The following is a 57,671-nucleotide window of genomic DNA, read 5'->3' on the forward strand; positions in this document are numbered from 1 at the left end:
TTTTCAAGATCTTTGGTCAGAAATGTTAGGCTATTTATATTTCGTTTACTATCTGCGAATACCACTCCCCTATTTTCCGGAAGGATTTTCACCATGGTCGTTAGGGCGGGAATATGGGAAAAAGCAGGCTCCCTGTATTTAAAATGCTCAAGCCCCATTTTAATTTTTTTCGTCTTTTGGGGGGGTATAAGGGAGTCAGGTGCACGGTCAAGGTAATAATCCACTATTTTATTCCAATCCGCTTCGGCAATAAGTGGTCTTTCCGGAAATATATTCGCTTTTTTGACCACTTCCCCGCTTCTGCCCTTGTCAAAGAGGCTGTCTGGTCTTACATGCCCTTTATAAATTCCCAATCGATGGCCCATTGCAGGAAGTACATCGTTGTGCCAAACGGACTTTGGCAACAATTCCGGTTTCACCAAAAGATGGCAACTGGAGCAATGAATTTTGGCCAATTGGTTTCCCGAGAGATTAGTGGCGGGAATTTCCTTGAATTCCGTCTCCTGTAATTCCTTTTTGTTTCCGGAACAGGAAAATAGCAAGCCTATAAGGAGGGCGAGCGAAAAAATATTCTTCATGCGATTTTATATAATAAACAGGAATTCGATAAAAAATGTCCTCCCAATATTTCCTAATCTACGAAGATACTGCCGAATTTTCAAGTATGAAGTCAATATCGCGCACTACATTGGTTTTAGAAAGTGTATATTTATGAAAAGGAGAATTAATCTACAGAAAAAAATACTATGCCATTCCTACTAATAGAAAGGTTGCCAGCATCCATAATATAAGGCTTAAAATCCCCCCTATAACGAAGAAATGTTTGAATCTGTAATTACCAATTCCGTAAATCAAGGTATTGGTTTGATAACCTACTGGAGTGAAAAAACTAAAATTGGCAGCAAACATTACAGCTAGGATAAATGGCTTAACATCCAAATTCAATCCGCTTGCCAATGCCAATGCTATCGGTGTCATTATAATAGCAGTGGCATTATTGCTAACCACACCGCTCATGACCATGGTGACAAAAAAAAGACTCCCAATAATTATAATTTTGGATTGGCCTACTAGCAGACCCAATAATTTTTCCGAAATCCACATATCCGCTCCCGTATTGTGCATGGCGATACCCAAAGGTATCATCCCGGCCAACAAAAAGAAAATTTGCCAATTTACCTTTTTGTAAACACTTTCCAAATTTAAATTATTCGTCAGCAATAATACCGAAACACCTGCCAGTGCACTGACCATAATAGTTAGTACCCCTGTAGCAGCCAAAACGACCACTAAACCAAGAACAACCAGGGATAAAATCCTTCCGAATCGGGAATGGGTCTTCTGGGAATCAAACTGCTGCAAAAGCACAATGTTTTCAATGGCCTCCAAAGATTTTATATTTTGCCTACTTACATCCACCAGTAAACGGTCACCGGCTTTGAGCATCAATTTATCGGAACTGCTCCTAACCAATCGCTCTTTTATATTGATCAAAGTCCTACGCTTTTTAATAGCCACAGGTACAATGTCCTGTTGCATATAGCCCCTTAAATTTCCCAATGTCTTGCCTAAGAGTGCCGCTCCGGGAAGCATTAAAAGCTCTACAAACACCCGTTCCTCCAATTTGGGAACCTGGTCTTCCGCAGTAGAGTGTTGATCCGTTCCCATCCAATAATTTTGCTCGTTAAGTTGTAAATTTTGGGAGTCCTTCAATTTGGTTAGACTTAAAATATTGCACATTAATAGTAATTGATCATTTTCCTTTAGGGTAATATATTTTCCAGGTGAATTGTGAATCCTATTGTCCCTTATCAATTTCAGTATTGATATTTCCGGATTGTTATACAAAAATGTTTCCTCCAACCTTTTGTTTATCAACTTGGAGCCGGATTTTATCCTGACATTGGTAATATAGTCCGAAACACCATAATCGTTTCCCAATTCCCTTTTCCCGCCCCAAGGCAACCACCTCAACATTAAGCTTAGGTACACAATGGCCACCGCCAAAAAAAACAGTCCCAAGGTCGTAAATTCGAAAAATCGCAGTGCCGGTGCTCCCAGATTCTGTGCAACAGAATTTACGATAAGGTTGGTGGAGGTACCCATTAAAGTACAAGAGCCCCCCAAGATTCCTGCAAAAGAAATGGGCAACAATAATTTGGATTTGGAAATATTGAAGCGATCGGAGAGTTGGTTGATAATTTTAATAAAAACAATGACAACTGCCGTAGTACTTATAAATGCCGATATACCTGCAGTTACAATCATAAAAATAGGCGCTATTACAAACAATGGGTAACCTTTAATTTTACCCAAACCGGAAGTGAGCCAGGTTATGACCCCATTTTCCTCCATGGCTATGGCCAGGATCATCAAGGCCAAAACCGCAATAGTAGCACTATTGGAAAATCCGCTTATGGCCTCTTCCGGTTTCACAAGCCCCAATAAGGTTAAAGAAACAATTATAAAAAACGCAATTTTATCTACTGGAAAAACTTCCAGTGCAAATAAGATTATGGTTATAAATAAAACCAAAAACACCAATCCCATTTCCAATGTCATCCCATCATTATTAAACTAAAAACCCCTTAAAATCCAAAAACAAAAAACACCCCTCCTTACCACAGATAGTATATAACAACCAATACATGCTTTGATTAAGAACTATTTGCAGTTGCAAATCACCTACCTCAAGGTGATTTATATCGGGGCCAAACTCAATTTGGAAACATCATATTCACTTTTTGACATTCCTCCATGCATTTCACGCAGGAATTGGCACAATCCTCGCAATGTTTATGGTCATGCTGAGCACATTGTTCCGCACACCACTGACATACTCTTGCACAGAGGTTACAATAATCCTTGGCATAGGTATTGCCTGCCATTAAAAATTGTAATGTAGAGGTACAGGATTCAATACACAATATGCAACAAAGGGGGCAATCATTTTTACTTTCATTTCCAGACATTTGAAGTAAGCAATATTGACAATCGGCTATACATTTACGACAAGCCTCTATACAATCCAAATAGGGTGTTTCCATAGCGCTAACAATTACGGTTACCATAAAATTATATTACCCCATTTTAATTTATTAGCCCAATTGGATATTATATGAACCTTATTGACATTTATGGTTTCTGGGCAAAACAATATAAATCACATCAACTTTTCTTTAAATGATGCTTTATAAAATTTAACTTTACCCTTATTAATATTTGGTAAGCACCAAAACAAAATAGCTATTGGTCTCCTATTGAATTTCAAAATCTTGAAATGGGAAGGGAACAATGGTTTTACTATACGCCAAGGATCAACAAATAATATTTGATGAAGAATACCATTTCACACAGAGTAGCCGATTTTTTGAAAAATTTCCCACCATTCAATGTTTTGGATCAAAAGGATCTTGAAACACTTGCCGTAGAAATTACGATTGTCTACAAGGAAAAGGACAGTGTTATTTTTGCCGAAAATGACGAACCGCACCCCTATTTCTATGTAGTGAACAAGGGTGCCGTGGCCCTTAAAAAAGGAACGGACAAAACCATCATGGATATGTGCGATGAAGGCGATATCTTTGGACTTAGACCCTTAATGGCCCAAGAGAATTACAAAATGAGTGCAAAAGCACATGAAGAAAGCATTCTATACGCCATTCCCATCGACATATTTAAGCCCTACGCCCAACAAAATATAGCGGTTGGTAATTTCTTAATAGAAAGTTTCGCCTCCAATACCAGAAATCCTTATTCAAAAAGTCATCGCGGTAAGCTGTATGATGAAGTGAACGATGTAAACCCTATTGCGCCCGACACCCATGTATTGGATTTACAATCTGTGCAGTATTCGAAAAAATTGGTAACCTGTTCCGCAACTACCTCGGCGAAAACAATTGCCAAGAGAATGACCGAAAAAAAAGTGGGAGCCATGCTAGTGGTCAAGGATAAGGTCCCCATCGGAATCATAACGGACAAAGACCTGCGAAACAATATTGTAACCGGTAAATATCCCATTACCACCAAGGCCCAGGAAATAATGGTTTCCCCTGTAATCACTTATAACAAACATTTGACCATAACCCAGGCACAGATGGCCATGATGAAAAGCAATATCAGCCATCTATGTATAACCAAAGACGGCACTCCCAACTCCAAAGCCATTGGAATACTATCCAAGCATGATGTTATGGTGGCCTTGGGCAACAATCCGGCAGTATTGATCAAAGCTATAAAGAGGGCCAAAAAAATAAAATCGATAAAACAAATTAGGAAAAGTATTACCCAACTTCTACAGGATTATTTGGATCAAAATATTCCCATTAAATTGACCACCAAAATAATATCCGAACTTAACGATGCCTGCGTTAAACAAATTATTAAACTTTCATTGGAGGAAATGCCAACAAAGCCTCCTGTAAAATTTGCATGGCTGGCACTTGGTAGCCAAGGGCGTAGTGAACAACTTCTTCAGACCGATCAAGACAACGCCATGGTATTTGAAAATGTTCCAGAGGGCAAGCTCATAGAAACAACCGCCTATTTTTTGAAATTGGCCAAACTCATTAACAAAGGATTGTTTGATATTGGATACGATTATTGCCCCGCAGAAATGATGGCTTCCAACCCCAATTGGTGTTTAAGCCTGGAGGAATGGAAAAAAACGATTTCCCATTGGATCATAAATCCAGGGACGGATGAAGTACTGCTTTCCTCCATATTTTTCGATTACAATATTGCCTATGGTGAGGTAAATTTGGTGAACGAATTATCGGAACACATTTTTGAAACCACCAAAAAGTATCCCATCTTCTATTTACACTTGGCAAGCGGCGCCTTACAAAACCCTTCCCCAACGGGCTTTTTCAGACAACTATTGGTTGAGGAAGATGGGGAACACAAAGATTCTTTTGATCTTAAAAGAAGGGCGTTGATGCCTCTGACCGATGCTGCCAGGGTATTGATATTATCGCATTCGGTGAAATCCATCAACAGTACCGCAGAGCGATTTGAAAAATTGGCGGAGCTGGAACCCAATAACGAGGAAATCTTTATGGCCTGTTCCTATGCCACTAGGGCCCTTTTGAAGTTCAGAACCAAACAAGGGCTGCTCCATAACGATTCCGGCAGGTATATTGCGATAGATAAATTAACCAAAGAGGAAAGAATTAAATTAAAAAGAACATTTAAGACGATAAAGGAAATACAGGAGTTGGTAAGTGTTAGGTTCAAAGTTTCAAACTTGTTGCGATGATAAATTTCTTTAAGAAAAAAGTAAACAACTATCCCGACTATTGGCTGGAATACGAGAAATGTTTTAATAAAAAACCGATAGAGGACCTCAGCCTGGTAAGGTTTGTGGTATTGGATACCGAGACTACAGGTTTCGACTATTTAAACGATAGGATACTTTGTATCGGCGCCCTAAGTTTGGTGGACAAAAATATTGCCCTGAACCAAAGCTTGGAACTTTTTTTAAAACAGGAACATTACAATGCGGAAACCGCAAAAATTCACGGTATCCTAAAAAATGGTGGGGCCTCCTGCATAAGTGAAAGTGCAGCCCTGGAAGAATTATTGGGATTCTTAAAGAATGCGGTAATTGTAGCACACCATGCCATTTTTGACATTACAATGATCAACAGGGCCTTGGAAAGAAACGGACTTCCAAGGTTAAAGAACAAAGTACTGGACACCTCACATCTTTACAAAAAAACACTTTTAAACTCAAATGTGTTCAAAAAGAAAGAGCACTATTCTCTGGATGAACTGGCCGAAAAGTTCGATATTTCCAAAAAAGATAGGCATACCGCATTGGGAGATGCCTACATTACTGCCATTGCCTTCCTGAAAATTAAGAGTCGATTGAAGGGCAAGGGGCTACTACGATTAAAGGACCTCCTAAAAATGGGTTAATTATTTAAGGGAGGACAGATACCCCAAAACATTTTTCTCAATTCTGGACTGTATATCCGAAATGTCGGCCTTGATAAATTTTTCACCGGTAATATTTTCATAGAGCTCAATGTATCGTTCAGAGACCGTTTGTATATAATCATCGGTCATCTCCGGTACGACCTGTCCCTTTAAGCCTTGAAAGTTATTGCTGATCAACCATTGGCGAACAAATTCCTTGGACAGTTGCTTCTGGGCCTCTCCCCTATTTTGACGTTCCCCGTAACCATCGGCATAAAAATAACGGGAAGAATCAGGGGTGTGGATCTCATCAATTAGTACAATCTTACCGTCCTTGGTTTTCCCAAATTCGTATTTGGTATCCACTAAGATCAATCCCCTTTTAGCAGCAATCTCCGTCCCTCTTTGGAATAGTGCTTTGGTATATTTTTCAAGAACTAGGTAATCTTCCTCGCTTACTATTCCCCTTTCCAAAATAGCTTCCCTCGAAATATCCTCATCATGGTCTCCCATTTCGGCCTTGGTAGCAGGAGTTATAATGGGAGAGGGAAACTTATCGTTTTCCGTCATCCCTTGCGGCATGGCAACACCGCATAGCATTCTTTTCCCCAGCTTGTATTCCCTTGCTGCATGTCCGGATAAATATCCCCTAATCACCATTTCCACCTTAAATGGCTCGCAGGCAAACCCCACTGCAACATTGGGGTCCGGCGTTGCCATTAACCAATTGGGAACAATATCGGCCGTATCGGCCATCATCTTAGTGGCAATCTGGTTCAGTATTTGTCCTTTATACGGAATTCCTTTTGGCATAACCACATCAAAGGCAGAAAGTCTATCAGTAGCCACCATTACCAATATATTGTTTTCAAGCTGATATACTTCCCTAACCTTTCCCTTATAAAGGCTCTTTTGCCCTGGAAAATGAAAATTCGTATCAATTATTGTATTACCCATGTTGCTACTATCAATTGTTATGCTCAATTCCTTTATAGGCCTCTATAACCTTTTTAACCAATTTATGCCTAATCACATCCTTATCGTCCAAGTAAATAACCTCAATCCCTTCTATATTTTGCAGTACCAGTAAGGCCTCTTTCAATCCTGAAATCAGACGTCTTGGCAAATCAATCTGGCCAGGATCCCCATTGATTAAAAATTTGGCGTTTTTACCCATTCTGGTAAGAAACATTTTCATTTGGGCATGGGTGGTATTCTGGGCCTCGTCCAAAATCACAAATGCATTGTCCAAAGTCCTACCCCGCATAAAGGCCATAGGGGCTATCTGTATGGTACCATTCTCAATATAATGGGCCAATTTTTCCGGTGCTATCATATCCCGTAGGGCATCGTATAGAGGTTGCATATAAGGATCCAGCTTTTCTTTAAGGTCTCCTGGTAAAAATCCCAAATTCTCTCCGGCCTCCACAGCTGGCCTCGTCAATATGATGCGCTTAACCTGTTTCTCCTTCAGCGCTTTTACGGCCAAGGCCACTCCCGTATATGTTTTTCCTGTACCCGCGGGGCCTACGGCAAATACCATATCATTGTTCCTAGCGGCATCGACCAGCCTGCGCTGATTTACCGTTTGTGCCTTGATAAGTCTACCGCTTACGCCATGGACCAAAACTTCACCACTGATTTCGGAAGACTCGTATACTTCCTGTCCATTGCCGGCAAGGAGTCGCTCAATACTGTTTTCATCCAACTTATTATACTTGGCATAGTGGGCGGTTAGCAGGTCGAACCTTCTGTCGAATTCGTCCAAAAGGTCTTCATCACCATATACTTTGATTTTACTTCCCCGGGCCACAATTTTAAGCTTGGGGAAATGCTTTTTCAATAAATCAATGTTCTCATTATTCTGTCCAAAAAATTCCCTTGGGCTAATGTCAGTAAGTTCAATTATAAGTTCGTTCAAAGAAGAGAGGTATTATAAAGGATTAGATATGAAATATATATTTTGGTTCGCTAATTTTTTGTGTAATTTTGTTTAACAAACTTAAGTAAAAAAACAACTTACCAAACCAAAAACATATCAACAGTCCTCTATGGCGATAATTACTTTAACTACTGATTTTGGACATAAAGACCATTTTGTAGGTGCCATTAAAGGGACAATTTACAAGGAATTGTCTGATGCAAGGATTGTTGATATTTCACATTCCATAGCACCTTTCAATATTCAGGAATGCGCCTACATACTAAAAAATTCCTATAAAAACTTTCCTGATGGCAGTATCCATATAGTAGGGGTGGACTCGGAATTGACACCAGAAAACCAACATATTGCCGTTTTGGTGGACAACCACTATTTCATAATGGCCAACAATGGGGTCATAGGACTTATTATTTCTGAAATAGTTCCAGAAAAAGTGGTAGAAATTCAATTGCCGAATACCATTGACAGTTCGTTTCCTGAAATGGATGTTTTTGTTAAGGCGGCAAGCCATATTGCAAGAGGTGGTAAATTGGAAGTAATAGGCAGGCCGTTTAAAGACCTCAAGGACCTTAGGGAGTTCAACCCAAGAATTTCCGATGACGGCAAGACCATATCCGGAAGTGTCATTTATATAGACAACTACGGTAATGTAGTAACCAACATTCAAGAGAACATTTTTAAAACAATTGGCAAGGGCAGACCTTTTGAACTACATGCCCGAAATAAAAAAATAAAAAATATCCATAAAAAATATAGCGACATCATAAATTACGACCTGGATAAAAGTCAACGTAAATCCCCTGGCGAATTACTGGCGCTATTTAATTCTTCAGGCTATGTGGAAATCGCTATCTATAAAAGCGACCTAAATACCGTGGGAGGGGCCTCTACCCTTTTGGGGCTCGACTATAGGGACACTGTAATAATTAGTTTTACTTAAATACGGGGAACAAATGTTGGTAAGAATTGTAAAATTAACCTTCAAAAAAGAAAATATTACTAGTTTTGAGACCATCTTTAAAAATAATAAGCAGAAAATCCGACAAGCGGACGGCTGTACTTTTTTAGAACTGTTACAAAGTGAGGAGGATAAGAACATATTCTTCACCTACAGTCACTGGAATAGTGCTACAGATTTGGAAAACTATAAAAATTCGGAATTTTTTAAGAGTGTCTGGCAAAAGACCAAACTATTATTCGAGGCCAAACCAGAAGCCTGGAGTCTAACAAAGAAGGAAACCATTAACTAGTATACATGATTGCCATATTTAAAAGAGAAATACAATCATTTTTCACCTCGCCCATAGGCTATTTGGTCGTAGGATTATTTTTGGTGCTCAACGGATTGTTTCTGTGGGTATTTAAGGGGCCCTTTAATATTTTTGAATACGGTTTTGCCGATCTTGGCAATTTCTTTCTTCTTGCCCCATGGGTCTTTCTTTTTCTGATCCCTGCCATTACCATGAAAAGTTTTTCCGAGGAAAAAAAACTAGGCACTTTGGAACTTCTTTTTATAAAGCCCATCTCCCTATGGGAAACGGTTATTGGAAAATTTCTGGGTACCTTTTGTTTGGCTTTGATCGCTATATTGCCCACACTGCTCTATGTGTATACCATTTCCCAATTGGGGGTAACCATAGGCAATTTGGATATGGGTATGGTGCTGGGTTCTTATTTTGGGCTCTTATTTTTAATCGCTAGCTATACCGCCATTGGATTATTTGCCTCTACCCTGTCCGAAAACCAGATAGTAGCCTTTATTATCGGTATGGTTCTGTGCTTCGTTATGTTGTACGGATTCGAAAGTTTGTCCACCATATTGCCCTCAGGCCCCATGATACTTTTTGTGGAACAGTTAGGAATGAAGGCCCATTTTGAAAGTATTGCCAGAGGCGTCTTGGATACGAGGGATATTATTTATTTTACCGGCTTAACCCTGTTCTTTCTCTACCTGACCATTATTCAACTAAAAAATATAAATAGATAATGAAAAAAAGATTATTATCTATAACCAAGGCACTTGCACTGCTGGTACTCGCAAATATACTGGCCAGTTTTTTCTACACAAGATTAGATCTTACGGAAGACGGTAGATATACACTATCCCAGGCATCCATAAATTCTGTTGGAGCGTTTAGCGCCCCTGTGATAATCGATATATTACTGGATGGAAATCTTCCTCCCGAATTTATAAAGTTGAAGTTGGAAACCCGGCAGTTGTTGGAGGAATTTGCATCAAAAAACAATAATATAAAGTTCAATTTTGTTAATCCACTTGAAGGGGCATCACAAATTGATGGGGTTATCACAGATTTACAAGGTTTGGGCCTTACCCCTACCAACGTTACCATTGAACAGAATGGCAAAGTTTCCCAGGAGATTATTTTTCCCTGGGCCATGGTCAATTACAACAATAGTACCGTAAAGGTTCCCTTATTAAAGAATAAACTTGGTGCCTCCACGGAAGAGAGGGTAAACAATTCTGTCCAACATTTGGAATACGCCTTTGCAGACGCCTTTACAAAATTGAATATCCAGGAAAAGAAAAAAATAGCCATCATTAAGGGCAATGGTGAATTGGGCGATATTTTCATGGCCGATTATTTGACCTCCATAAGGGATTATTACAATATAGGTGCCATTACCTTGGACTCGGTGGCCACCAATCCGGAAAAGGTCCTGGAACAATTAAAGGGGTTTGATCTTGCCCTTATTGCTAAACCTACAGAGACCTTTACCGATGAAGAGAAATTTATTTTAGATCAGTACATTACCGGAGGAGGCAAGTCGCTTTGGCTCATAGACCAAGTGGCCATGGAACTGGATAGCCTTTTCAATGAAACTGGCTCCGCCATGGCCATGCCACGGAATCTTAACCTAAACGATTTTTTCTTTAAATACGGGGTTCGGTTAAATACCGACTTGGTGAACGACCTATATTTTACGCAAATAGTTTTGGCGACCGGAGAGGGAAACAGTTCCCAATACAACCCTGTTCCATGGTACTACAATCCAATGGTATTTTCCAAAAACGACCATTCCATAAATAACAATTTGGAAGCGGTCAGATTCCAGTTCACAGGAAGTTTGGATACCCTTGCCGGCAAGTATAGTAAACAGATCCTGCTCAGTAGCTCGCCCTTATCCAAAACCGAAGGAGTTCCCAAACAGATTCAACTGGACGTTATTAATACACCGCCGGATAAAGACTTATATAATGATGGCAACAAGATATTGGGAGTATTAATAGAAGGAGCCTTTCAATCCACCTTCCTGAACCGGGTAAAACCACTTAAGCTGAACAAAATAGTGGATCAAGGTCCTGAAAACAAAATGATAGTGCTTTCGGACGGGGATCTTATCAGAAACCAAGTACGTAATGGGAGACCTTTGGAATTGGGTTATGATAAATGGACAAACAACTTTTTTGGCAACAAAGAATTTCTCATAAATTGCCTTAATTACCTATTGGACGATACCGGACTTATAAACATTCGCAACAAGAAAGTATCCATTCCTTTCTTGGATGAAGAAAAAATTAACGACCAAAAAACCAAATGGCAGTTGATAAATATTGGCCTACCACTGTGTTTGACCCTTATTTTTGGATTCCTAATTAACGCCATTCGCAAGAAAAAATATGGGGTATAAGTGTTGATAAGTTTGTTTCCTTAAAAAGGACATTTAAAATATCTTTGTTTTGACCGTAATCGAAGGAATATTGCGGATTCAAACAGATAATTATACACTGTTTTAGGTTGTACAATAATGTAGATTCCTTAAAAAAAATTAAACCAATGAAATTTATAGTATCTAGCACTTATTTACTAAAACAACTCCAAGTTTTAGGTGGGGTCATCAATAACAGTAATACCTTACCTATTCTAGACAATTTTCTCTTCGATTTAAATCAAAAAGAACTCACTGTTTCCGCTTCCGATTTGGAAACCACCATGAGTTCTGTATTAGAGGTCGATTCTGACAATGAGGGAACCATTGCCGTTCCCGCAAAACTGTTATTGGAAATTTTAAAAACCTTTCCTGAACAGCCCTTAACTTTCGTTGTTGAGGATAACAATACTGTTGAAATCAGCTCTAACCACGGTAAATATGCATTGGCCTACGCAGATGGGGCGGAATTTCCAAAATCGGTTGAATTATCAAATCCAAGCTCTACCACCATACTTGGGGATATATTGGCTACTGCCATCAACAAAACTATTTTTGCGGCAGGAAACGATGATCTACGACCTGTGATGAGCGGCGTCTTTTTTCAATTTTCCCCAGAGAGTTTAACCTTTGTGGCCACTGATGCCCATAAATTGGTAAAATACCAACGTACCGATATTACCGCTTCCAAAGTAGCCGAATTTATCATGCCCAAAAAACCTCTGAATTTATTAAAGGGGATCTTGGCCGGTAGCGAAACGGAAGTACTTATTGAATACAATGAAAGTAACGCCAAATTCAGTTTTGAAAATACCATCCTGATCTGTAGATTGATCGATGGTAAATACCCAAATTACGAGGCGGTAATCCCTAAGGAAAATCCAAATAAACTTTCGATTGCCAGAACGCAACTCTTAAGTTCCGTTAGAAGGGTTTCCATATTCTCCAATAAGACCACTCACCAAATTCGATTAAAAATTGCAGGCGCGGAACTTAATATTTCCGCTGAGGATATAGACTACAGCAATAAGGCGGAAGAACGGTTGACCTGTTCCTATCAGGGCGACGACATGCAGATAGGATTTAACTCCAGATTCCTGGTGGAAATGCTGAACAACCTTACTTCGGATGACGTACAATTGGAAATGAGCCTCCCCAACAGAGCTGGTATCCTTACCCCTATCGACGGTTTGGACGAAGGTGAAAATGTCACCATGTTGGTAATGCCAGTAATGCTGAACAGTTAGAAATAAATATTCGACCCAACAGTTGAATTAAAAATACACCCCACTTTTTTTATATAAAAAAAGCCGTATTTCAAATGAAATACGGCTTTTTTGTCCTAAACAAAAATGTTTTTGGCTACACAAATTTTATGCTCAGCGGATAATGAGGTTTTTCGCCATTGGACACCTTTATGGCATTGACAATAGGATACACGAAACAAAGCACTGCTACCGCAATTATCCCTAATATTCCAATGCCAAGGAGTAATATCAACGGGATACAAAGTAGTATATATATGAACATGCTGATCTGAAAATTAATAATCGATTTTCCGTTTTCATCCATGTTCATTATGGCATCCCTTTGTGTTAGCCACAAGACCAAAGGAACTATAAACCCACCAAATCCTGTAACTATATCCAATAATTGACTCAAATGGGTCCACACCAACAATTGTCTATTCTCTACCTTCATCTGTTACTTTTAATACGTTGTTATAGGTTGAAAAATTTTACTGAGATACTATGTCTTAGTAATATAATTTAGTTTCCATAATCATAGGACGAATAAACTCTCCATTTGTTACATATCCCAGTATACCGTATTTACAAATCCTAATGGGCCTACTATTGTTTGCGCCCCAATCTGTCCAATTTCTCTTTGTCTTTTTGAATGCCCTTCTCCAATTTGTCGATCTTCAGGTTCAATTTCTCTATGGCCAAAGGGGATAATTTTCCCTTTTCTTGGTCCTTGGTCATTTTCTCCTGAAGCTTTTCTATTTTTCTTGTATCCTTGGCAATAGACCTTTTCTTGGAATCTATGTCGGAAGTTAGTTTTTCCCTTTTTTTAAGTTTCTTTTCTGCCTTCTTTTGTGCTTTTTCTGCCTTCATGGCATCCCTTTCGGCCTTATCTATCCTCTTTTGAACTTCCTTGGCCTCCTTGGCTTCCTCTAAAATTTTGGCCTGCTCCATCTGTTCCGTATTTCCCACAGGAATAACCGGAACAGAGGTTTCCTGTGCCATGGTGATTTGGCAGAAAAAAACCGCTGCACATAAGGTAATAACTCTAATCATTTTCATAGGCAGTATTAAATTGAATGACCTAAAACCCCTGGATACCCAAACGTTATAAGGTTCTTTTACGTTGTTTTTGATCACCATCGAAATTACGCAATTTATCCTACAATTATCATGATTAAAATCATTGTATTGGACTTTAAAGCGTGGATTCGAAATAAGGCAAATCCCGAATAACGGATTATCAATCAATTAAAGTTACTCTGGCCTTTAGCCCGCCTTGTCGGCATAGAGGTATTCTTGGGGATACAACATTCCCATAACAACCCATAAACAATTAAAAATCGATAGGGCCTAAGGGTAATTAAGAAATGGTTTGAAAATTTTATATTGTATTTTTACCATCAATTTTAATGCTATGACTACCAACGACAACATCATTGCCTTGGCTACCCCCTCAGGGGCCGGTGCCATAGCAGTAATCCGTATTTCTGGGAAAGATGCCATTGCCCTGGCAGATCCCTTCTTCAAATCGATTAGAGGCAAGGATTTAAAAAAACAAAGGAGCCATACTATTCATTTGGGACATATAACGGAAAATGACAAGATGTTGGATGAAGTCCTATTATCACTTTTTAAAGGTCCACACTCTTATACAGGTGAAGATGTTGTGGAAATCTCCTGTCATGGCTCCCCTTATATACAACAACAAATTATTCAGTTGTTCCTAAGAAACGGTTGCCGTATGGCTACTGCAGGAGAATTTACCCTACGCGCCTTTTTGAATGGTAAAATGGACTTGAGTCAGGCCGAGGCCGTCGCGGATCTAATTGCCTCGGACAACGAATCAAGCCACCAAATCGCCATTCAGCAAATGAGGGGTGGATTTAGCAATGAAATAAAAAAATTGAGGGACCAGTTATTAAACTTTGCCTCGTTAATGGAACTGGAACTGGACTTTGCAGAGGAGGACGTAGAATTTGCGGATCGGACCCAGTTTAAGAAACTACTCGTTAAGATACAGCGAATCTTAAAGCGTTTGATCGATTCCTTCGCAGTAGGCAACGTAATAAAGAACGGGATTCCCATCGCCATTGTTGGGGAACCCAATGTGGGAAAATCTACCTTGCTCAATGCCCTCTTAAATGAGGAACGGGCCATTGTAAGCGATATTGCGGGAACCACCAGGGATACCATAGAGGATGAGATCGTGATAGAAGGTATAGGTTTTCGGTTTATAGACACCGCCGGAATTAGGGATACCAAGGATGTGGTGGAAAGTATAGGGATAAAAAAAACTTTTGAGAAAATAGAACAGGCCCAGGTGGTTGTACTATTGGTAGATGCTTGGCAAATGGCTACCCATGCAGATAAGTTAAAGAACAGCATAAAGGAACTGGAAAAAATAAAAACTAAATATCCTCAAAAACCTTTATTGGTAATTGCCAATAAGGTGGATAGGTTGGATAAGGAACAAATCAAAGATCTACAATCCCAAATTTCAGGACTGCATTTGCTGTCCGCCAAAACCGGACAAGGGGTGGAAACACTGAAGTCGCGCTTATTGGATTTTGTAAATACGGGAGCCCTGCGCAATAGCGAGACCATTGTAACCAACACCAGACATTACAGTTCCCTTTTAAAGGCCCTGGAAGAGATAGAAAAGGTACAATTTGGCATGGATGAGGATACACCCAGCGATCTCTTGGCCATAGATGTCAGGGAAGCCCTTTACCATCTAGGGGAAATTACGGGACAAGTGACCAATGACGAACTTTTGGGAAATATTTTTGCCAATTTTTGCATTGGGAAATAAAAAAAAGAACAACAGTTTCCCATTGTTCCTTCAACAACTAATCCAACAAAATCTTTTAAAGTATTTTATCCAATCCACTATCCCACGGTGCATTATACTTTATGGGTACTGGGACATGAGCATTTATATATTTGCCACAAAAAAATATGTCGATGTACTTCCATAAAAATATGGATCCGACAATCAATAAAAAGAAGCGACTGGTAAGTTCCTTATAGTCAATTTTATTATCTCATCTATAGTGACCAATTGTTACCTATTTCTTTCAGAGGCTTGCACCCAATATATTTTCCAGGCACTGGATCATAATTCAATACATTTTTACCTATTTCTTCCGAACTAAAATAGGCCAATAATATTAAGCCCTTTAATTGTCGATAAAAAGACGGTCCCTCTTCTTCCGATATTTTATTACCCCATCTATATTCGGCAGCTTTATATGGCACTTTCTCTTTTTTAATCAGAATGTCATCCTTTTCCACATTACTGCAATTTTCAAACTTATTTCCTGCATGTTCCTGGCAGAATACCTGAAAGTCCTCCAGTCCTTTTAAAAATTCTTGTTGTTTATTTTTTTCAAAACAAGTTGCTACGAATTTATCAATGAAGCGATCAACCATTATATCCTTAGCTCCTGGGGTTTCATTCCTTGGCAATATATGGTCCGCTATATCAGCAATCGCAATGGACTGGTCTCTAGTAAAGAAAATAGGAGTCCAATCTTTCCCTTTATCAGCCTTGCATCCTTCTAGCATAGTCGATAAAACTATTCCGGATAGACTATACCCTACAAACCCTGCACACAGTTTTAAAGCTTCTCTACGTTCCATATTATTACGAATTTTTCACGGCATGATCAACCGCTCTAGCCGTTAACGCCATATAGGTTATTGACGGATTTACACAAGATGACGAAGTCATACAGGCCCCATCTGTTACATAAACGTTTGGTACCGCATGAATCTGATTGTTCCCATTCAGTACTGAGGTTTTAGAATTCTTACCCATTCTTGCAGTACCCATTTCGTGAACTCCTTTGCCTACACCACCTATCTCATCAAAAATTTCTATATCGGTCAACCCTCCGGCTTCCAACATTTCAGCGGCGTCTATTTTAATTTGCTCCCTCATTTTAAGTTCGTTTTCTTTAAATTCGGCATCAAAAACAACCTGTGGAAAACCCCATTGGTCTTTTTTGCTATCATCTAAATATATTCTGTTTTCATGGTAAGGCAAACATTCACCAAATCCGTTCATAAACATGGTCCACTCCCCTGGTTTCAGAAGAGAATCCTTAAAATTAGATCCAAACCCTTTGGCACCTGCCCCACAGTTCCACGTCTCTCGTTCCGCCCCTCCTTGATAACCATAACCTCTAATAAAATGATCCGATTTACTTTGGTTGTCAATATTTCTATATCTGGGAACATAGATTCCGTTGGGTCTTCTACCTTCATAGTACCCATCTTTTAAACCTCTATATTTCCCCGTAGCTCCAGCGAAATAATGGTGGTCCATCATATTGTGGCCTAATTCCCCACTATCGTTACCCATACCTTCAGGAAATCGATTGGATTTTGAATTCAATAGAATCGCTGTACTGCCAACTGTTGAGGCATTACAAAAAATTAATTCGGCAAAAAATTCTATTGATTCATTGGTTTCTTGATCAACAATCCGCACCCCTTTGGCTTTACCTTTATTTTCATCGTATAAGATTTCTTGCACAATAGAATGTGGTCTTAGTGTCATATTCCCGGTCTTCGCTGCCGCAGGAAGTGTGACTGCATTGGCGCTGAAATATGCTCCATAGGGACAACCCCTACTACATCTGTTCCTGAATTGACAGGTACCTCTATCACTTCCCTCCAATGGTTCTGTCAAATGTGCTACACGACCAATGGTTATAACACGGCCCTCAAATTTTTTCGCAACCCTTTCCTTAACCTGTGTTTCCAAACAATTTAAATCCATCGGTTTCAAAAACTGGCCATCCGGTAATTGTTTAAGTCCTAATTTTTGACCACTTACGCCAATATACCTTTCAACATAATCATACCAAGGCCTAATGTCCTTGTATCGTATAGGCCAGTCAATGGCCACCCCCTCCTTAACATTGGCCTCAAAATCCAGATCGCTCCAACGGTAACAATGTTTCCCCCATGTTAAAGAACGTCCTCCTGTCTGATATCCTCTTATCCAATCGAATCGTTTTTTTTCTATGTAAGGGTTTTTTTCGTCATCGACAAAAAAATGCTTGTTGTAATTACTAACAAAGCCACTTCGCATCTGGTTTTTGTATGGGCTGGATTCCTCCGGTGTCATTGCTCCCGCATTTTCCATATCCCAGGGGTCTAGGTTGGCTGTTGGGTAATCTTTAATATGTTCAACCAGCCTACCCCGTTCTAGAACCAAGGTTTTTAACCCTTTCTCACAAAATTCCTTGGCCGCCCAACCTCCACTCATTCCGGACCCTATCACTATAACATCATATGTATGTGACATCTTTCCCTTACCTTGTATATAAATATCTTTCATTACTCTTAATTTTTGGAGGCGTTACATATTGTAACATAACTAGTGCTTATTTGGATTTGGTTCTAGCCTGCCATAATCCCACTTAGTTTTAATAAACATTTATTGATTATATCGGCTTGGGAATCGTATTGGTTCTTTTTGCCCATTCATGCCATTTTTGCCAAAGTTCCTTGACTATTTCAGGGTATTGTTTTGCCAAGTCATGGGTTTCCGTTCTGTCATTCTCCATATCATACAATTCCCATTGATCGATTGGCAGTTGGTCTACCTTTTTATAAATCCCCGAATTGCTATTGGCCTTTGACACCAATTTCCATTTTTGTTGCCTAATGGCCCGGTTACCTTCATGTTCAAAATAAATTGCATCCCTATCCAACATTTGATTATTCAAGAAAACAGGAATCAGACTCTTGCCCTCCATTGGAGTTATTACATCTCCTTTATAAACTTGGGGGTAGGTTGCACCTGCAACATCAACACAGGTGGCCATAATATCAATCAAATGTGAAGTTTGATGTCTTAATTCACCCTTACCCTTAATCTGCGATGGCCAATACGCTATAAGGGGAGTGGATATTCCCCCCTCGTTAACCCAGTGCTTAAACTTCCTGAAGGGTGTATTGGACACATTTGCCCAAGTTGGACCGTAGGCATTATACGTTTGATCTGATCCAGATAAAACCTTGGTGCTTTGCAAAACGACCGGGTAACCATCCCTTGTCTTTGTAGGGAACATTTCCATTTGAATTTCATTTTTCCCCATGGGCTCAAATGTCGACATATCCGAAAGAGCTTCTCTGGATCCTTTTCCACTAACCCATTCCAATTCCTCGGCACAAGCTCCATTATCCTGAAGAAACAAAATGAGAGTGTTTTCAATATCTCCATTTTTTTCCAGTTCTTGAATAATTTTGCCTATACCCGTATCCATTACCGTAACCATTGCTGCATATACCTCCATATTTCTTATATGCCACGCTTTGTTTTGCACCGTATCCCAATCAGCAATGGGTTTTGTAATTTCCCATTTATCATTCAAGAGACCTGATTGCTTTAATTTTTCAAATCTTTTTTGTCTTATGGCATCAAAGCCCTGATCGTACTTACCCTTATACTTCTCAATCTCCTCCTCGGGAGCATGTAAAGGCCAATGAGCGGCCGTATAGGAAACATACATAAAAAAGGGATCGGTACTCTCTTCTGATTTATACTCTTTAATATATTTAACAGCATTATCACTTATGGCATCGGTATAATAAAATTGCTCTGGCTGGTACTTTAAATCATTATCTGGGGTAATTAGGGAATTATTACGTGCAAGGGTATACGGATCCCAGAAACTCCCTGCACCTATGACGGTACCATAGAATTTATCAAACCCGCGTTGGCGCGGCCAATTATACTTCAGTGAATCAACATCTGTCAAGTGTTTGGTCACGTGCCATTTCCCTGACATATAGGTTTGATACCCAGCTGATTTCAAAACCTCTGCAATGGTAACACATTGATTATTTAAATCTCCCCTATATCCTATTTCCCCTTCATCATTGGTCATCATCCCAATCCCAGTTTGAGCAGGGTAAAGCCCAGTCAACAGAGATGCGCGGGTAGGGCAACAACGGGAAGTATTATAGAATTGGGAGAAGCGAAGGCCGTTGGCCGCCAATTTATCAAGGTTAGGGGTATTTATTTCCCCTCCATAGCAGCCTATATCTGAATACCCCATATCATCTGCCATAATCAAAATAATGTTTGGGCGCTTTTCCTTTTTCACAATACCAATGGCCTCCTTTTTTTCAGACTTCATGGAATTACGAAGCCCAAACCCTAAAGAGAAAATAGCAATAATGGAAATAACCGCAATTTTTCTTTTATTTTTCATAATACGTTAAATTAACAATGTAACCACTTTATTAAAACCTGTGGGCCAATCAAAGAAAGTCCCACAGGTCTTCTTTTAATACCCTGTGTTTTGTATTAAATTAGGGTTTCTGTTGATTTCAGCTAATGGAATAGGAAATAAAACATTGTGCGTATCGGCAATTTTTCCTCGATCAACAGCTTTTTGTATAAATGTACCTGCTCTAATTTGATCCTCGCGGCTTAGTGCTTCAGCGTAGAATTCCAATTCTCTTTCCAACATAATCTTATCCCTAAAATCCTCTTTCGTTGGAAAGGAACTTAAATTTAAGGAACTTGCTCCAGCCCTATTCCTAACTTCATTAATAAGGTCAACCGATTCTTGGTTTGGGCCGTCAATTTCATTCAAGGCTTCGCTCAAAGACAATAAAATATCCGAATACCTCACTACTGGAACATCATTACCTCCTCCTGGTCCATTTGCATTGGGATCAAACTCATACTTCAGCGAAAGTGATTTATTATTGCCAAGAAGCTGGATGAATTCTCCATTTGTATTTGTATATTCAGTAACTATCATATTTTTTCTAGTATCATTTGCCTCAAACGAATTAACGAAAGAATCGAAAAAATAAGTTTTAGCTGCATATACGGATTGATTGGGAAGTAAAGGATAATCTGTAGGGAACGTGTGTGCATTAATATATTGTGCGGCACCTGTATTACCAACGGCCCCACTAGCCGACCTTGTTAGCACCCAAATAACTCTTGTAATTAACGCCCTTTTATCAAGGGCTGTGGATTTTTAATATAAAGAGTTTCCCTAACCTCAGGCCCCTTATTCGTCCATTCTCCAAGTGCAATCCTTTCCTTTTCAGCCATCCCCAACAATTTATGAACAATTTCAGGGTGCTCTTTTGAAACATCAACCGTCTCTCCTGGGTCGTTGTACAAATCGTACAATTGGATTTGCTCCAGTGAACGAATATCCGAGTATGTACTATTGGCTATATTCTTTTTGGCATCATCAGTAAACTCACCTGTTAAATTAAGTTTCCAATTACCATATCTGACTGCTTCTAAATATCCCACATGCCAATAATAGAAAGGTCTAGGTTCAACTTCTTTTTTTGGATTAAAAAAGTATTGGGAAATATCCATACCATCTCTTTTCACCTCACTATCTATATCAATGTTTGCTAAAGAAGAAAAGGTAGCATAAAAATCAATTACGGATGCAGGGGCATTACATGTTGTGCCAGGTTTGATTTTTCCCGGCCACCACGCAATGCAAGGGACTCGAATTCCTCCTTCAGTAGTTTGTCCTTTTTTTCCTTTTAAAATCCCATTACTTGCTCCCCAATGGGGGTTACCTCCGTTATCGGAAGTAAAAATCACTAAGGTGTTTTCGTCGAGATTCTCTTTTCTTAAATATGATAGGATTTCTCCGGTAGACCAACTTATTTCAGCCACTGATGCTCCAAATCCTTTTTCTGGATTTACAGTACGACTATAAAACTCAGAACGTGCGGCAACAGGGTTATGAGGCATTGTATGGGCCAGATACAAAAAGAACGGCTTCTTTTTGTTTTTATCAATCCATTGTATAGCTTCGTCGGTATAACGTTTTGTTAGGGTAGATTGATCAAAAACTTTAAGTTCTTTAGATTGTTGAATAATCTTATCGTTGCGCATCAGTGGTAGTGGAGGGTCTTCCCTCTTTATGACTTCCATATCATTTGAATAAGGCAATCCAAACCAATAATCAAACCCATGTCTTGTAGGAAAAAATTCCGGTTGGTCCCCTAAGTGCCATTTACCAAAAATAGCCGTAGAGTACCCCTCAGCCTTTAAAACTTCAGGTAAGGTAATTTCCTTAGGGTTTATACCTTTTTCAGCCACTGGAAAAAGGACCCAGCGATTTTTAGCATCTAAATCCATATCAACACGTCTGGCATAACAACCAGTCATCAAACCAGCTCTGGATGGAGTGCAAACAGGTGCCCCAGCATAAAAATTGGTAAAACGCAACCCCTCAACTGCCATCTGATCAATTTCTGGAGTTTGATTCCAAATGGATCCATAACTTGATAAATCTGCAAAACCTAAATCATCACAAAATATTACTATAATATTTGGAGGTTTTGGGGTGTCTACAGCCGACACATAAGTCGTTGCTATTAAAAATTGAAATGCTATCAAAAAATAATTTTTCATTATAATAATTTTATAGGTTAAAAAATAACTACCATCCAGGATTCTGAACAAGGTTATTATTAAGCGAAATTTCACTATCGGGAATGGGTAATAAATTATAATATTCCAAATAACCCCCCGGAAATTTTGTTTCAATTATTCCGCCATCATAATTTCGAACTTCATACGGGTAAATGTCCTTTCCAATATTCCATCTCTTTATATCTGACCAATAAAGCCCCTCAAAAGCGAACTCTATTCGTCGTTCATGTCTCAATTTTTCACGGGCTTCTTCTTGTGAAAGTCCTAAAGGAAGAGAGGTTATTTTCACATCATCTCTTTCCGTTCTAATCCTATTAATCAGGTTAATTGCCTCATCAATATTACCGTCGGTTTCAATAATTGCCTCAGCTTTGGATAAGATTACATCTGCGTATCGCATAACGATGTAGTTTAAATCAGACTGTCCAGGGGGAGGAAGTTCAGATTCTGGTTCAATTTGATATTTTCTAGCACTAAATTGTTTTAGTTGGCACCCTGGGTGGTTGTATGCACCTCCTGGGTAAATATAGTTGGGAAAGCGATAACCTAAAAAGTAGGCACCTGGTACGACACAAGTAATTTCCATCCGAGGATCTCTACCTGTATATGGATTGTCAGGATCAATATCTGAACCATCAATCATTTCATAGGCATCAATTAAATCTTGAGTAGGTACATATCTACTCCCCCTTGTAAAACTTCCAGTACCAATTCCCGAATACTGATCGTGCATTGATCCTTGTGAATTTTCGCCGCTTATATATTGAACATCAAAAAGGACTTCCTGGTTATTCTCATTTTCCTTCTTGAACAAGCCATCGTAACTTGGGAAAAGAGCATATTTATTAAGTGCATCAATTTCATCTATTACTTTTAAAACCATCTCAAATTTATTTTGATATAAATAAGACCTCATCTTCATTCCTAATGCCGCTCCCTTTGTAGCCCTTCCAACCTCCGGTGCATCTACCTTAAGCTTGTCAATAGCAATGTCATAGTCAGAAATAACAAAATCCCAGGTGTCTTGGATAGAAGCCCGACTTAATTTTTTCGATTCTTCCGTAGAAATTGTAGATTCTATAATTGGAACGCCCCCATAAGTTTCGGCCAATATGGAATAGGCTAGCCCTCTTAAAAAATGAGCTTCACCTATAATACTGGATTTGGAATCTTCATTCAGTTCTACCGCTTCAATCGCTTCCAAAAGGTAATTTGCCTTGAAAATCAGTGCATAGCATTTAGTCCATCGAAATGTTAAAAAACCATTATCCCCACTAGAAAGTGACCCATTTCCTATTTTTGTAACATTTGTGTTACCCCAATTATAAGAATTAGGGGTCGCGCCATCTAGCATTCCAAAACCAAACATAATCTGATCCCAAATATTACGGCCCTCGCGCAACTCATTATACACACCGCTTAACAATAACTGAATATCAGCTTCATTTTGAGGAAAATTACTCGATGTGATTTTGTCCTCTGGAGTGATTCCTAAAAAATCCTTATCACAACTAATTACAGACAAAAACAAAACACTTAATATTATATTACTTAAAATATTCTTGAATTTCATAACTTAAAAATTAAGATTTATACCTATTGAAATTATTCTGGGAATGGGATAAAAATTACCTCCTGAATCGAATGTATTCCTCTCTGGATCATAACCTTCATAATTTTTATCAACTATGGTAAATACATTTTGCGCATTAGCATAAATATATATTTTATCCATTCCTAACCTAGAATTAATGGAATCATGAAAACTATATCCCATTTGGATATTTTTCAATTTTAAATAGTTAATTTTTCTAACCCAAAAGGAAGAATCAGAATTATCCCATGAGTTATCAAACTTAAAACTGGGCATATCTGTATCAGTATTTTGTGGAGTCCAAGCATCTCTCCACCGGGTTGAGAAAACTCTATTTTCATAAGATATATTTGTAAAACTATTCCTAGTAAACACATTTGCACCTCCTATGCCTTGAAATAATAAGTTCAGGTCAAACCCTTGGTATTTTAAACCAGAAGACAATCCAAATGTGTATTTTGGTATTGTATTTCCCAAGTTTTGTTTATCTTCAAAATTTAATTTACCGTCATTATTTACATCTTCATATCTTAAATTACCGGCCCTTGGTTTTAAACCGTTGGAATGCATATGCGTTAGAGCCTCCTCGTCGGATTGATAAATCCCGTCTACATTATACCCATATAAGGAACGATAGGAATAACCTTCTCTTATTAAATACAATTGATCAGGCGAATTTCCTCCTTGGAACTTTGTAACTTTATTATCTATATAAGTAAGATTACCCCCTACATTGAAACCTAACTGATTTCTTTCAAATCTATGATTGTCAAAGTTTACGATAAACTCAAATCCATTATTAGACATTTCTCCTATGTTTTCAAATGGAGGTGCAACTCCCCCTAGAACTAGAGGAATGGGTAATTGTACAAGAATGTTTTTGGTCGTTTTTTGAAAATAATCAGCTTCTATGCTAATCTTCCCGTCTAACAGACCAAGGTCAACACCAAAATCAATCGTTGACGACATTTCCCAAGTGATATCTTCATCTACCAATGAAGTAACTGCAGCGCCTGGAGAAAAACCGCCATTAAAATTGTAGCTCAAGTCATTACTTTGATTTATGACAGTTAAATAAGGCCAGTAGCTCGATAAATTTTGATTTCCCAATTGCCCCCATGATGCTCGTAATTTTAAATTGGAAAAAACATCCAAATTTTGTATGAATTTTTCTTGAGAAAGTCTCCATCCCGCAGAGAATCCCGGGAAGTAACCCCATCTATTTTTCTTACTAAATCTGGAAGAGCCATCAGCTCTAAAGTTTGCCTCGAACAAATATCTGTCGGATAATGTGTAATTAATCCGACCAAAATAAGAGAGTATATTTAATGCCGTAATATTTCCTTCTCCTTGGACACCTGAAGTACCCGCATCTACTTGAGTTAAGCCTTCTTTTGGCGGATTCGTCCTACGCGCAAAAACATTTTGTAGCTTGTTCGTTTCTACCTGAATACCTGCAACAGCCGAAATATCATGCAGACTACCGTAATTTTCATTATAGTTTATAGTTGAGAATAAATTATTTTGCATACCTGAAACTTGAGTTCTGTTCATCTCCAACCCCTCTCTATTGTAGTTTTTAGTTGTTGTTTCAACACCTGTATCGGTATATCCAAAAACACTAGTGTTGTATTTATCCATTAGTGTCCAATTTCCATTTGTGGAAATCGTGGTTTTTAGAGATAATTGGTCATTAAATATAACGTTAGCATAAACATTAAGTGTCAGGAAGTTTTCTTCAGTAGTTGTCTTCCCATTAGCAGTATCAATCAAAGGATTCCTATTATCATAAAGAAGACTACCATTCTCGTCTATTGCCTGTACCGAGCCAAACCTGCCATCTTTTGTATATGGTGAAATATATGGTGCTGCGCCACTCAACATGGTATATACACGACCTAGGGAACCATAACTGGCATCGGCGTAAGGTTCTTTCGAGTTTCTTCTAACATAATTTACCCTTGCGCCTAAGGTTAACCAATCTTTAACATTTGATTCTACATTAATTCTAGCCGAATATCTTTCTGATTGGGTGTTAGGAATTATTCCTTGCTGATTTAAATAATTTAAAGATATATATGAACTGGTTCTCTCTGACCCCCCTTTTACAGAAATATTGTGCTCCTTAATAGTAGCCGATTTAAACAAAGCATCATACCAATCGGTGTTAGGATATTTATAGGAATCCCCCCCATTTCTAAAGTCTGAAATTAAATCTTCAGAAAATAAAGGACTGCCGCCTCCATTTACTAAAGCTATATTACTCAGTTCCATACTTTCCGCACTATTTGTAATCAAATCGTATGTCCTGCCCAATGATTGGATACCCACATAAGACTTCAAATTTACTTCCATTTCTTGATTACGACCTCCAGTTTTTGTAGTAACTAAAACCACCCCATTAGCAGCTTTTGAACCGTAGATGGCAGCACTTGCTGCGTCTTTAAGTACAGAAATACTTTTTATATCATCTGGGTTTATTTGATCAAAAGAGCCCTCAACCCCATCTACAATAATAAGAGGGTTAGCATTATTTAGAGTACCCCAGCCTCTGATACGTATTTGAGCTTCATCACTTCCCGGTTTACCGGAATTTTGGCTCACCCATATACCTGACGCAGTACCTCCCAGTGCCTGAGAAGCATTAGTTATAGGTCGATTCTCCAATTCCTCATCAAATTCTACCGTGGAAATAGCACCAGTTAAATTAACCTTCTTTTGCGCCCCATACCCTACAATAACTACCTCGTCCAATCCCGCAGCGCTTTCCACTAAGGTTATGGTCAAATTTGTCATTCCATTTAGGTTTACTTCCTTGGTCGCGAACCCAACATAGGATATCACAATAACGGCACTTTCATCTTCAACAGAAATTGAAAAATTACCATCAAAATCGGCTTGAGTTCCATTTGTAGTGCCTTTCTCCAAAATATTTGCCCCTGGCAATGGTGTACCATCTTGATCCGTAATTGTACCGGACACCAAAATTTGAGGTAGTTCAGATGTCACTACACTTTCAACCTCCATTACCGAGGCTTTCATTTTGGCCCTGGTAAGTAATATTTTTCGATCCTCTACCTCATAACGAATACCCTCCTTGCTGAAAAGCAGATCCAAAACCCGTTTAATAGAAACTTTTTTTACACTAATAGATACCTTTCGTTTTAAATTTACCGTCTTTGTATTGAAAATAAATTTGAACTCGGTATTGGCCTCGATTACGTCAATGACCTCTTCCATAGTGGCATTCCCTACATCCAAGGATATTTTGGTTTTCTGGGAATAGGACGAATTGGCCTGCATTACAAAGGATACGGTTATTAAAAAAAGAAGTGACAACTTCATTTTTAAATCAAATTTTAAGGGCCATGGGATTATTTCCCCAGACTTTGGTGGTTTTTTCATAATTTTGAATGTTTACTTGTGGTTATACTTTTAAAAAGGTGTGATCACTTTACTAAATCGGGAAATGTTACAGCATTTTCCGATTTTTCTTTTTTGATTATTTAAGAATAACAAAATGTAAAAAAGTGATTTAATTTACTAAGATGGTCTAGTCCATAGGCATTATTAGTTTAATTGATTATGATTTTGTTCTCTATTATTTTATACTCAATTTGATATACCTTATTAAAATAATTAAATACTTGTTCTATGGTCTCATGCTCCGTTTCAATGGTGGCATTAAAAGTTTCATCTGCCAAATTTTCATTGTTATTTATTATCACCACATTATAATGCCGCTGTAATTTTTGAATAATGTTCTCAAAGGAAATATTTCTAAAAACTAAGTTTCCATTCATCCAGGAAGTGTAAATTGAGGTATTCACTTCCTCTTGGGAAATATTATTGTCGGACCTGTTATAGACGCCCATGTATCCTGGCTTAAGATAAACTTCAGCCTTGTCCCCTATTGTTACATTGGATTCCCTAAGCCCCACTGATCCTTCCACCAAAACTACTTGTGTTTCCCGGTCTTCCGGATAGTTGGAAACATTAAATTTTGTCCCATATACCTGTATATCCAAATCTTGAGCATTAACAATGAAAGCATTTTCCTGGTCATGGGCAACTTCAAAGAATGCTTCACCCGTTAAAAACACTTGACGTTGTTGACCTTTTATAAAATTGATTGGGTATTTAATTGAACTTCCTGAATTTAAGTGCACTTTACTACCATCCGACAGCACAATATTAAATTGTTTGCCATTTGGTATTGTCAATGTGTTATAAACCAATTTCAATTCTTCAACCTGGTCGTATACGAGTTTATTTCCTTGACGGACGCCAACCACCTTTCCATTGGAATTCTGAACATGGGCGGTTCCTTCTTCCGTGATTACTTCAATTTCCCCATTTTCCAATTCAAGGGTGATTGCATCCGTTCTTGGAATAATTATATCGGCTTCGGTATTTTCCAAAATACCCTGTTGCCAAATGATACCCACCCCAATAAAAAAAATTGCAATGGCTGCATATTTCATAACGGACAGAAACCTTCGACTATAGTTCCCCTTTTTCTCTCTATTTATTTCCTTCTGGAGTTCCTCCTTAATTTTATTTATATCTGGATCATTCATTGCCAAAGTGATTGCAAAATAAGTTTTAATAAAGTCCTTATAGACCTGATGATTTCTGTCATCTTCAATCCAGCTGTTAAGAATATCCAAATCCGTTGTAGTTGCAGCTTGGGATAAATATTTAACAATCAGATTTTCTATTTCTTTGGAAATCATTTTTAAGCCTTTCTTTTATACAATACAAGACAGAATTACTATACCCTAACTTTTTTCTTAATTATTTTTTTATATTCACATAATAATTAGTTTTATTTTGCGATATAAATGTCTTTTCATGAATTTCAATGATAATGACGCTTTAATAGAAAACCTTGTAAATGGGAATGAGAAAGCGTATATGTTTCTTTTGGACACCTATCATAGAAGATTAAATGCCTATGCCATAACCTTGGTCCACGATCAGGCCCAAGCTCAGGACATAGTGCAAAACGTATTCTTAAACACTTGGAAATCAAGAAAAAAATTAAAAAAACAATTTTCCATTCAAAGTTTTTTGTACAAGGCTGTTTACAACGAATTTATAAACAGTTATCAAAAAAATAAAGCGATGATGTTATTACAACAAAAGTATGTCGAGGCACTGGGCGAAGTAGTTGAGGAAACTGATGAAAACATTATAGAACGTATGATTAATGTAGTGAACGCTGAAATAAAAAATCTACCCCCAAAGTGCCAAAAAGTATTTATCCTAAGTAAAAAAGAAGGCCTAACCAACATTGAAATATCGGAACATCTAAACGTCTCTATAAAAACAGTAGAAGCTCAAATTACAAAAGCCTTTGGAATACTTAGAGAAAAACTAGGAAAGAAATATGAGATGATAATGTTCCTCATCTTCGGTAGCGAAATTAAAGGATTGGCAAAATAACCAACTATCACAATTATCTATTTTCAGGTCAATGCTAATTTCCGTGTACTTTCCGCAACTTTTTGTACCTCAATTCACACCTAACCCAATAAACATAGGCTTTTAATATTTCTGTATCGGGAAGTAACTGTACCGGGAATGTACTGATATATGTTCAAAAGGATTACAAATAAAAGCACTATAACAAATCGATATCCTTTGCAAATGCGACCAACTGAGGGGTATTTTGGCAATTAAATCTAAATCTAAGGTTTTCAAGATGTTTTTCAACCGTCCGGCTTGAAATATTCAAATCATTGCCTATTTCATTCATGGTTTGTCCATCCGAAATTAAAATGAGTATTTCTTTTTCCCTTTCTCTTATATGATGGTTGTTGACAATATTTTTATCAAGCAATTCATCAATGTTATTTAAAGATGATCCATGAACACTCCAACTCACTATTTTGGGTGGTTTCAAATGCGGTAGATAAGTCATGATTGTACAGGCAGATTTTATTTTTTCATCACGAGTAACATCAAATATTTTTCCTTGTAAAAGGATATGCATTTTATCTCCGTTTTTATGTTGTCCTGCATAAGTGATATTGAGTAAGTGTAAGTCAGGATCAATTACATTTTCTTTTGCCAACTTTATAAGTTTACCACTTAACTCTCCGCACACTTCCCTATGTTCTGGAATTGCCGTGTTAAATATATCCAACATGGTAATTTCCTCATTTTTCATCCCAAAAATTTCAAAGCCATCCGCATATCTTAAATTAAAGTTTGTGTAGTCATAAATAGAAACAGCCTGATTGGGAAATAGAACAAGTCTTTTTTTTAGCGATGCTGCTTCCATAGAAGATAAATCAGTGTAGAGATTGCTTAACTGATTTAAGAAATATTCCGTTCCGCTTTGTTTTTTCAAGTTAAAAATTAAGAAATGTTAGCAAAAATACGGGTAATCCCGTATTTCAAGATACAATAAAAATTGATTACTTTACATAGTTACCTGATAATTAGATACGTATATTTAAAATATTGTCTCGTTAATCATTTTTAAAATTTAGCTTAGACTGGGAATATAAATTTTAAGAGTTTGATTTGTACTAGAATTAAATCTTGAATATAAAGCTATTCCCCTGATCTTCCCCTCGCTTATTAGCCGTTTAAAATTTTAAAGTATCTACATGTATGCATTTCTTAAAATTAGGACTCAAGCTTAGGTTGCTATTCATATTGCTCTACATCTTTGTAGCCTACTTTATTTTGCCAAAGGTTACTTACGACAATTCGATTGGGAGGTGGCTTCCAAAGAGTTCCAAATCAGTTGAAAGCTATAAAATCTTTTTGGACGATTTTGATTCTGATGCTTTGCTAATTTTAACTTTTGATGAACAAGATTCTATCTATTTTGACAATACAATCTTACCAAAAATAGAATCTATCAAAGATTTGGAATATGTTATAAGTGTAACTAGTTGGCCTATTAAATACGTTCAGCATAAAAAGAGAAAACCATTAAATAAAGAGGTATATTTTGTCAAATTTGTGTCCAAATCATACTTAAACCCTAATAGACCAGAACTAATTGAAACCATTGACAGTCTCTTTTACAACATTAAAGGTAACTACCAACTTGCAGGAACAGGGGTTGTACATAAAGCGATAAATGAACAGACCCAAAAACATTCCTCTTTTTACCTACTTATTGGACTGGCAGTTTTAACCATTCTTCTAGTTGTGGTCATTAAATCATTCATAGCAATCGTTCAAACTTTGCTAGTAGCCGTGGCCTCGGTTGCGACTATGATTTATTCCTCAGTTATTTTTGAGGTCCCCATTAGCATGGCCCATACCATTTTGCCAGTTATACTCCTGTTTTATAGCACCTCAATATCAATGCACATTCTTTCGCATGGTGGCGATTTTAAAAAAGTTTTGCGCCCGAGCATTTGGGTGGTCGTAACTACGGCCCTTGGTTTTGCATCCTTTCTATTTAGTGAAATAACCCTTCTAAAAGATTTTGCCATTTTAGGCATATCCGGGATTTTGGGCGTATTTCTGGCAGCCATATGTATGTTTTATCCACAGTCGTACCATTTTCAATTGAACAGTAATTTTAAGATATCAAAAAAGATTCGGCCAATTCGATTTCAAAGCCTTCGTTATGTTTTGATAGCTATAATACTTTTGACAATTCCCGGCCTATTCCTATTAAAGTCAGAAATCTATAGCCTTTCTGTACTTTCTGATAAAAATAAGGCCTATACCGACCATACATATGTTGAGAATGTTATTGGTCCTTATTTCCCGATAGAATACACCGTTGATGAAACGCAGTTAAAGAGAAATTTAGTAAGTAGATGGATTCATGATGTATACCAACTTCATCAAATTGGAGCAGTGATTTCCTATCATAGATTTCCGCCCTCAATAGATAAAATTGCTTTGGGCTATCAATCAAAATCAAATCAAAACATATACCGTATCACCTTTTTTGTACCACTAATATCAACTTCTCAGGGTGCTAAACTCATTCAGGAAATTAATGATATCTCCAAAATACATTTTAAAGATTTCCAGCCGGAACTAACGGGTTTTATGACTTTATATCTGCAAGTTTCCAATGAATTACTTAACGCTTTTCGCAATAGTTTACTATTGGCATTCTTTTTCGTATTCCTTATCATGTTCCTATTTCTTAAAAAAATAAAACTGGTAATGCTTGCAATGTTGGTCAATACCATACCTATTGTTAGCATGCTTGGATTAATGGGGTATTTAGGAATCAGATTGGATATGGTAACTATACCCATTGGTTGCATGCTTTTGAGTATTGTCGTGGACGACACCATTCATTTTATGTATTGGTACAAAACAAAGGGCAGCTGGCAGGAAGCTATTCGTAGATCCAGCCCTGGAATAATACTTACCTCCGTGGTGATCAGTATTGGTTTCGGGGTGCTTTTACTCTCCTCTGCCCCACCAATACGGTATTTTGGTTTACTAAGCTGTTTTGCGGTTATCGCAGCGCTAATTTGTGACATGATGATACTACCGTCCTTAATTCAAAAATTTGTTGGCAATGAACAACCATAGAAATAACTTCTTAGATAACGAAGTGGAGAATTTTGATTTTATACTCGAAACTTCTAAAATAAATTACGCTTTAGACATACAAAATCTGGGAGGTCTTTTATTTGAGGAACTTCCGGATAGAAGGGCGGATGCCAAAATAATATATGGCCATATTGCAGAGAAAGCGGTGAATATTACTTTAGGCGAACTAAGGGCTGTTACATGCTATCTCTTTAAAAGGTTTGAAATAAATAATATTAAGTATGGAGATACGGTTTTGTTGGCAAACCTTGATACATGTTGTGAAGTCTATACTGCGCTTCTTTTTATTGCCTTAACAAGTTATGGGGTAAAGGTTTTTTTACCAATGTATTTAGAAAGGAAAGATTTGACCCACTGGAAACATAAGGTCGATTTTTCAAAAATCATTCTTCCTTCAAGCGAACTATTAAAAAGAACCAAAAATAAAAGGTATAAAAAAAACCTTACCGCCCTTGAGCAGTTCGGATTTGATGAAAATATAACCTTTCTAGACGGTTCTAATGTTTTTGACATAGACGGTCTTTTAATACAAGCATCCAAATTATCCTCTACAGATGATTTAGCTTACGCCAAGAAAATTGTTTCTAAAGTTCTCCCAAATGATATAGCGTTATTAATTACCACTTCCGGTACTTCTGGCCCTTCTAAAATTGTTGTATATAACCACGAATCGTTTATATTGAATATCTCTGCATGGAAGGAGGCCGGACTTTATAACGTGGACAAATTAGGAGGTAGAGGGTTTACTCCCTTATTTGCCCATACCATGGGAATCAGATATTTCTTAAATGCAATTTTTACTGGGCAACCCATAATACTCATAAATACAGATTGGTTTGCAGAAAAACCCGAAGCGGTACACTATTTTTTTAAAAAATTTAAACCAGAGCACATAACCGCTGGTCCTGCGGTATTCAATTTATTAATTGAAATGTGTCGAGTTTTCCCAAGTTTAAAAGCCACTTTAAGACTTAATCTTAAGACCATAGTGTCTAGCGGGACAAGTTCGGATATTGAAGTCCTTAAAAAAATGGAACAAATTTTTAATGTTAAAACCCATAATGCGTTCGGCACTACTGAAACCCAACAAATAACCTCTACTGTCCTATGTAATTCTCAAAATAATTTTCTAGGAAAACCTTTTCCGGGGGTTTCCATTGGACTTAAAAAAATAGATGAAAATGATCATTATCGCCTCTATATCAAAAGTCGCTATGCGGCTTCTTGGTCCATTGGCCATGAAAAAACTGTCATCAAAAACAGGTTTGTTTATTTGGGGGATATTGTAATCTATAAAAACAATCAGCTAGAATATTTGAAAAGAGAACGGGTAGATTTTTTCAATGATGAATTTGGTGTTAAAATACCGATAACAAAAGTGCATGATTATTACCATGAACTTTTTGAACAAGGCCTTCATATAAATCTATATCCATTAAAATTTAATCCAGGCTTAGCTGCTATTGTATTTTTTGATTCTAGTAAGAACAATAAAATTCAATCTATTAATACCAGTGAAACAAAAAAATTAGGCCGTCTTTTTGAAAAAATAAACACAAAACTCCTGAGGGAGTTGGAGCCTATGGAATTTAGCCATAGAACTATACAAAGATTCGCCCTTTGTGATTTGCAGGCCGTAAAAAACAGCAAAGGGCTAATATCGGAGCATAAAATAAAAACCCTTCATGGTGAATTAATTACTGCATTGACCAATGATAATTTACCAATAGGTAAAATTTATGAGATACAAGCCTTAGATGATTCAGAAAGTAAATATGAAAAATATCACAATCCATATGTCGGAAAAGTGCTTGATATATTGGAAATGAACTTGTCTTACATAAAGGCTAAAGGAGATTACCTTTATCCTGAAGGATATTATGATTTTAAAACAATCCTAGACTTAACAGGAGGTTATGGCACTAATCTTATTGGCCATAATAATAAAAAGTTAGTTGAACATGCCATTGGATTTTTATCTTCCAGCCGGATTCCTCTTTCCGATCAAATGAGTAACCAAGGTACACCCGCAAAACTAGCGGAAAAATTGGATGAGCAATTGTCCAAAAGTACCGGAAAATCCTATTACACCTTGTTTGGTTCAACAGGTTCTGAAGTAGTGGAAATGGCCTTGCACCATGCTTATTTAGAATGGAAAGAACGCTTGGAAAAGTTTGAGGACAATCAAAGGGTTCAGTTTGCCCATTTAGATGGAGACTTATTTCGCAAAGTTGCCCAAAGTAATAGGTCAGTTATTGAAGAAACCAGATTAGCCTTTATTACAAATCGTGATGGTTTTCACGGAAATTCCCTTGGGGCGAGAAGTCTCATGGGAGAGAATGAGAAGAAAACTAAGTTCCAAAGGCTATTTTCCATAAAATCCCATTATGTAGACGATGCTAAAGAAGATATAATCCAACAAGTTGAGACTATTGTAAACCAAAACACACTTCACCTTTGTCAATTGTATTTGGAAAACGGGGAGCTTAAAAAAGAAATGTTTCAATTCCCTTCAGTAATAGGCGCCATTCTGGAGCCCATTATTGGGGAAGGTGGCATCCGAGAGATTAATCCGTTGCTACCAAAAGTATTGACCTCCTATGATTTTCCAGTCATTTTTGATGAAATACAATCGGGTTTAGGTAGGTCTGGAACCTTTTTAGCCAGTGAAAACTTTGTAGGGCACTACTACTTGTTTGCCAAAGCTTTGGGGGGTAATATTGCAAAAATATCCTCAATTTCAATTCAAAAAGACCGCTATATCAAAGAGTTTGGCAAATTATATATCTCCACCTTTTCAGGAGGGGCCTTTGCCTGTAGTTTGGCTAGGGAGAATTTAGATATCATCGAAAAAGAAAATGTTCCTAGTATCGCTGCAAAAAAAGGAAAATTGATCAAGCAGCAGCTAATGGAGATTGGGAATAGATTTCCAAGTATAATTGAATCGGTCCAGGGTAAAGGATTGATGATAGGAATTAAATTTTCATCCAATACTAAAAGTTTATTTCCACGCCTCATGAAGCAAAAGAAAGTACTCGGCTACGTGCTTTCGTCTTATTTGCTTAGAAATCATGGACTACGAATATTACCTTCTATTTCGGCACCAAATACCTTACGCATTGAACCTTCCATCCATATTAGTGAAAAGGATATACAAAAAATGTCCTCGGGATTAAACGAGCTATGCTTGCTGTTAAAAAATGAGGACTATTACACCCTTCTGAAACATTTGATGCAAAATGACCCCTTTTTAGATAATAAAGGGGCAACACCAAGTTTAGGGTTTATGCGTACCGACATAGAACCACCTGCCATAAATGCAACACAAGTAGGTTTTGTTGCACATTTTGCCTATCCCATGGAAGAAATGAGAATGCTTTTCAAGTCTTTGACCAAAGCTTCGGATACAGGCTTACTTCTATTATTCTCAAAATTGGCGGGGCTTTTGGAAATGGAACCCTTTATCCTCAACGCCAAAAACTTATATAACGGTAAAATACATTTGACTACCGTAGTACTGCCTTTGGATTCTGCATCGATGGAAAAATTTCACCGTACTGCAAGCCGAAAAAAAATTATACACAAGATACAAAAGGGGGTGGATTTGGCCGCTATGGTCGGGTCCAAATATATCAGCCTGGGAGGTTATAATTCCATATTGTCTGGTAATGGGAAAACAATATTAGCACCGGAAGGCACAAAGGTTTTAACAGGTAACACGCTGACTTCTGTTATCGGATACGCTAATTTTAAACAACATATTCTATCCTTTTTAGATATAAATGAGCCAATAACAATAGGAATTGTAGGTGCCATGGGAAACATTGGAAAGATTTTGGCGATGCGTCTGTATAGGGATAAGGAATTAAACGTTTCACAAATTTTGCTGGTAGGCAATAACCTGAAAAGGCTTCAAAATCTGGAAAAGGAGATAAAATCGAATAGTCCAGATAAGCATATGGATATAATTCCGAGTGTTGATCTTCGCGATTTAAAAAAATGTGATGGTATTTTGGTGGCGGTGAATACCAATGACCCAATAATCAATATAAACCATATGAGTACTACAAAAAAAATTGTGATTTCGGACCTGTCCGTGCCCACAGCACTTTCCGCGGACTTACGTGATTTTCCGAATATATGCATAACACCTTTCAGCGCTTCTATTAAACTTGAAGAAGATCCTGAACAACTAACCACTTCCTGTTCTCCGAGGGGAACCGCCCTTTGCTGCCTTGCAGAAGCAATTTTGAACGGTTTAGAGGAAATTCCGGTACAACTTTGGGGTGAAATAACAATAGATGGATTTGAAAGGGTTGAAAAGGTGGCCAAAAAATATGGTTTTATTCACAAAATCGATAAAATGAAGAGTTATAAAGTCTTTTAATTGATGAAGCATCCCTATGATTTTGGCATCTCACAAGATGATTTCTTAGTTGAGGAAAAAGCATTGCCCATTAATGGCGGCAAACTGCTATGCGTTGCCAGTGGCGGTGAGGTACCCCTTTCATTAATTGCCAAACACACCATGAACATAGATGCCGTGGATGTTTCCATAAATCAAATAAGATTGTGCCGCTTAAAAGTAGGAGCTGTGCAATCGCTCGAACCTCATGAATCGGCAACATTTTTAGGATTCTCCAATAAGAACGAAGTATGTAGAACTACCTATTTTGAGAAAGTCGCGAAAATGCTCCCAAAAGATGATTTGGAGTTTTGGAACAGGAACATATCGCTAATAACAAAAGGTGTAATTGGAAATTCTAGATTTGAAAAGTACCTCTTGTTTTTTTGCAGACTGTTTGTTAGTTATATCGGCAAACGAAAGGTTTTAGAACTTGTCAATATGGAATCGGTGGAAAGCCAGCATGTTTATTTTGATAAACACATAAAGAAATCGCTGATTAAATGGATATTTAGAGTAGTTTTTTCACCTGCGCTATACGGAAATCGTGGATTGAATGCCCAAGGTCTTATTCACCAAAGAGGAAGCCTTGGAACACAATTCTATCTCAAATTTCGTGATTTTTTTACTTCGACTCCTGCTAAGAATAACTTCTACCTTCAATTTTATCTGTTAGGTCACGTTGTTTTTGAGCAAGCCTTACCGCCATATCTACAACAGGATTTTCATGAAAGCCTTCTGAAAAACATAAAAGGGCTCTCCTTTGAAAATAGAACTATTCAAGACAAAGTAAAGCATTTGGATTCCCTTCGGTATACCAATTATGCCCTTTCAAATATTAGTGATTGGATGGAAAAGGAAGAAATGGATTCATTGATGACAACTATTGTGAAAAGAACAGAAGTACCAATACATATTTGCGCGAGATATATACATAGAAACCCTATGACTACTGGAAATCAACATCTTTTTTCCAAAGTTGATTTTGACTTTTCAAAAAAATTTATAGGGGTTGATCGTTTTCCTTTTTATACTATCACAAAAGCCACAACGGATTCTACTATATATGTTTAGGATAAGAAAACTCAATACAAGCCATTACCAACAAATGATCCATATCATGGTAACTTCGCCTATGAAAACTCCGTTTATTGAAGTTTTGTTCGACAAGGGCCCCGACATATCTTTAATTAATGAGGTATGGTCCAATAAATATAATTACTATGGTGTGTTTAGCCATAATCTCTTAGTTGGTTTTGGAAGTCGTCTGGAATATGATGGGTATTTAAATAAGGGAAAATGTAGTTTTTCTTATTTAGGAAACTTTTGCATTCATCCCGATTATAGACAAAAAGGCTTATTTAAAAAGCTAGTCGAATTTATTCTGGAGGAAGCAATCCAGACAGAGAATATATGCTTCTCTATTGTGTTAAAAGGGAATGCTCCAGTAGAAAGGTATTTTAGTAATAAGCGATATCAATTTCAAGGGCTACTAAATTTTAAGGTGTTGGACACCTATGTTACCCAAAGTATTTTGATTACCAAAAGACGAAAGACTAGCGATGATTATCAAATTCAAAAGGCAACAGAACATCATAAAACGCAAATAATCAACCTATTGGTGTCAGAATTTAAAAGAAAAAACTTTGCTCCCATCATTACCAAAAAAACCTTTGAAAACAAAATAAATGGCACCTATAATATTCATTTGAACGATTATATACTAGCTTTTAAGGATAGTAGAATTGTGGGTATATGTGGTGTTTGGAAAATGCAAAAATTAAAACGAACTAAGATTGTTAGATATAAAAGTTGGTTTCAATTGATGCTTATATATTATAAGTTACTTTCCAAAATATTCAAGTATCCTAGACTACCTCATTCAGGAGAGACACTAAAAGAGGTTTACTTGACCGATTTGTTTGTGGAAGAGAACAATCCTGCTATTCTACAAGCTATGCTTTTTAACATCAACAATGAACTTAAAACCAAAAACTATAATCTCATTCACTTTGCTATGAGTAAAACCAATCCATTATTAAAAGCCACTAAACCGTTTTTTGCGGTATCCACTTATTCCAATATTTACGCGACTTCAAAAAATCTTAAATTATTAAGTAATGAAGATGGACATCCCTATATTGATATTGCTTTGATTTGAAAAACTCAAATATTCAACCATAACTTTAACCATAAAATTAAGCTTATGAGAATTTATAAAATCATCGTTTTGTTCCTTGCAATTTCAATATTGACAAATTGTGCATCTGCCTATAAAATGATTAAGCCAAAATCAATTAATTACGTTTCCACTAATGAAACTGAAAGGGTGAAAATTGAATACAAATATGACCTACTTCATAAAAAATACGCCAAAAAAGAATTAAAAAAAGGGGTGACACTTGTCGCCATTAAAATAACAAACAACTCTGATAGAGATCTAAAGTATGGTAGTGATATCAAACTAACTTACGAAAATGGAGCCGATATTAATGTAATGGAAAATGAAAAAGTATTCAAAACCTTAAAGCAAAGACCTGTATCTTTTTTATTGTATTTACTTTTGACTCCTCTAAATATTAATCGAACTGAACTTTCAGATCCACATGAAATCTATGAAGATTGGTTTTATGAATCCAGATCAACCTTTATTCCCATTGGATTGGTTTTAGGTCCAGGATTAGCTTTAGGAAATTTGATCGTAGCTAGCTCTGCAAATAAAAAATTTAAAACCGAAATTTTGGAATATAATATTTGCGAAACAATAATTAAAAAAGGAGAAACAAAATACGGTTTGATAGGGATTAAAACCGACCCATTCAATTCATTAAAACTGAAAGTCAAATAAAACCGTTTTACAACTGCATGCTTCACCTGCAATTTCAGAGTCCACACTCAATGGAATATCAGCTTCACTACTTTGATGTACATTTTGTGAAATTTTCTTGGGCGCAGTATTGGAAGTTTCTTCTTTATTCAACTGAAAACAAATGATTATATTATAGTTATAAAAAAAGTTTGACTCATCTTCATGAAGATTATCGAATTATACCCAAAAATTGCACTTCACGTTGATTATGTGAATGTTAGGAAATCAATTTTAACAAAATTGTTATAAAACAACTAATTGCTCGGAATAATGAGCAAAAGACAAGTAGGTGGATAAAAGCCACTTTTATAACACTATAACTTAAGCCTATTGCCTTAAAATAATTGTAATTACCCGAACAACATACGGATAAAAGCAATCAAACCAATACACCAAAAGTACACCTTGCACGTCTTTACCCCTAATGTTTTATGAAGTAAAAAACGGTATCGAGAAATAGTTGTGTATTATTCAATATCACTAGGATTGAAGTAATTAAAAATCAATCTCTTATTAGTGATTCTATTTTTTTTATTATCCTATATTGAAACTAAATTATATCACCTTTGTACCTCATAAATAATTGGTGAAATGGAGGTGTAAAATATACACCTCACAAAAGAACCCATCTCCTAGAAAAAAATTACCACACTTCACCTCCCGCACCGCGAGGCATGTAATTGCAATTCAAAAGAACTACATTCTATGGGGGCTACGTTTCAAATTACTATATTTAATCCTTCGGAATAAATCATAATTTTACCATGGACCAACCCGAGCTAGTGAGGATTACTAAATTTCTTTCCAAGGTTTCTTTTTTTTCGGAGGTTTCCCAAGCCTCACTAAAGCATCTATGCCAAGATTTGAATACTGAAACCTTCTTTAAGCGCGATATAATTTTCAAAAAAGGAGACCGGGGCAAATCAATGTACGTAATTCTAACAGGAAAGGTCAAAGTTCATGAAAACAAGCATGTTTATGGATATTTCGGGAAAGGAGAATGTTTTGGCGAATATGCACTTCTAGATAATATGCCCAGATCTGCATCCGTAACAGCAGAAGAAGAAACCAAGGTTTTAAAAATAGATCGGCCACATTTTCTTGATTTAATGGCCAAAGACAGTGGATTTACACAAGGAATTTTATCGGTTTTGATAAAACGACATAGAGACCTGGATACTGCCCAGGAAAGTTTAGCGGCTTCAAAACTTGAAGTTGATTTGGCCAACGCCAAAATGAGTGGCCTTATCAATGGTGCCATGGATGCCATTATTATGTTCGATTCCAAATTCAGAATAATATTGACAAATCCCTCTGCAAATAGATTGTTGGAAAACGATGATGTAGTACAACGAAACGTGTTGTTTTTCTTTGATGAAGAAAGTGCCGCCTTAATAGAATCGTTGGTGAAATCTTGTTTGAACAGCAATTCAAATACACTCAACAAGTACTTGCCAAATATTGTCAAAGTCACTGGCAGTAATGAAAAGGAAACCCTTAACGAAGGAACCATAAGTAAATATGGAAATGAGCAGGAAACTTTCTACACCCTTATTCTTAGGAATATTGAAGCACGTTTGTTGGCCGAAGACCAAATAAATTTTTTAACCAACCAGACACAATACCTACAAGAGGAAATTAAAGAACTTACCAGTAATTACGGTATTTTGACTGAGGATGAAAGCATGACCAAGGTACTAAATCTCATTGAACAGGTGGCACATACGGACGCTACGGTGCTCATAAATGGGGAAACAGGAACAGGAAAGGAACTCGTGGCAAGGGCCATTCATCAAGCCAGTCCAAGAAATAATAAACCTTTGATCCGAATCAATTGTGGTGCCATACCGGCCAATTTAATAGAAAGTGAACTCTTCGGTCATGAGAAAGGTGCCTTTACGGGTGCAACTGCCAGTAGAAAAGGGCGTTTTCTTTTGGCCGATAAGGGCACCATCTTTTTGGATGAAATTGCCGAACTCCCTTTGGATTTACAACCAAAATTACTCCGCGTAATACAGGAAGGAGAGTTTGATCCGGTAGGAAGTTCTGACACCATTAATGTGGATGTGCGTATTATTGCGGCCACACATAGAAACTTACTCGACCGGTCAAGGGTTGGAAAATTCAGGGAAGACCTCTATTATCGTCTAAACGTCTTCCCCATAGAAGTACCCGCATTGCGTCATAGAGGTAGCGACATTTGCTTAATTGCAAGGCAAATGATCCAGCAATTCTCTGCCAAACTTAACAAACCGATCATCCACCTCTCCGAATCTGACAAAGAATTACTGTCATCCTATCAATGGCCGGGCAATGTACGCGAGCTTCAAAACCTGATTGAACGTGCAGTCATTGTTTCCCAAAATGGAACGATTAATTGGGAGACCATTGTTCCGTCCTCCCAAGAAAGTGCAAAATCAAGCCCCGATAAGTCCGATGAACGTATTTTAACCTCAAGCCAGTTAATTGAGTTTGAAAAAGAGAACATTCTTCGCGCCTTGAAAAAGACACATTGGAAAATATCAGGAAAAAATGGTGCCGCTGCTATCTTAGATTTGCGTCCGACCACACTTACCTCAAAAATGAAAGCCCTCAATATTATACGCCCTATCTAAAGTTACGAAATCTCGTGAATTTAATAACGAAATCTCGTAAATCTACGGAATCCCACTATCATATTTAGAATTAAATTTTATTTTAAATCATTGATTTTCAAATATTTAAATGGTTTGGCACGGCTAGTGCATATATCCAAACGGCAATAATGCCAAACAATTTAAATTTTAATAAAAATGATTGAAACAGCAAACATTAAAAATGGAGTAAACGTAGACCAATTAGTAGAAACCATTGGAGCCGTTCAAGGGAATCCTGAATTGGCTAAATTTGAATTCAGATCAAAAAACAATTGGATAGAAGGTGGGCACTGTATTTCCAGCATCAAGAGCTTTTACGGTGTGGGTGCCGAAGACACTTCTAGAGAAAAAGCCTTCACTATGGAGTGTGACCATCCACAAGTTTTGTTGGGAAATGATAAAGCGGCAACTCCGCCAGAAGTTGTACTTCATGCTTTAGGCTCTTGCCTAACAGGTGCCATGGTGTACCACGCAGCTGCAAATGGAATCGAAATCGCAGGAGCCGAATCTTCTTTGGAAGGTGGAGTAGACCTACATGGTTTCCTAGGTTTGGATGCCGAAGTACGCAAAGGCTTCGACGGAATTAAGGTAAGGATCAAAGTAAAGTCCGATGCCTCAGTGGAGCAATTGGAAAACTTGGCAAAATTCTCCCCTGTTTTCGATATGATTACCAATCCCACACCAATTTCCATCGAAATTGTAAAGTAACAATACCAAAAGACCGTTCCTACACAATTATTAGGGGCGGTCTTTTATTTTTCCATAAAATCCCACCTATTAACATCACCAAATGAGCAGTCCACAATATATTATAGCCAACGGAAATCAAGCAGTTGCCCACATAGCTTATAAAACAAACGAGGTCTGTGCCATATATCCAATAACTCCGTCCTCGGAAATGTCCGAATTGGTAGAGGAATGGAGCGCGGACCAACAAGAAAATATTTATGGCAATGTACCCGCGGTTTTTGAAATGCAAAGTGAAAGTGGTGTGGCCGGGGCTATGCACGGTGCGTTGCAAACTGGATCTTTGGCAACAACCTTTACTTCCTCTCAAGGACTTTTATTGATGATGCCCAATATGTATAAAATAGCTGGGGAGTTAACACCGAATGTGATTCACGTGGCCACCCGTTCCATTGCCACACATGCACTTTCAGTTTTCGGTGACCACAGTGATATTATGGCGGTTAGAAATACAGGCTATGCCTTCCTGGGAGCAGCATCCGTTCAGGAGGCAATGGATTTTGCTTTGATATCCCAAGCAGCCTCTTTGGAATCAAGAATTCCTTTTGTACATTTTTTTGATGGCTTCCGCACCTCCCATGAAGTGGCCAAAATAGAAATGGTTTCCGATATGGTGATCAAAACCATGATGGACACTGGATTGATATGCGCCCATCGCAATAGGGCATTGAATCCCAATACCCCCGTCATTCGGGGAACTTCCCAAGGCAGTGATATTTTTTTTCAGAGCCGGGAAGCTGTAAATTCCTATTATAATGCATGTCCGCAGATCGTTCAAAATAAAATGGATCAATTTGCGAGTTTAACAGGAAGACAATACAAACTTTTTGAATATGTAGGGCATCCTGAAGCGGAGCAGGTATTAGTGTCAATGGCCTCCAGTACGGAGACCATTGAAGGAGCCATAAAACACCTCAACCAAAATGGAGAGAAAATTGGACTTATTAAAATCCGATTGTTCAGACCCTTTAGTACCCAACACTTTTTAGAGGCAATGCCAATTTCTTGCAAGGCTGTGGCGGTTTTGGATAGAACCAAAGAACCGGGTGCCCCGGGCGAGCCCTTATATCTTGATATTGTTCAATCCCTAATGTCCGCTGCAAATACCTTTATTAAACCACCAAAAATTATTGGTGGCCGTTACGGACTTTCTTCCAAAGAGTTTAGTCCGAGTATGGTAAAAGCTGTGGTGGAAAATTTGAAACAAGATATTCCAAAGAACAACTTTACAGTGGGAATTACAGATGATGTTACGCATTTAAGCCTAAATTGTACTGAGGAATTGTTTTTACAAAATCAGAATTTTCAGGCCCTTTTTTATGAAACAAATTCGAACAATACAGATAGGAGTTTTAAAAACATTTTAAAGCTACTCGGTAGTACCGATCAACATGTTCAAGGCTATTCTGAAATCGATTATAAAAAATCCGGCGGCAAAATTATTTCCAACTTAAGAATAAGCTTCCTGCCGATCAAGGCGCCTTATTTGATCCAAAATGCGGCTTTTATTGCATGTGGTTCCGAAAAATTCCTTGAAAATGACCATGTATTGAATCGTCTGGCACAAAGGGGTTCACTATTGGTCAATTCCTGTTTGAATTCAAGTGAATTTTGGAAATCCCTCCCGACCACGACCCAACAGCGACTTCTTATGCATAATGTCTCCGTTTATGTAGTAAACTTAAATTCCCTTCCAAAATATTTTAATGTGCACGGGCATAGGATCAATAGTCTGCAATGTTGCTTATTGGCCTTAAAAGATGATTTAGAAATTTTTGCAAATCTGGACCAGTTAAAAGAACAAATTTCAAAGGTCGAAATTTACAATAGTAATGAATCCAATCCAGCGTCATATATCGATGAATTTACCAATTCCCTTTTGGGGAGATTACTTGCGGGAAAAGGTAACGAAATTCCAGTAGGTGATCTTCCGATAGACGGAACTTACATGGGCAATACCCCTAAGTTAAATGACATAAGAACAGCTTGTACCTTGCCCGAATGGAATATGGATTCTTGTACGCAATGTGGTGCCTGTAGTATGGCTTGTCCGCAAGGAGCGCTTCGTATCAAAGTCTATGATGATTCTTTTTTGAACAATAAACCTTCTAGCCTAAAGGTGATGAAGACCTTAGAACCGGAATGGCAATTAAACTTGTCCAACTATACCCTACAGATAAATCCTGATCAATGTACAAGTTGTAATAACTGTGTAGATACATGTACCGTAAAAGCTCTAAAAATGGTAGATATTTCGCCGAAGCTACCAACAGAAAAAAACAATTGGGATTATTTTGTAAGTATTCCAGAAATGGACAGGTCTAAAATTGATGCCTCCAAAGTAAACCAGCAACAATTGCAAGAGCCTTTGTTCAAATACCCACATGGTGCCGAAGGCTGCGGGGAAGCGCCTTATTTAAAATTGTTATCGCAGCTATTCGGTGATAGGATGCTAGTTGCAAATGCTACCGGTTCCAGCTCTATTTTCGGAGGTGCGCTCCCAACAACCCCATGGTCTAAAAATAGTTTTGGAAGGGGCCCAGCTTGGTCCAACTCACTTTTTGAGGACAATGCTGAATTCGGTATGGGATTTCGATTATCCCTGGATCAACAGGAGCAACAGGCAAAAAAACTTATAGTGGAGTTAATGGATCAACTCGATAATGAACTAGTGCATTCAATAATGAATGCCGATCAGAAAACGGAACAACAGATCATTATACAAAGAAAAAGGGTGGACATATTGAAGACCATCCTAACCACCCTTGCTACACCGGTTGCCCAACAATTGTTAGAGGTTGCAGACAGCTTGGTAAAGAAGAGTATCTGGATTGTTGGAGGCGATGGCTGGGCCTATGATATCGGATATGGAGGATTGGATCATGTCTTGGCTTCCGGAGCCAATGTAAACATTCTGGTGTTGGACAATGAGGTCTATTCCAACACTGGAGGTCAAATGTCCAAATCAACCCCATTTGGGGCCACTTCAAAATTTGCCACAAAAGGAAAAGAAAGGCAAAAGAAAGATTTGGGGCTATTGGCTATGTGCTATGATGATGTCTATGTTGCTTCCGTAGCGATCGGGGCCGATCAAGATCAGACCCTAAAGGCTTTTTTAGAGGCTGAAAATTTTAACGGACCTTCTATAATTATAGCTTATTGTCATAGTCCAGCCCATGGAATCGACATGAAAAGTCCGAGCCAGTATCATAATATGGCTATTGCTTCCGGGCAGTGGTTACAATATCGAAATGATCCAAGAAGGGTAAAAAATGGAGAAAACGCCCTACAACTGGATTCCCAGGAACCTAGTATTCCAATTGACGATTACTTGCGAACAGAAGGGCGTTTTCAGAATATTTTTAAAAATGGTAATGGAGTTATCCATGAAATCCTCCAAATACAAAAGCAGGTGGATAAAAAATATCATAGATATAGGGCTATGTCCAATTGGAGGTCCGATGTCAACGAAGCCGTTATTTTTCATCCATAACATTAATTACTTCCATATCCTTGGGCATTCCTGAAATGGTGTACTCTGCGGATTTGGTCAAAAAATATCTAGCCACAAAATCATGGGGATTTTCATTTAGAACCTTATCAAAAGTTGCTGTTGCCTTAGGGAATTCTCTGGCAAAGAAGTATTTAGAACCTTTTTCAAATTCCTTTAACGTTTTTGCCTTAAGTTCCAATACCTCCTTTTTATCGCCATCGAAGCATTCATATATTCCGATTACCTTATTCTTGCCCTTTACCTGTACTTTTCCCAAATATCGCACCCCATAAGAATGCCTATTGGAAATGGTACTAAGGGTATTTTCGCTGATGATAATATTTGCGCCAAAATGTTTGGTCAAACCTTCCATTCTTGAGGCGGTATTCACTGTATCAGAAATAATAGCGGTGTCATTTCTATGCATATCGCCAATGATACCCATAACCAATGGCCCCCTATGCAAGCCAACACCAATTGTAATGGGTTGATTCCCTTCAGCAATTCTTCGGATATTATAATCTTGAACGGCCTTTTGCATGTCTATTGCCGATTGAAGGGCATGCTCGGCTTTATTGGGAAAGAGTGCCATGATTCCATCGCCTAAATATTGATTGACAAAACCTTTGTTTTTTAGAATCAAAGGGCCCATTTTACCAACATAGGAATTTACGAATTTGAAATTCTGTTGGGGGGTCATTCCTTCGGATAAGTGGGTGTACCCTCTTATATCACTAAAAAGTACGGTAACCTCTTTTTCAACATGATCACCCAATGCCACATCTGTAATGGCTTCCCTACCAACAGATTTAATAAATTGGGTTGGAACGAATTTACTGGTGGCCTTATGGATACCATTGAGATTTAAATGGGTTTTTATACGGCTCAGCAACTCGTCCTTCGAAAAGGGTTTGGTCAAATAGTCATTGGCACCTACGCGAAACCCTGTAACCAAATCACTTACCCTATTTTTAGCGGTTAACAATATAATGGGGAGTTCACTGGTCAAATGCTTTTCCCTAATCTTTTCACATACCTCATAACCGGATAATCCTGGCATCATGACATCCAAAAGGATTAAGTCATATTCCTCTCCATCTTCTAGCAACCTCAATGCTTCATTGCCATTGTTGGCTTCCGATATGGCATAACCTGCCACGGATAAATGGTTTTCCAGAACTCTTCTATTTATATGTTCGTCATCCACTATAAGTATTTTGCTTCGTTCGGTTTCAGATTGTTCTATTTTTTTTTCAAAACTCCTTTCTTTTATATCAAGCTGTAATGGTGATATCTTTTCAAAGGTTGTTTTACCTAGATTAGTTAATTCATCCCGTTTTTGAAGGCTGAGTGGCAGTGTAAACCTAAAGGTAGATCCTTTTCCAACTTCGGATTGTACTTCAATGGTACCTCCATGGAGCTCCACCAATTGTTTTGTAACAGAAAGCCCTAATCCGGTTCCTCCATATTCCCTTTGGACAGAACCATCGGCCTGTTCAAACGACTTGAAAATAGATCCCAATTTTTCTTCGGCAATGCCTATCCCCGTATCCGAAATGGAAATGGCGAGGTGTTTTTCCCCGGCAATAGCATTGATATTGATTTGTCCTTTATTGGTGAACTTTATGGCATTACCTATTAGGTTATGTAGAATTTGCTGTAACCTATCTTCATCTGCCTCCGCCAATGGGATGTTTTTCGGAATAGAATTGAGCAACTCTACGTTTTTGCCTTGAATGAGTGGGAACGACAGTTTCAAAACGATGTCGGCTACCGCATGGACATCAACTGGTCCAAGGTTCAATTCCAAATCGCTGTTCTTCAGTTTTGAAAAGTCGAGGATATCGTTCACCAAATGTGAAAGACGTTTGCCGCTATTGGTAATCATGTCCAAATTTTCAATGGCTTTGGATGGAAGTTTTCCCGCAGCCCCATCCTTGAGCGATTCTGAAAGTCCAATGATTCCGTTCAAGGGCGTACGAAGTTCATGGGAGGTATTGGCCAGGAATTCATCTTTTAACTTATCGATTTTCTGTAATTCTTCTACCCGCTCTTTTTCAATTTGGGTTTTTTGACGTTCTTCTTCTATTAGTAGTTGTTTTTTTTCCGCTTCCCTCCTATCTTTTTGTTTCCTTTTATATCGATTAAATATGATATATGAAAATAGTAAGAAAACAATGGAAAGACCAATGATCACATTCCTGATAATTCGTTGTCTTTCCAGTAATAGATCTTTAATTTCAGCATCTTTCTCCAGCGCCGTAATAGCCTCCTGTTTTTTTTCCGAGTCGAATTTAACTTGTAATTCCTGGATTTGTTTCGACTTAGTTTCATTGAACAAACTATCCTTAACAAGTATATACTTTTCCTTCCAGAGCAGGGCATTTTTATAATCTCCTTTTGCTGCGTGTACCAATGACATTATTTCATAGGCCTCTTGTGCCGATGACATTGCTCCTATTTCTTCAGCAAGTTGAATTGCTTGATCCAAATGTACCTGTGCTTTCCTGTAATCCCCTAGCTTAAAATAATCTCTACCCACATGGGTATGGCTTTCAGATAACTCCCTTTTCTGATTAAGTTCCTGTCGGATTTCCAAAGCTTTTAAATGTACCCTTAAAGCTTCATTATAATTCTCCTGTAAACTATGAACTTCTCCTATGGCCTCAAAATCATAGGCGGTTCCCCATGAACTTTTAATTTCCTGATCTAAAACAAGGGCTTTATTGAAAAAGTTTAGGGCTTCTTTATAATTACTTTTCAATTGGTAAATGCCACCTATATTAAAATAAGCATTGGCCATATCCCCCTTGTATCCTAATGTACTGAATGTCTCTAGGGCTTGGGTATAATTATCCATAGCCTCTTCCAATTTATGGTCTTTCTTCAAGAGGTCACCCAAGGCGTTTTGGATGGTGGCAATACTATAGGCGTCATTCCTAGCTTCATATATTTTTAAGATATTGTAATATATTTCGGTACTCTTTTCGTAATCGCCTTGATCATCAAGAATAATGGCTTTTTGATATAAACCATTGGCCAAAGCAACACTGTCTTTTACTTCTTCACTATATTTTAGATATTTTTCCAAATATCCCAGAGCATCGCCATAATTTCCTTTTTGTCTCTCCAGAACGGCATATTGATAATTGGCCGTTGATATGCCTTGTTTATTATTGGTTAAGGTGCTAAGTTGATAGGTACTGTCTATATATACTTTTGCCAATGACATATTGGACCGAGTGTTTAAATATTCCCATGAAATATTTTTTAATGTCTGGATCCTGGCGGAATCGGATACCGAATTTTTCAAGACCTGTTGTAGACTATCAATTTTGGTGGTCTGACCAAAGGCGGAAGCAAACAAAATGCAGGCTATTATGGATAAAATTTCTTTCATTTTGATAGGTGGTAATAGGTCGGCTTTTACATTAAAATTAATGTTTAAAGGTGAAACTCCAAAAATAGGCTCGGATATGTTGGGCATTTTGTTGTCTTACGAATAAGATGGGATATTGGCAAAAGGGATAAAACAGGAAATAAATGTTTAAAAATACATTATTCGGATACGGAAAATTATAGATGTATTTAATCTGTAGGAAAAATGATTTTAAATAGCGCATTATAATGCACTTTAACACATAGTTTAAAGGAGTAAAGGATTACCTTCTAGGGTATCAGACAAAGCTTAAAAGACTTTTGAAGGTTGGATTTCATCATGCAGTTTGTAGTTATCCCATACGAAGAAATCAATTTTCCCACCAACTAACCAACCCAACGGAGACTGATAGAACCTCGTATGTTTAAAATGGATAAAAAAAAGGGATTAAGCATCTCCCCAAATACAATCGCCTCCTCCATACTAAAGTCTATTTAAACAGTAACAAAGGGACTACTTTGAACTTTGCCATAGCCTTGCGTCAAAATTTATATATCGCTATAATTTTATTTTTCAGTAGATCTTATAACCATGGAAGAAAAATTCAAAAACCGATTGAACCTGGCAAAGGAGATTAAGGATATGTTACTTTAAACCTCTACCCAAATATGTTTTCACATATGCATGTCGTCCGCTTAAAAAGTTTTCAGGGCTAGCTCCAATAAACTTATTGAAATCCTTAATAAAATGTGCCTGATCATAATAACCGCAATCCAAGGCCAAATGATGTAGTTTGTCCGTAGCAGAAGTGTTCAATAGTTCAAAAACAGTATTGATCTGTATAACCTTACAATAATACTTAGGTGGCATCCCAACCACATTTTTAAAAACTCTTCTAAAATGCCGCAAGCTAATACCTGCTTGTTCCGCTAAAGTGGACTGTTGGATAATTCCATTGGTCTTGAAAATATTCGCTATGGCTTGGTCCAACCAGTCTATTGGAGCCAATCGGTCTTTGAGAAGCTCCCCCAGATAATCCAATAATAAGGAGATACGTTGTTCTTGATCAATATCTTCGGATAATTTATAAATTAGTTGGCTACAATCAATTGGAGATTCCGCCCCTAGGGCCTTCCACCTATTTAAGAAATAAGAACCTGGTTTGTGAAACAGATAATAAGTAGCGGTCGGGTGTAGTATAATGCCAAGATTGTCCAAAATACCATTAACACTAAACTTTACAGTGGCATTGTAAATCTGTCCTCCTATATTGAGTTTGGATTTTGGTGATAATTTTAGGTTGTCGATCTTAAACTCTGGAATGAATCCCTGTGAAAATATCAATAGTGGAAATCCCGTTGCGTACATAGGCTGACCCGTTAATGCTACGGACTTGTATGATTTTCCAACAATCACCCCAAGGACACTCCCTTGCAATTCCGGTGGGATATCATAGTCTAATTTCTTTGCAAAATCCTTAACCACAAATCTATCAAATAAGTCCTTAAATACTACATGTCCGTTTTATACAATGGTATTATCAAGGCAAAAATTAACTTTAAAGATATCAAAAGTTGTTGGAAACAAGAACTGAAACATTGACTTTTCAGTCTTTAAAAACGTGTCACATACTTTGGAACAACTATCTAAGGTCAAAAATAAAGTGGAGCCCTTATGGATGAACAAAACAAAAAGGCCCAAAATTAATCGCTACACCAAATGATTATCCCAAAGTTCTTATATGAAGTGAACATACTTATATATGACAACTCAAATAAAAGAAACAAACATTATTGATCAATGAAAACAAAACTCTATATAGGCATATTAATATTACTATTATCCGCTCCAACCTTAATCGCCCAAAATTTTACCGACAATTTTCAAAAAGAATCCATCAACAGTCGGCCTACTCATTGGACCTCGGTAAAAGGCAAGGGACTCATCACAGAATTGGATGGTAAAAAGGTACTTAAACTCGATCGTTACACCGTTCTAAAACCAACCATCAACGGACAGGACAACCACTATTTAGGGAATGAATTTACTATTGAGTTCGATGCTTTTTTTGATAAAGTTCCAGCGTCAACCAGACAATATTATATCATCAACCTTTGGGAAGGAACTGGTGTTCATGGTGAAAACGATAAACATACCGATCCATATATGATTTTTCGCCATGGTATAAATGTCACCGGATCTATCGTCAACAGAAAAAGAATAAAAGAATTAGAAGTACTGGAGCAGGTCTGGCGCCATATTAAGTTAGAATATGCTAAAAATACACTCAAAATATTTATTGATGACCAATTGGTGCACCAACAACCAAACTTATTTTATAAACCAAAAATGGTGTCCTTAAGTGCCAGAAATGCTAACGGACGAAATGGCATTACCAATTTTACTTTAATAGGTGAGACTGAAAAAAATCTTACTGGGTCTCCAGAAATTTGTATCACAGAGGATTTAATTATACCAACTACTTTTCAAGTCAACGCTTTAGTTTCATCCAAAGATCTTCTATGGGAAAATGGTAAAACCTTAAAGGTGTCTTTCCTGGACACACCATCCAATATTGTGAAAACAAATATTATTAACTATGCCAAAGCATGGGAAACATATGCAAATATAAAATTCGAGTTTATAGATGGCTCAGATGGTGATATTCGTATCGGGCTTAAAAAAGGTGGGTCATGGTCTAAAGTTGGTACAGATGCATTGAATTATCCGGAAGATGAACAAACAATGAATTTTGGATGGTTTACCGACACTACTAGTACCGCTAGTTTTAGGCGTACCACTATTCATGAATTTGGACATGCCATTGGTCTAAAACATGAACACCAAAATCCTACGGGAGGTATTTGTTGGGATTGGGAAGCTGTATACGATTATTACGAAGAGGAAAGCGACTGGAGTAAACAGAGAACCAAAAATAACCTAGAAATGCTGTCCAACAACAGCGTAGGGAATGCAACAGCGTACGATAATAAGTCTATCATGCATTATACCATACCCAATTCCATCACCAGCTGTGAATATTCGGTAGGATGGAACGATCAACTCTCAGAAATGGATAAAAAACTTATATCCAATTTTTACCCTTTTCGCAAACCAAGGCACACCATAGGCCCTAATATTTATAATTATAACTGGACAGCAGGATGGGATAGCGTAGAATTTTTGTACCAGGGAGGTCAAACTTATTTACTTCTCTTAAAATCAAGCACTGGTGATGTGCATATACACAAAATGAGAGGGGATGGCTCTGTAGGGGAAAGAATTTTTGATAAAAAGTATAGCTCTGGATGGACATCCGCCAAGTTTTTCGAAGTCAATAGTAAAAGCTATTTATTTCTGTTAAAACAAAGTACTGGTGATGTGCACATACATCAAATGAATAGAGACGGCACGGTTGGTCAAAGAATTTTTGACAAAAAATGGACTTCAGGTTGGAGTGAAACCCAATTTTATACAGTTGGGAATAAAACATACCTATTCTTATATAAATACCAGACAGGAGATGTACATGTAAATAGAATAAATTCAAATGGTACGGTAGGTGACTTAATATTTAATAGAAAATGGACGCCAGAGTGGACAACTGCTTCCCATTTCAAAACCAATAACAAAAGTTATATGTTCCTTATTAAAAAAAGAACTGGAGATGTTCACATTAACGAAATAAAAACCGATGGAACAATTGGCCAAAAGGTTTTTGATGAAAAATGGACCCAAGGATGGACAACGGCGGAATTTTACAGGACCAACGCGCAGTCTTATCTATTCCTATTAAAATTAAAAAACGGAGATGCAAAGCAGTTTTATATTACAGACAACGGTCAAAGAGGAGAAATCATTTTCGATAATAATGCTAACTGGACCTCGGGCTGGAGCCACGCAAAATTTTATTCGGTGGGGCAAAATAACTATATGTTTTTACTAAAAGAAGAAAATGGAACGGTACATACACACATTATTTATTCAAATTAATCATCTCAATAAAAACAATTAATACAATGAAAACTAAACGTACGCTTATAATGATAACCTGTTTTTTAATAGGAATACATGCCAACGCACAATTTCTCAAAAAGCTAAAGAAGAAAGCTGAAAATGCTGCCGAACGAACCATTTTAAACAGAGCGGACAAAGAAGTTACCAAAACCACCAACAAGGCCATAGATTCCATTACAAAAGGAGGTAGCAGCAAGAAGGATAACTCCAAAACGATTGGTGAAACCGAAAAAAACACACCTTCCAAGGAAACCACCCAAAAAGAAAGGCAGGCTCAGGAAAGTAAAATAATGAACATTTTCGGCGGAGGATTGGAAGGCATCCCGGATACGTATGAATTTCAGTACGTCATGGATATGTCCTTAACCACCAAAAAGGATAAGATGGAGATGAAATACTATATACAACCCGATGCTACCTATTTTGGAAATGCCATAGCGGACAAAAGAGCCAACAGCATTATTGTATACGACATGGAAAACCAAGCCATGGTAACCTTTATGGACAATGGAACACAAAAAATGGCGATGAAAATGCGGATGCCCTTTGATGCCGAGGCACAAAAGGAAATGGCCAAAAGCAACACAAACCAAGAAAATCTAAAAATCACCCCCTTAGCCAGTAAGACTATTTTAGGGTTTAACTGCAGTGGATACCAAATTGAACAAGAAGATGGTATCAGTAAGTTTTATATCACCAATGAAGCGCCAGTTAGTTTTGTAGGTGTGTTTTCCAGTGTGGAGCAAATGCCGAAAACGGGTTATTATGCCACTATTCCTTTCGATGAAAAATCTATGATCATGGAAATGGAATACATCTCCAACAAAAGAAAGCGGGACAATATGCATATGATTTGCACAAAATTGGAAAAGCATCCTATCACGATCAACAAAGCCGACTATTAAGGAGAAATATAAACCGTTAAACACGCGCATTATGAAAACAACATCTCTGCTACTAACCCTTTGTTGGTTTGTATTGCCAGCGACACTCTCTGCCCAAATTGGGGGAAGCGTCTTTGAAATAACCAAAAAAGCACAGCAAGAGGCCAAAGGCGAAGCGGATGATGCCGCTGAGAAAGCAAAAGAAGAGCATGCGATGGAAAATATAACTAAGGGGCTAGAGGCATTTGGGCAAAGCCTAAGCGAATCTAGCGAAATGCCAATGGAGATTCGATGTATCAATCTGATGGGTGATCATGCGCTGAATATGTATTTAGTTCAACACAAAATTGAATCTGCAAATAGTTGTAAAGCTAAAAAACAACTATTGGAGATGCAAGCACTACAGGTGCTCTCGGCGGGAACTCGAATTTATTGTCCAGAAGAACTTTATAGTGATGTAGTTTATTATGGTACCTCAATTTTAGAATTGTACTTCTCATTGAAATCACAAAATTATATTCCTGGTACACGCGAGTTGGAAGATTCACTAGATAATATCAAAGAAGCGAGTTTAGTCTTTGGAAACCCATATTCTTTAAATTTAAACACCTTGCTAACATTGGATAAAGATTATAAATCATACGATAAAGAAGGGTTGTTGGACTTAGATGCCCTCTTGTTAGATCTACTCGATTATGAATCTATACCTGAATCGGATGTGGAATGGCAAAATAAAAAAAAAGATTTCTTTACTGAACTCATGAATTATATAACCTATTTTGATTCCCCCATTTTTATGTTAAAAAGATCTAATCAAATTAATTTCACAATCGAGAATCTCCCGTGCAAATAAAAAACAAAACTGAGCAATTTCATCTGATCCATGCACCGTTGATGCAAAAGCAAGGTTTAATGGCGATATTGATAATAGGGTAAAGGATTTGAACGAAAATATGGAAAGTACCAGGGGCCGCTGGCAGAAGTATTTGGCCAAGGTCAAAATAAAGTAAGTGCCTTAAAAATAAACTTCAAAAAATCATTAGTTGTAAAAAAAGAAAATATATGAAGACTATAAAGTTCAAAATATTACTAATAGGACTAGCACTATTAAGTAATTCCTGCTGGGAAGAAACAAAAAAATTGGGGGATGAAATTCAAAATACTACCAAAATAATAAAAAATGCGAAAAACGTGGCCAAAGAGGCTACGGGGATGCAGGAGAATATAAAGTTACTGCGCAATAAAGAACCGCTTACCAAAGAACAATTTGAATCTTGGTTGCCAGAGACATTGGCCAATATGCCGCTTACATCGTCTATGATCAATATGATTCCCGGAATGGGGTCTTGTGGAGGAACCTATCACGTGGGGAACAAAAGAATACGTGTCATGGTCATTGATGGTGCTGGTGAAAAAGGAGCTGGAGGCGTTGGCCCTTATCGAATGTCGAGTAAAATGAACTACGACACCAAAGGTGATTGGGGATCCACAAAAACAGTGCTTATAGACGATGTGAAAGTAAAAAAGAGCTATTTAAAATCGAGTAACTCGTACGACCTCTCTATGTTTTATGCCGAACGGTTTGCTGTAGATATAAAAACAAATGAAATAGATGAAGTTACATTGGAGAAAATTGTCAAAGAACTTAATCTAAGTGAATTAAAAAAATTTTAAAACGATGAAACACTACAGGATATTAATTATTTTAATTGTTCTTATCGGCTGCAACGATACCCCTTCTTCGAAAGCGAAGACAACAAAAGCTTTAGCCGGAAATATACCAACCACAACTTCTGAAACCAGAATAAAATCAAAAGAAGATAATGCTTTAGATAAGAATATTGAAACCACAAACAATCAAGATGATTGGTATTGGAAAAATACCCAAATGAGCAAAAACAATGCCTTTGAAAATTGGGAACATGGTCTGGTAGATCTGGTGATGGAGTATCGATTAAGACATAACGAAACCACCCCAAAAAATCTAAAGGTCGGTTATATTGACGATAATGGTTCAATTAATATCACCTTACCTGAGAATACCCCTACGGAGACCAGTCTAGATAACTTAGGAAATTTAGTGTTTTACGATATCCAGGATATTTCCACATTGAACTATGGGAACCCGGATGCAGGTTATTTGTCCAAGACCACATTAAATGTTTTAAAAAACGGTGAGCTTATTGGAGCCCTAACATTGGGGAATTCCGTTCGTGTCACTTATAACCTTACCAACCAGAGTACTTTATCCATGGGCGATGAGGGTTATCTAATCTCCTGGGCCTATCTAGAGGAAGCTGCCAGTATGAAGGGTACCGAAAAAACTAAAAATAAGGTACGGAGAGATGGAACAAACACCCTAGAAGTAGAAAACACCGTGGTTTATGACCTCGATTTTAAACCTGGCTGGAATTTTATAAAAACAGAAGTTATTGGTAAATATGACCTTGTACACGAACGAGGATTGAATGCCTCCTGGTTTAAAAAGCACCATCATAGGGTAGTTTCAGAAATACCGGAAGATGCGGCCTATTATTTTAGGTTTCCTTAATGCCATTTAGCCCGTTATATACATCAGAGCCATACCTCACTGATTCCATCAATAATGTATTTCAATCGAGCATGTTCGTCTTAAATGGCAAAGGTCTTCCAATCCATAAAAAATAAAAAAGCAACAACAGTTTCCCAATGTTCCTCTTATGACCATACCAACTCAAGTTACTGTAGTTCGGTCTACATGATTTAGGTAGTACCTACCAACCGTAATTATACATTTAACAGGCAAATAATTCATTATTGCTTCATTTCTGACCGAACCGATTTTATCCAGGAATTGTGCAACTGTAAAAGTTCGTCCTTTTTTTTGGGA

40 protein-coding genes and 1 pseudogene (2 of these 41 only partly in view) are annotated in these 57,671 nt (G+C 37.5%); 22 read left to right on the forward strand and 19 right to left on the reverse strand.

Annotation, left to right across the window (positions count from 1 at the left end; genetic code table 11):
* Both C7972_RS09505 and C7972_RS09510 read right to left on the reverse strand, forming a co-directional pair.
* A protein-coding gene (locus tag C7972_RS09505) for a VCBS repeat-containing protein (RefSeq protein ID WP_110355933.1) crosses the window boundary here: on the reverse strand, window positions 1-578 show its beginning. 1,000 nt of this gene lie to the left of the window's left edge; only the first 578 of its 1,578 coding nucleotides appear in the window; the start codon lies at window positions 576-578; its stop codon lies beyond the left edge, outside the window.
* A gap of 166 nt (window positions 579-744) precedes the next feature.
* Window positions 745-2,562: an SLC13 family permease gene (locus C7972_RS09510; protein ID WP_110355934.1), complete on the reverse strand. Its 1,818-nt coding sequence runs from the start codon at window positions 2,560-2,562 to the stop codon at window positions 745-747.
* A 772-nt stretch (window positions 2,563-3,334) separates the two neighbouring features.
* On the opposite strand from C7972_RS09510, the gene C7972_RS09515 reads away from it, so the two are divergent.
* Together C7972_RS09515 and C7972_RS09520 are read left to right on the forward strand one after the other, a co-directional pair.
* The gene (locus tag C7972_RS09515; RefSeq protein ID WP_110355935.1) at window positions 3,335-5,257 is read left to right on the forward strand and encodes a DUF294 nucleotidyltransferase-like domain-containing protein; all 1,923 of its coding nucleotides are present in this window, start codon (window positions 3,335-3,337) and stop codon (window positions 5,255-5,257) included.
* Window positions 5,254-5,919 (forward strand): PolC-type DNA polymerase III, encoded by a 666-nt coding sequence (locus C7972_RS09520; RefSeq protein ID WP_110355936.1) that lies wholly within the window; start codon window positions 5,254-5,256, stop codon window positions 5,917-5,919. Before C7972_RS09515 ends, C7972_RS09520 begins: the two co-directional genes overlap by 4 nt.
* On the opposite strand, the gene C7972_RS09525 is transcribed toward C7972_RS09520, so the two are convergent.
* Both C7972_RS09525 and C7972_RS09530 read right to left on the reverse strand, forming a co-directional pair.
* Complete coding sequence (locus C7972_RS09525; RefSeq protein WP_110355937.1) at window positions 5,920-6,876, reverse strand: phosphoribosylaminoimidazolesuccinocarboxamide synthase; 957 nt, start codon at window positions 6,874-6,876, stop codon at window positions 5,920-5,922. It lies immediately after the preceding gene.
* 10 nt (window positions 6,877-6,886) lie between these two features.
* Window positions 6,887-7,840 (reverse strand): PhoH family protein, encoded by a 954-nt coding sequence (locus tag C7972_RS09530; RefSeq protein ID WP_110355938.1) that lies wholly within the window; start codon window positions 7,838-7,840, stop codon window positions 6,887-6,889.
* Between the two features lie 130 nt (window positions 7,841-7,970).
* Between C7972_RS09530 and C7972_RS09535 the strand changes: the two genes are divergently transcribed.
* From C7972_RS09535 to dnaN, 5 genes are all read left to right on the forward strand, one after another.
* A complete protein-coding gene (locus tag C7972_RS09535; RefSeq protein WP_110355939.1) occupies window positions 7,971-8,801 on the forward strand; it encodes an S-adenosyl-l-methionine hydroxide adenosyltransferase family protein in 831 nt (276 codons plus the stop codon).
* A gap of 13 nt (window positions 8,802-8,814) precedes the next feature.
* Window positions 8,815-9,111, forward strand: coding sequence for a putative quinol monooxygenase (locus C7972_RS09540; protein ID WP_110355940.1), 297 nt, complete (start codon window positions 8,815-8,817; stop codon window positions 9,109-9,111).
* A 5-nt stretch (window positions 9,112-9,116) separates the two neighbouring features.
* Window positions 9,117-9,848: a gliding motility-associated ABC transporter permease subunit GldF gene (gene gldF / locus C7972_RS09545; protein WP_110355941.1), complete on the forward strand. Its 732-nt coding sequence runs from the start codon at window positions 9,117-9,119 to the stop codon at window positions 9,846-9,848.
* On the forward strand, window positions 9,848-11,512 hold the full coding sequence (gene gldG / locus C7972_RS09550) for a gliding motility-associated ABC transporter substrate-binding protein GldG (protein ID WP_110355942.1): 1,665 nt from the start codon (window positions 9,848-9,850) through the stop codon (window positions 11,510-11,512). Before gldF ends, gldG begins: the two co-directional genes overlap by 1 nt.
* A 146-nt stretch (window positions 11,513-11,658) precedes the next feature.
* A complete protein-coding gene (gene dnaN / locus C7972_RS09555; RefSeq protein WP_110356072.1) occupies window positions 11,659-12,777 on the forward strand; it encodes a DNA polymerase III subunit beta in 1,119 nt (372 codons plus the stop codon).
* A gap of 115 nt (window positions 12,778-12,892) precedes the next feature.
* Here the strand turns inward: dnaN and C7972_RS09560 are convergent, their stop codons facing one another.
* Both C7972_RS09560 and C7972_RS09565 read right to left on the reverse strand, forming a co-directional pair.
* The gene (locus C7972_RS09560; RefSeq protein ID WP_110355943.1) at window positions 12,893-13,231 is read right to left on the reverse strand and encodes a DUF4870 domain-containing protein; all 339 of its coding nucleotides are present in this window, start codon (window positions 13,229-13,231) and stop codon (window positions 12,893-12,895) included.
* 152 nt (window positions 13,232-13,383) lie between these two features.
* Window positions 13,384-13,836: a hypothetical protein gene (locus C7972_RS09565; RefSeq protein ID WP_146216292.1), complete on the reverse strand. Its 453-nt coding sequence runs from the start codon at window positions 13,834-13,836 to the stop codon at window positions 13,384-13,386.
* 355 nt (window positions 13,837-14,191) lie between these two features.
* Between C7972_RS09565 and mnmE the strand changes: the two genes are divergently transcribed.
* The gene (gene mnmE / locus C7972_RS09570; protein WP_110355945.1) at window positions 14,192-15,589 is read left to right on the forward strand and encodes a tRNA uridine-5-carboxymethylaminomethyl(34) synthesis GTPase MnmE; all 1,398 of its coding nucleotides are present in this window, start codon (window positions 14,192-14,194) and stop codon (window positions 15,587-15,589) included.
* A gap of 236 nt (window positions 15,590-15,825) precedes the next feature.
* On the opposite strand, the gene C7972_RS09575 is transcribed toward mnmE, so the two are convergent.
* The 9 genes and pseudogenes from C7972_RS09575 to C7972_RS09610 all read right to left on the reverse strand — a co-directional run bounded on the left by C7972_RS09575 (window position 15,826) and on the right by C7972_RS09610 (window position 28,555).
* Window positions 15,826-16,419, reverse strand: coding sequence for a gluconate 2-dehydrogenase subunit 3 family protein (locus C7972_RS09575; protein WP_110355946.1), 594 nt, complete (start codon window positions 16,417-16,419; stop codon window positions 15,826-15,828).
* Window positions 16,420-16,423: 4 nt separating this feature from the next.
* Window positions 16,424-18,127, reverse strand: a complete 1,704-nt coding sequence (locus C7972_RS09580; RefSeq protein ID WP_258364809.1) for a GMC oxidoreductase — start codon at window positions 18,125-18,127, stop codon at window positions 16,424-16,426.
* Window positions 18,128-18,233: 106 nt separating this feature from the next.
* A complete protein-coding gene (locus C7972_RS09585) occupies window positions 18,234-20,009 on the reverse strand; it encodes an arylsulfatase (protein ID WP_220020885.1) in 1,776 nt (591 codons plus the stop codon).
* Window positions 20,010-20,084: 75 nt separating this feature from the next.
* Window positions 20,085-20,744 carry a RagB/SusD family nutrient uptake outer membrane protein gene (locus C7972_RS09590; protein ID WP_110355947.1) on the reverse strand — a complete coding sequence of 220 codons (660 nt, stop codon included), beginning with the start codon at window positions 20,742-20,744 and terminating at the stop codon, window positions 20,085-20,087.
* A 17-nt stretch (window positions 20,745-20,761) separates the two neighbouring features.
* The gene (locus C7972_RS09595) at window positions 20,762-22,204 is read right to left on the reverse strand and encodes a sulfatase (RefSeq protein WP_146216293.1); all 1,443 of its coding nucleotides are present in this window, start codon (window positions 22,202-22,204) and stop codon (window positions 20,762-20,764) included.
* A gap of 28 nt (window positions 22,205-22,232) precedes the next feature.
* Window positions 22,233-23,798: a RagB/SusD family nutrient uptake outer membrane protein gene (locus tag C7972_RS09600; protein ID WP_110355949.1), complete on the reverse strand. Its 1,566-nt coding sequence runs from the start codon at window positions 23,796-23,798 to the stop codon at window positions 22,233-22,235.
* A 3-nt stretch (window positions 23,799-23,801) separates the two neighbouring features.
* Complete coding sequence (locus C7972_RS09605; protein WP_258364810.1) at window positions 23,802-26,861, reverse strand: TonB-dependent receptor; 3,060 nt, start codon at window positions 26,859-26,861, stop codon at window positions 23,802-23,804.
* An 18-nt stretch (window positions 26,862-26,879) separates the two neighbouring features.
* A pseudogene (locus C7972_RS24405) lies at window positions 26,880-27,224 on the reverse strand (STN domain-containing protein); the annotation flags it as partial.
* Between the two features lie 170 nt (window positions 27,225-27,394).
* Window positions 27,395-28,555: a FecR family protein gene (locus C7972_RS09610; RefSeq protein ID WP_110355950.1), complete on the reverse strand. Its 1,161-nt coding sequence runs from the start codon at window positions 28,553-28,555 to the stop codon at window positions 27,395-27,397.
* 118 nt (window positions 28,556-28,673) lie between these two features.
* On the opposite strand from C7972_RS09610, the gene C7972_RS09615 reads away from it, so the two are divergent.
* Window positions 28,674-29,267, forward strand: a complete 594-nt coding sequence (locus tag C7972_RS09615) for an RNA polymerase sigma factor (RefSeq protein ID WP_110355951.1) — start codon at window positions 28,674-28,676, stop codon at window positions 29,265-29,267.
* A gap of 178 nt (window positions 29,268-29,445) precedes the next feature.
* On the opposite strand, the gene C7972_RS09620 is transcribed toward C7972_RS09615, so the two are convergent.
* Complete coding sequence (locus C7972_RS09620; RefSeq protein WP_146216294.1) at window positions 29,446-30,177, reverse strand: helix-turn-helix transcriptional regulator; 732 nt, start codon at window positions 30,175-30,177, stop codon at window positions 29,446-29,448.
* A gap of 266 nt (window positions 30,178-30,443) precedes the next feature.
* On the opposite strand from C7972_RS09620, the gene C7972_RS09625 reads away from it, so the two are divergent.
* The 8 genes from C7972_RS09625 (at window position 30,444) to C7972_RS09660 (ending at window position 46,522) form a co-directional block, all read left to right on the forward strand.
* Window positions 30,444-32,351, forward strand: a complete 1,908-nt coding sequence (locus tag C7972_RS09625; RefSeq protein WP_110355953.1) for an RND family transporter — start codon at window positions 30,444-30,446, stop codon at window positions 32,349-32,351.
* The gene (locus C7972_RS09630; protein ID WP_110355954.1) at window positions 32,338-36,759 is read left to right on the forward strand and encodes an aminotransferase class III-fold pyridoxal phosphate-dependent enzyme; all 4,422 of its coding nucleotides are present in this window, start codon (window positions 32,338-32,340) and stop codon (window positions 36,757-36,759) included. Before C7972_RS09625 ends, C7972_RS09630 begins: the two co-directional genes overlap by 14 nt.
* 3 nt (window positions 36,760-36,762) lie before the next feature.
* Window positions 36,763-37,851 (forward strand): DUF3419 family protein, encoded by a 1,089-nt coding sequence (locus C7972_RS09635; RefSeq protein ID WP_110355955.1) that lies wholly within the window; start codon window positions 36,763-36,765, stop codon window positions 37,849-37,851.
* Complete coding sequence (locus C7972_RS09640) at window positions 37,844-38,938, forward strand: GNAT family N-acetyltransferase (protein ID WP_146216295.1); 1,095 nt, start codon at window positions 37,844-37,846, stop codon at window positions 38,936-38,938. Before C7972_RS09635 ends, C7972_RS09640 begins: the two co-directional genes overlap by 8 nt.
* Window positions 38,939-38,983: 45 nt before the next feature.
* Window positions 38,984-39,625, forward strand: a complete 642-nt coding sequence (locus C7972_RS09645) for a hypothetical protein (protein ID WP_110355957.1) — start codon at window positions 38,984-38,986, stop codon at window positions 39,623-39,625.
* Between the two features lie 785 nt (window positions 39,626-40,410).
* Window positions 40,411-42,261, forward strand: coding sequence for a sigma 54-interacting transcriptional regulator (locus C7972_RS09650; RefSeq protein ID WP_110355958.1), 1,851 nt, complete (start codon window positions 40,411-40,413; stop codon window positions 42,259-42,261).
* 177 nt (window positions 42,262-42,438) lie between these two features.
* Complete coding sequence (locus C7972_RS09655) at window positions 42,439-42,990, forward strand: OsmC family protein (RefSeq protein WP_110355959.1); 552 nt, start codon at window positions 42,439-42,441, stop codon at window positions 42,988-42,990.
* Between the two features lie 82 nt (window positions 42,991-43,072).
* Window positions 43,073-46,522 carry a 4Fe-4S binding protein gene (locus C7972_RS09660; protein ID WP_110355960.1) on the forward strand — a complete coding sequence of 1,150 codons (3,450 nt, stop codon included), beginning with the start codon at window positions 43,073-43,075 and terminating at the stop codon, window positions 46,520-46,522.
* Here C7972_RS09660 and C7972_RS09665 read toward each other — a convergent pair.
* Complete coding sequence (locus C7972_RS09665) at window positions 46,506-50,009, reverse strand: ATP-binding protein (protein ID WP_110355961.1); 3,504 nt, start codon at window positions 50,007-50,009, stop codon at window positions 46,506-46,508. The genes C7972_RS09660 and C7972_RS09665 overlap by 17 nt on opposite strands.
* A gap of 537 nt (window positions 50,010-50,546) precedes the next feature.
* Window positions 50,547-51,386, reverse strand: a complete 840-nt coding sequence (locus C7972_RS09670; protein ID WP_110355962.1) for an AraC family transcriptional regulator — start codon at window positions 51,384-51,386, stop codon at window positions 50,547-50,549.
* Window positions 51,387-51,701: 315 nt separating this feature from the next.
* On the opposite strand from C7972_RS09670, the gene C7972_RS09675 reads away from it, so the two are divergent.
* The 5 genes from C7972_RS09675 to C7972_RS09695 all read left to right on the forward strand — a co-directional run bounded on the left by C7972_RS09675 (window position 51,702) and on the right by C7972_RS09695 (window position 57,353).
* Complete coding sequence (locus tag C7972_RS09675) at window positions 51,702-53,894, forward strand: M12 family metallopeptidase (protein ID WP_110355963.1); 2,193 nt, start codon at window positions 51,702-51,704, stop codon at window positions 53,892-53,894.
* A 26-nt stretch (window positions 53,895-53,920) separates the two neighbouring features.
* Window positions 53,921-54,823, forward strand: a complete 903-nt coding sequence (locus C7972_RS09680; RefSeq protein WP_110355964.1) for a DUF4412 domain-containing protein — start codon at window positions 53,921-53,923, stop codon at window positions 54,821-54,823.
* 31 nt (window positions 54,824-54,854) lie between these two features.
* Entirely contained in the window at window positions 54,855-55,655 is an 801-nt protein-coding gene (locus tag C7972_RS09685) for a hypothetical protein (RefSeq protein ID WP_110355965.1), read from the forward strand.
* A gap of 209 nt (window positions 55,656-55,864) precedes the next feature.
* On the forward strand, window positions 55,865-56,476 hold the full coding sequence (locus tag C7972_RS09690) for a hypothetical protein (protein ID WP_110355966.1): 612 nt from the start codon (window positions 55,865-55,867) through the stop codon (window positions 56,474-56,476).
* Window positions 56,477-56,480: 4 nt separating this feature from the next.
* On the forward strand, window positions 56,481-57,353 hold the full coding sequence (locus C7972_RS09695; RefSeq protein ID WP_110355967.1) for a hypothetical protein: 873 nt from the start codon (window positions 56,481-56,483) through the stop codon (window positions 57,351-57,353).
* Between the two features lie 242 nt (window positions 57,354-57,595).
* On the opposite strand, the gene C7972_RS09700 is transcribed toward C7972_RS09695, so the two are convergent.
* Window positions 57,596-57,671, reverse strand: partial view of a sulfatase-like hydrolase/transferase gene (locus tag C7972_RS09700; RefSeq protein WP_110355968.1) — the 3' end only. It continues 1,322 nt past the right edge of the window; the window shows 76 of its 1,398 coding nt (coding positions 1,323-1,398); its start codon lies off the right edge, out of view; its stop codon occupies window positions 57,596-57,598.

This window comes from Arenibacter sp. ARW7G5Y1 (genome assembly GCF_003201775.1).
Taxonomy (GTDB): domain Bacteria; phylum Bacteroidota; class Bacteroidia; order Flavobacteriales; family Flavobacteriaceae; genus Arenibacter.

Coding starts and splice junctions, on each gene's coding strand:
- C7972_RS09660 (WP_110355960.1), top strand. CDS start 43,073: ATGAGCAGTCCACAATATATTATAGCCAACGGAAATCAAGCAGTTGCC.
- C7972_RS09685 (WP_110355965.1), top strand. CDS start 54,855: ATGAAAACAACATCTCTGCTACTAACCCTTTGTTGGTTTGTATTGCCA.
- C7972_RS09525 (WP_110355937.1), bottom strand. CDS start 6,876: ATGGGTAATACAATAATTGATACGAATTTTCATTTTCCAGGGCAAAAG.
- C7972_RS09595 (WP_146216293.1), bottom strand. CDS start 22,204: ATGAAAAATTATTTTTTGATAGCATTTCAATTTTTAATAGCAACGACT.
- C7972_RS09575 (WP_110355946.1), bottom strand. CDS start 16,419: ATGGAACGTAGAGAAGCTTTAAAACTGTGTGCAGGGTTTGTAGGGTAT.
- C7972_RS09510 (WP_110355934.1), bottom strand. CDS start 2,562: ATGACATTGGAAATGGGATTGGTGTTTTTGGTTTTATTTATAACCATA.
- C7972_RS09695 (WP_110355967.1), top strand. CDS start 56,481: ATGAAACACTACAGGATATTAATTATTTTAATTGTTCTTATCGGCTGC.
- dnaN (WP_110356072.1), top strand. CDS start 11,659: ATGAAATTTATAGTATCTAGCACTTATTTACTAAAACAACTCCAAGTT.
- C7972_RS09605 (WP_258364810.1), bottom strand. CDS start 26,861: ATGAAAGCCTCGGTAATGGAGGTTGAAAGTGTAGTGACATCTGAACTA.
- C7972_RS09615 (WP_110355951.1), top strand. CDS start 28,674: ATGAATTTCAATGATAATGACGCTTTAATAGAAAACCTTGTAAATGGG.
- mnmE (WP_110355945.1), top strand. CDS start 14,192: ATGACTACCAACGACAACATCATTGCCTTGGCTACCCCCTCAGGGGCC.
- C7972_RS09675 (WP_110355963.1), top strand. CDS start 51,702: ATGAAAACAAAACTCTATATAGGCATATTAATATTACTATTATCCGCT.
- C7972_RS09630 (WP_110355954.1), top strand. CDS start 32,338: ATGAACAACCATAGAAATAACTTCTTAGATAACGAAGTGGAGAATTTT.
- C7972_RS09540 (WP_110355940.1), top strand. CDS start 8,815: ATGTTGGTAAGAATTGTAAAATTAACCTTCAAAAAAGAAAATATTACT.
- C7972_RS09655 (WP_110355959.1), top strand. CDS start 42,439: ATGATTGAAACAGCAAACATTAAAAATGGAGTAAACGTAGACCAATTA.
- C7972_RS09680 (WP_110355964.1), top strand. CDS start 53,921: ATGAAAACTAAACGTACGCTTATAATGATAACCTGTTTTTTAATAGGA.
- gldG (WP_110355942.1), top strand. CDS start 9,848: ATGAAAAAAAGATTATTATCTATAACCAAGGCACTTGCACTGCTGGTA.
- C7972_RS09665 (WP_110355961.1), bottom strand. CDS start 50,009: ATGCCCAACATATCCGAGCCTATTTTTGGAGTTTCACCTTTAAACATT.
- C7972_RS09650 (WP_110355958.1), top strand. CDS start 40,411: ATGGACCAACCCGAGCTAGTGAGGATTACTAAATTTCTTTCCAAGGTT.
- C7972_RS09520 (WP_110355936.1), top strand. CDS start 5,254: ATGATAAATTTCTTTAAGAAAAAAGTAAACAACTATCCCGACTATTGG.
- C7972_RS09610 (WP_110355950.1), bottom strand. CDS start 28,555: ATGATTTCCAAAGAAATAGAAAATCTGATTGTTAAATATTTATCCCAA.
- C7972_RS09640 (WP_146216295.1), top strand. CDS start 37,844: ATGTTTAGGATAAGAAAACTCAATACAAGCCATTACCAACAAATGATC.
- C7972_RS09625 (WP_110355953.1), top strand. CDS start 30,444: ATGCATTTCTTAAAATTAGGACTCAAGCTTAGGTTGCTATTCATATTG.
- C7972_RS09560 (WP_110355943.1), bottom strand. CDS start 13,231: ATGAAGGTAGAGAATAGACAATTGTTGGTGTGGACCCATTTGAGTCAA.
- C7972_RS09580 (WP_258364809.1), bottom strand. CDS start 18,127: ATGAAAGATATTTATATACAAGGTAAGGGAAAGATGTCACATACATAT.
- C7972_RS09565 (WP_146216292.1), bottom strand. CDS start 13,836: ATGAAAATGATTAGAGTTATTACCTTATGTGCAGCGGTTTTTTTCTGC.
- C7972_RS09645 (WP_110355957.1), top strand. CDS start 38,984: ATGAGAATTTATAAAATCATCGTTTTGTTCCTTGCAATTTCAATATTG.
- C7972_RS09635 (WP_110355955.1), top strand. CDS start 36,763: ATGAAGCATCCCTATGATTTTGGCATCTCACAAGATGATTTCTTAGTT.
- C7972_RS09600 (WP_110355949.1), bottom strand. CDS start 23,798: ATGAAATTCAAGAATATTTTAAGTAATATAATATTAAGTGTTTTGTTT.
- C7972_RS09515 (WP_110355935.1), top strand. CDS start 3,335: ATGAAGAATACCATTTCACACAGAGTAGCCGATTTTTTGAAAAATTTC.
- C7972_RS09535 (WP_110355939.1), top strand. CDS start 7,971: ATGGCGATAATTACTTTAACTACTGATTTTGGACATAAAGACCATTTT.
- gldF (WP_110355941.1), top strand. CDS start 9,117: ATGATTGCCATATTTAAAAGAGAAATACAATCATTTTTCACCTCGCCC.
- C7972_RS09690 (WP_110355966.1), top strand. CDS start 55,865: ATGAAGACTATAAAGTTCAAAATATTACTAATAGGACTAGCACTATTA.
- C7972_RS09585 (WP_220020885.1), bottom strand. CDS start 20,009: ATGAAAAATAAAAGAAAAATTGCGGTTATTTCCATTATTGCTATTTTC.